Annotated in this window: 40 protein-coding genes and 1 tRNA gene (1 of these 41 running past the window's edge); 31 read left to right on the plus strand and 10 right to left on the minus strand. The window is 45.5% G+C overall.

From position 1 onward, the window contains the following. Positions 1-529: 529 nt before the first annotated feature. The 20 genes from VLX91_03900 (at position 530) to VLX91_03995 (ending at position 22,794) form a co-directional block, all read left to right on the plus strand. The gene (locus VLX91_03900) at positions 530-862 is read left to right on the plus strand and encodes a DUF5659 domain-containing protein (protein HUI29338.1); all 333 of its coding nucleotides are present in this window, start codon (positions 530-532) and stop codon (positions 860-862) included. Continuing rightward, positions 837-3,014, plus strand: a complete 2,178-nt coding sequence (locus VLX91_03905; GenBank protein ID HUI29339.1) for a VapE domain-containing protein — start codon at positions 837-839, stop codon at positions 3,012-3,014. The genes VLX91_03900 and VLX91_03905 overlap by 26 nt, the downstream gene beginning before the upstream one ends. Before the next feature lie 1,300 nt (positions 3,015-4,314). Next, positions 4,315-6,456, plus strand: a complete 2,142-nt coding sequence (locus VLX91_03910) for a hypothetical protein (GenBank protein ID HUI29340.1) — start codon at positions 4,315-4,317, stop codon at positions 6,454-6,456. A gap of 12 nt (positions 6,457-6,468) precedes the next feature. Beyond that, complete coding sequence (locus VLX91_03915; protein ID HUI29341.1) at positions 6,469-7,344, plus strand: hypothetical protein; 876 nt, start codon at positions 6,469-6,471, stop codon at positions 7,342-7,344. A 59-nt stretch (positions 7,345-7,403) separates the two neighbouring features. After that, positions 7,404-8,072, plus strand: coding sequence for a FlgD immunoglobulin-like domain containing protein (locus tag VLX91_03920; protein HUI29342.1), 669 nt, complete (start codon positions 7,404-7,406; stop codon positions 8,070-8,072). 171 nt (positions 8,073-8,243) lie between these two features. Beyond that, positions 8,244-8,531, plus strand: a complete 288-nt coding sequence (locus VLX91_03925; GenBank protein ID HUI29343.1) for a hypothetical protein — start codon at positions 8,244-8,246, stop codon at positions 8,529-8,531. Between the two features lie 167 nt (positions 8,532-8,698). Beyond that, entirely contained in the window at positions 8,699-9,109 is a 411-nt protein-coding gene (locus VLX91_03930) for a hypothetical protein (GenBank protein ID HUI29344.1), read from the plus strand. A gap of 199 nt (positions 9,110-9,308) precedes the next feature. Then, a complete protein-coding gene (locus VLX91_03935; protein HUI29345.1) occupies positions 9,309-11,561 on the plus strand; it encodes a T9SS type A sorting domain-containing protein in 2,253 nt (750 codons plus the stop codon). Between the two features lie 192 nt (positions 11,562-11,753). Next, positions 11,754-12,434 (plus strand): CPBP family intramembrane glutamic endopeptidase, encoded by a 681-nt coding sequence (locus VLX91_03940; protein HUI29346.1) that lies wholly within the window; start codon positions 11,754-11,756, stop codon positions 12,432-12,434. Positions 12,435-12,550: 116 nt separating this feature from the next. Beyond that, positions 12,551-14,650 carry a T9SS type A sorting domain-containing protein gene (locus VLX91_03945; GenBank protein ID HUI29347.1) on the plus strand — a complete coding sequence of 700 codons (2,100 nt, stop codon included), beginning with the start codon at positions 12,551-12,553 and terminating at the stop codon, positions 14,648-14,650. Positions 14,651-14,734: 84 nt separating this feature from the next. Further along, complete coding sequence (locus VLX91_03950) at positions 14,735-15,763, plus strand: linear amide C-N hydrolase (protein ID HUI29348.1); 1,029 nt, start codon at positions 14,735-14,737, stop codon at positions 15,761-15,763. A gap of 219 nt (positions 15,764-15,982) precedes the next feature. Further along, on the plus strand, positions 15,983-16,546 hold the full coding sequence (locus tag VLX91_03955; protein HUI29349.1) for a dihydrofolate reductase family protein: 564 nt from the start codon (positions 15,983-15,985) through the stop codon (positions 16,544-16,546). A gap of 22 nt (positions 16,547-16,568) precedes the next feature. Next, positions 16,569-16,775, plus strand: coding sequence for a hypothetical protein (locus VLX91_03960; protein HUI29350.1), 207 nt, complete (start codon positions 16,569-16,571; stop codon positions 16,773-16,775). Between the two features lie 88 nt (positions 16,776-16,863). Next, the gene (locus VLX91_03965; protein HUI29351.1) at positions 16,864-17,154 is read left to right on the plus strand and encodes a hypothetical protein; all 291 of its coding nucleotides are present in this window, start codon (positions 16,864-16,866) and stop codon (positions 17,152-17,154) included. Positions 17,155-17,352: 198 nt separating this feature from the next. Then, complete coding sequence (locus VLX91_03970; GenBank protein HUI29352.1) at positions 17,353-18,072, plus strand: diphthine--ammonia ligase; 720 nt, start codon at positions 17,353-17,355, stop codon at positions 18,070-18,072. A gap of 106 nt (positions 18,073-18,178) precedes the next feature. After that, a complete protein-coding gene (locus tag VLX91_03975; protein HUI29353.1) occupies positions 18,179-18,850 on the plus strand; it encodes a hypothetical protein in 672 nt (223 codons plus the stop codon). 161 nt (positions 18,851-19,011) lie between these two features. Beyond that, on the plus strand, positions 19,012-19,671 hold the full coding sequence (locus tag VLX91_03980; GenBank protein HUI29354.1) for a hypothetical protein: 660 nt from the start codon (positions 19,012-19,014) through the stop codon (positions 19,669-19,671). A gap of 99 nt (positions 19,672-19,770) precedes the next feature. Then, a complete protein-coding gene (locus VLX91_03985; protein HUI29355.1) occupies positions 19,771-20,571 on the plus strand; it encodes a hypothetical protein in 801 nt (266 codons plus the stop codon). Positions 20,572-20,824: 253 nt separating this feature from the next. After that, positions 20,825-22,144: an Eco57I restriction-modification methylase domain-containing protein gene (locus VLX91_03990; GenBank protein HUI29356.1), complete on the plus strand. Its 1,320-nt coding sequence runs from the start codon at positions 20,825-20,827 to the stop codon at positions 22,142-22,144. After that, complete coding sequence (locus VLX91_03995; protein HUI29357.1) at positions 22,141-22,794, plus strand: ATP-binding protein; 654 nt, start codon at positions 22,141-22,143, stop codon at positions 22,792-22,794. Before VLX91_03990 ends, VLX91_03995 begins: the two co-directional genes overlap by 4 nt. 860 nt (positions 22,795-23,654) lie before the next feature. On the opposite strand, the gene VLX91_04000 is transcribed toward VLX91_03995, so the two are convergent. From VLX91_04000 to VLX91_04035, 8 genes are all read right to left on the minus strand, one after another. Further along, positions 23,655-24,671 carry a site-specific integrase gene (locus VLX91_04000; GenBank protein HUI29358.1) on the minus strand — a complete coding sequence of 339 codons (1,017 nt, stop codon included), beginning with the start codon at positions 24,669-24,671 and terminating at the stop codon, positions 23,655-23,657. A 367-nt stretch (positions 24,672-25,038) separates the two neighbouring features. Then, complete coding sequence (locus tag VLX91_04005; GenBank protein HUI29359.1) at positions 25,039-26,658, minus strand: hypothetical protein; 1,620 nt, start codon at positions 26,656-26,658, stop codon at positions 25,039-25,041. A gap of 122 nt (positions 26,659-26,780) precedes the next feature. Further along, on the minus strand, positions 26,781-27,620 hold the full coding sequence (locus tag VLX91_04010) for an ABC transporter ATP-binding protein (protein ID HUI29360.1): 840 nt from the start codon (positions 27,618-27,620) through the stop codon (positions 26,781-26,783). Then, complete coding sequence (tssR, locus tag VLX91_04015) at positions 27,617-30,025, minus strand: type VI secretion system protein TssR domain-containing protein (GenBank protein ID HUI29361.1); 2,409 nt, start codon at positions 30,023-30,025, stop codon at positions 27,617-27,619. The genes VLX91_04010 and tssR overlap by 4 nt, the downstream gene beginning before the upstream one ends. A 111-nt stretch (positions 30,026-30,136) precedes the next feature. Further along, positions 30,137-31,465, minus strand: coding sequence for a hypothetical protein (locus VLX91_04020; GenBank protein HUI29362.1), 1,329 nt, complete (start codon positions 31,463-31,465; stop codon positions 30,137-30,139). Then, positions 31,459-32,460: a hypothetical protein gene (locus VLX91_04025; GenBank protein ID HUI29363.1), complete on the minus strand. Its 1,002-nt coding sequence runs from the start codon at positions 32,458-32,460 to the stop codon at positions 31,459-31,461. The genes VLX91_04020 and VLX91_04025 overlap by 7 nt, the downstream gene beginning before the upstream one ends. Before the next feature lie 12 nt (positions 32,461-32,472). Beyond that, positions 32,473-33,363, minus strand: coding sequence for a hypothetical protein (locus VLX91_04030; GenBank protein ID HUI29364.1), 891 nt, complete (start codon positions 33,361-33,363; stop codon positions 32,473-32,475). A 704-nt stretch (positions 33,364-34,067) separates the two neighbouring features. After that, positions 34,068-34,673, minus strand: a complete 606-nt coding sequence (locus VLX91_04035) for a hypothetical protein (GenBank protein HUI29365.1) — start codon at positions 34,671-34,673, stop codon at positions 34,068-34,070. A gap of 830 nt (positions 34,674-35,503) precedes the next feature. Here VLX91_04035 and VLX91_04040 point away from each other — a divergent pair. From VLX91_04040 to VLX91_04055, 4 genes are all read left to right on the plus strand, one after another. Continuing rightward, positions 35,504-35,578, plus strand: a tRNA-Asp gene (locus tag VLX91_04040). 208 nt (positions 35,579-35,786) lie between these two features. Continuing rightward, positions 35,787-36,824: a dipeptide epimerase gene (locus VLX91_04045; protein HUI29366.1), complete on the plus strand. Its 1,038-nt coding sequence runs from the start codon at positions 35,787-35,789 to the stop codon at positions 36,822-36,824. A 104-nt stretch (positions 36,825-36,928) separates the two neighbouring features. Beyond that, positions 36,929-37,867, plus strand: a complete 939-nt coding sequence (locus VLX91_04050; protein ID HUI29367.1) for a BadF/BadG/BcrA/BcrD ATPase family protein — start codon at positions 36,929-36,931, stop codon at positions 37,865-37,867. Then, on the plus strand, positions 37,864-40,902 hold the full coding sequence (locus VLX91_04055) for a glycoside hydrolase family 3 N-terminal domain-containing protein (GenBank protein ID HUI29368.1): 3,039 nt from the start codon (positions 37,864-37,866) through the stop codon (positions 40,900-40,902). The genes VLX91_04050 and VLX91_04055 overlap by 4 nt, the downstream gene beginning before the upstream one ends. 116 nt (positions 40,903-41,018) lie before the next feature. On the opposite strand, the gene VLX91_04060 is transcribed toward VLX91_04055, so the two are convergent. Both VLX91_04060 and nagB read right to left on the minus strand, forming a co-directional pair. Beyond that, positions 41,019-42,293, minus strand: coding sequence for a GlmU family protein (locus VLX91_04060; protein HUI29369.1), 1,275 nt, complete (start codon positions 42,291-42,293; stop codon positions 41,019-41,021). A 129-nt stretch (positions 42,294-42,422) separates the two neighbouring features. Continuing rightward, complete coding sequence (gene nagB, locus VLX91_04065) at positions 42,423-43,205, minus strand: glucosamine-6-phosphate deaminase (protein ID HUI29370.1); 783 nt, start codon at positions 43,203-43,205, stop codon at positions 42,423-42,425. Between the two features lie 631 nt (positions 43,206-43,836). Here nagB and VLX91_04070 point away from each other — a divergent pair. The 7 genes from VLX91_04070 to VLX91_04100 all read left to right on the plus strand — a co-directional run. Continuing rightward, complete coding sequence (locus tag VLX91_04070) at positions 43,837-45,294, plus strand: hypothetical protein (protein HUI29371.1); 1,458 nt, start codon at positions 43,837-43,839, stop codon at positions 45,292-45,294. A 41-nt stretch (positions 45,295-45,335) separates the two neighbouring features. Continuing rightward, positions 45,336-48,428 carry a TonB-dependent receptor gene (locus tag VLX91_04075; GenBank protein HUI29372.1) on the plus strand — a complete coding sequence of 1,031 codons (3,093 nt, stop codon included), beginning with the start codon at positions 45,336-45,338 and terminating at the stop codon, positions 48,426-48,428. A 22-nt stretch (positions 48,429-48,450) separates the two neighbouring features. Further along, positions 48,451-52,311 carry a hypothetical protein gene (locus tag VLX91_04080; GenBank protein ID HUI29373.1) on the plus strand — a complete coding sequence of 1,287 codons (3,861 nt, stop codon included), beginning with the start codon at positions 48,451-48,453 and terminating at the stop codon, positions 52,309-52,311. Positions 52,312-52,380: 69 nt separating this feature from the next. Beyond that, positions 52,381-53,403, plus strand: a complete 1,023-nt coding sequence (locus VLX91_04085) for a PorV/PorQ family protein (protein HUI29374.1) — start codon at positions 52,381-52,383, stop codon at positions 53,401-53,403. Between the two features lie 89 nt (positions 53,404-53,492). Then, positions 53,493-54,698: a T9SS type A sorting domain-containing protein gene (locus VLX91_04090; protein HUI29375.1), complete on the plus strand. Its 1,206-nt coding sequence runs from the start codon at positions 53,493-53,495 to the stop codon at positions 54,696-54,698. Positions 54,699-54,967: 269 nt separating this feature from the next. Continuing rightward, the gene (locus VLX91_04095; GenBank protein HUI29376.1) at positions 54,968-56,266 is read left to right on the plus strand and encodes an endo-1,4-beta-xylanase; all 1,299 of its coding nucleotides are present in this window, start codon (positions 54,968-54,970) and stop codon (positions 56,264-56,266) included. 395 nt (positions 56,267-56,661) lie between these two features. Then, positions 56,662-57,671, plus strand: the beginning of a protein-coding gene (locus VLX91_04100) for a glycoside hydrolase family 3 N-terminal domain-containing protein (GenBank protein HUI29377.1). Its footprint extends 1,342 nt past the window's final position; the window shows 1,010 of its 2,352 coding nt (coding positions 1-1,010); its start codon is at positions 56,662-56,664; its stop codon lies off the right edge, out of view.

Below are 57,671 nucleotides of genomic sequence, written 5' to 3' on the forward strand. Positions count from 1 at the left end.
TACACTTAAACAGATATACTTGGGGAAAAATAGTAATTGAACTTTTGTGGCACCTGTCAACACTGGCGTGTCGACCGGTTACGCATACAAATCTACTCTCGTTGGAGAAACTTGAGTAGTGTCTGCTGCCGAACCCCCTGCCTGTTTTGGTTACAGGCTGGTTGCCGCAGCGCGATTACCACCGCCATTGCGAGTGGTGATAAGCACTTACTGATTTTCTACGAACTTGAAAACATCCAAACTCCTTTCAAATCTTGTCTTTTCACACCTTAATTTACCATGGCATTGATAAATACGCAACCCACTTACGAGTAAAATTGTCTTTGGCAAATTTTCTTAGCTCGTGTCAGTTGATTTTTGCGCAAATGAAAATACCTATTGCGGAATTAAAAAAAATTGTGTAAGATGAGGTATTAAGATCCGGTACCGCTAGATTGGTACCCATCCTGCCAAAAGCACAGCTCACTGCAGCTGCGATAATTCAAGAAAACTCATAAAGAATCGGCATAATTTGCCGGAGGATAGATATATGAATAACAATTCCCTCCAATTATGCGGCAATCCTGCCGACCTATTTAATCCACAGGAAACATATATGACATACGAAACAAACGATTTATATCTCAGCGGATATCTGATAGCATCTGGATTTCAGTTGCAGTCCCACACAAATGTGAGTGGACAAACCATTTTCCGCTTTAATCAGACAGACGAGCTTAAGAAACTCGTAGAAAAATATTATAACCTGGACGGATTAGTTAATCCCCAGCGTTTGGCGAGTGCACTAAAATCACTCAAGAACATCATATACCAGAAGGAAAATAACAATAAGTATCATGGTACAACAAGAATGTATAACTAATACAGAAAGGCAAGATGAAGATTTTGCTACAAAAAGATCAGTATATACAATCACTGATATAAGAAAAGCGGCATTTGAATATTACGCATCGGGCTTACGTGTGTTCCCGGTAAAGCAGGACAAGACACCTTGTGGTGAATGGGGCTGGCTTAGAGATCGTTCAGCTACCGAAGAACAAATGAACTGTTGGTTTCCCGAAGGAACAACAAACCTTATAGCAATAGTCTGTGGTGTACCGGATGCGGGGAATGTCGAGGTCATTGACATTGATGAGAAATATAATGTTGAACCCGAAAAGCTGATTCACAAATTAAAATACCTTATAAACAATTTTGACGGCGGCCTCGTTGATACATTGGTCGCCGAGACCAGCATGAACGGCGGCTGGCACCTCATTTATAGTCTGAGTGGCACAGTAGATGGCAATCAAAAGCTGGCGATGAGGCACACAAACGAAAAAGATCTGATAGACGACCCGAATGCAAAATGCAGGACTTTGATCGAGACGCGCGGCAGATCAGGGTACATCATTGTAGCGCCTTCAAGAGGATATACGGCAAGGTCCGGAAGAATTACTAATCTGCCGCTCATTAGCGAAGAAGACCGAAAAATACTCTTAGATTGTGCCCGATCTCTAAACTCATATATGCCTGAAGATGAGTCAGTTAATGATCCCACACGTTTAACAACCTCGCCAAAGGACGGCATCCTATTGCCGGGAACCGACTTCAACATGCGAGGCGATTATGCAGCATACCTCAGGAAAGCCGGCTGGAAAATCTCCTATGTTTCGAACGGCGTTCAATATTGGACCAGGCCTGGCAAGAAGAACGGTATGAGCGCAACATTCAATTATATGCCGAACACATTTTACGTGTTCTCAACAAATGCCGCCCCGTTCGAAGAGAATAAAAGCTACTCACCGTTTGCTATCTATACCTATCTTCAACACAAAAAAGATTTCACGAAGGCATCTGATGCGCTGAAGAGAATGGGTTACGGCACAACCAGGAGTTTGGAATTTGCAGAGCGGGTATTGAATCACAGATACGAGTTCAAATACAACGTGATAAGAGGGATCACCGAATTCAAGGAGCGCAGCGGTGGCGAGAGCTTTACAGCTTTAACAGATAAGAAGGCAAACTCAATATATCGGGAACTAGTTCATATAGGGTGTACGCTTCGCAAAGAGGCATTGGAACAACTCCTTGTTAGCGACTTCGTTCCTGATTATGATCCGTTCGTAGAATATTTCGCGACATTAAAGGAATGGGACGGAAAGACCGATTTTATCAGACTATTGGCCGAGACGATAACCCTAAAGGATCCAAAACGATTCCACCGATGGCAGACGTGCCTGACCAAATGGCTGGTTGCAACCGTGGCATGCGCTACACACCAAAAGACGAATCAAACGGTTCTGACCCTTCTCGGCAAGCAGGGGACATACAAGACAACATGGCTGATGTCATTACTGCCAACCAAATATAAGATCCAGAACCAATACCGGATTTCCCGGGCCATAAATCCAGATTCGAAAGACTCGCAGATAGCTCTCGCAGAGAATTTTCTCATCAACATCGACGAATTAGATTCGATGAGTAAATATGATGTTGGAAGTTTAAAGTCATTCATTACTCAAGAGTCGGTGGACGTCAGGCGTCCTTATGGCCGGCGTCAGGAAAACCTTCCGCGACGGGCGTCACTTGTTGCAAGCGTGAACAAGGACACCTTTCTAGTTGATGAGACGGGTAATCGAAGGTTCCTAATCTTTGAGGTGGAAAGCATCAACTGGAACCACAACATTGACATGGATAACGTTTATGCACAGGCTCAAGCACTATTTAAGCAGCCCGGCTCCTTCAGATACTGGTTCGGTGACGAGGAGATCGAAGAAATAAACAAGATTAACAGCGCCTATCGAGTTAAGACAACGGAGCAAACATACATCGAGACACTTTACGAACCGGTATTGGAAAAAGATGTCACAGACCGGACCACTTGGGTCAATTCAGCCGAAGTAGCGACCGAGTTGAACAATCTCTTTCACATTCCTCGAAACACGGTGTACGTTGGGAAAGCTTTGATGGCAATGGGCGGCTTTCACAAGAGGACCAGCAGTGGCGAGACGTACGCTGTCAAACGGATATAAACTTAAGTGATAGTAGTGATAGATGGTGTTTTTGTCCCATCTATCACTAAAACCTTCGAATATGCAAGGAATTAATGGAAGTGATAGTAGTGATAGTAGATTTGCATAAATTTTATTGCTCAAAGGAGCATGGAGTATATGGTATTATTACTTATCCTCCCTATGTTGCAAAGTGCTATCACTGCCATCACTTCTATCACTAATGCTGATTCTGAGTGAATTTGACGATTCTTAGTGATGGTTGATGATAGTTAGTGAAGGTTCATGCTACCCTCAGACACCTAAGATGTTCGATTCGGACTTCGCAGCTGTGGGTTCCCAACACGCAAAAGCATCCCAGCTTGAAACCTAATACAAAAAAATCAAAGCCGGTAATAATTTTTACCTACCGCTCTAAAAGCCTTGGGTCTCTGTACCATGATGGTGATAGATTGAAAACCCTTATAAGTTATAGACTTATAAGGGTTTATATACTGGTGATAGATCGATGAGAGATCGACATCATGGTACATCTATCACCAAAACAGGCCAAATTAATCTAAAATGATGGATTGGTGAGAGAATGAGAGATAAAATGTGCATTTGAACATTCTACATTTTACGGATCATATGGCAAGAGAGTATTGATGGGATCGAATAGATTTGTGACTGGGTCTGAACCCTTAAGAAAACTCGTAAGGGATCTTGTGTTTTTTGAGAATTCTTGACCTTGATACTTGACTATTGTTCCATCTTTTCTGAGATTAAGAGTGAGGTGGGCGTCGTTGTTGGAATCATCTAAGTCAAACGTAGAGTCGGAGGGTTTTTAGATGAAAAGTGCTGTTGCGGTTCTTGCGGTTACATTTCTAATAGTAAGTTCACTTCTAGCTCAAGTCCACATAAAATAGAGTGCGACGATCACGCCCACGCAGGCCAAGAAGACACAGAGCAGCAACCATACTCTCCGATTCGAGTTATATTGGACTCCTTATATGGATGCAGGGGTGTACTATTGGGATGCTTGTGGAACCGTAAACAATATGGCATCCTCAACTAGCAGTCCGATTATTATAACTATTCCCTCTGCGGGGGCAGGGGTGTATACATTTCTGCTGCGATTTGACGCGTATTACTCAAGCGTATGCGCCACTTATAATTTTTTTCAGACGACTCGTTGGTGAGCACCGGCTCGGATACACTGCCGCAATATACGACATGTTGCGGGACTTTCTGGAATCTTCCCGGCTTCGCAACTCCATATTACTCAAATTTTTCGTTTTCTTTGAATACTCATATGTTTCAGTGTGGAGATTCAACCGGGATGAGCTTGACTGGAGATTACAGCGACTGCAATGGTGCGACATGGTCACCGGCTGATCCGCTTACGTTGACCGTCGTTTCCGGGAGTCAATATGTGTCGTTCCATCAGAGAGATTCACAAACGGGAGGAGATACAAAGATTGGTTTGGTTGTCACGACCACAGGGAAGGAGATTGGACAATATTCTCTTGTCGCGGATGGTATCAATCCAGATTCAAGTGGTAGTTGGGCAACGGTACAGGCGGTTAGTGATGGAATGACCAGAACAGATTCAGTGCAAGTTTGCCAGCTGCTGGATCACTTCTCCGTTTATACTGACCCGGATACAATCGCACATTCAAGAAGGGGAAACATATATGTTCAAGCAGAGAACAGCACAGGTAGCGATATTGTGATTCCCTGGAGTACCCCTCTTTATATAACTGCAGATGATAGTGGAAAGTACGGCGAAGTCTATGATTGGGGTGTTAGTTCACCGTATCCATACAGTGATGCTTGCGCAGGGATGCTGTATAACGCAGACGGAGGAGAACCGAATGGCGTGCAGAAAATTACGATATCAGTTACAGATGTTAATGATCCGACGAAGACCGCAACCGGAAGTTTATTTGTTGAAGGAGACATTGTTGTAGAAGTCGTTCCTTCAGTGATATCGCCCGGCGATACTGCGGCGATTACAGCGAAGCAGAGAAACCCGGATGGAAGCTTGACCGACTTTCCGCCAAATCAATCCTTCGAAGTCGGGATAGACAGCGGAAATGGAAATGGTACGATACTATCAAATGATAGTACATCGGGATATTTTTCATCTGCATCGCAGCCTTTTCAATTTATCGCCGCCGATAGCATAGGTGCGGACTCTGTAAATGTAGAAATAAGGGTAGGGATACCGAATGAGATAGCGACTTCTATACTGCCTGGTCGCAAAGGAAATTCAGGTCAGAACATGAAAGTGAAACGTCCAACAATTAGTGCCGGGCTTGAGAATTCGGGTCTCAGGAAATCTGCAAGCAACGTAGGGCCTAACGCGACGGGCCGCAAATCGGTTTCTGATGAGAATAATTTTACTTTGAGTGACTACGGAATAGGGTGGGTGGAGATTCAAAATGGGAATCATCGTCCAATTATAAAAAGCATCAGTTACTCCCCCTCTCGCCGATATTTTTCATACGACAGCGTTGTGTCAGTTTCAGCAGTAGTGTTTGATCCTGATGGAGACAGCGTTACCGTGAAGTATGAACCTGGTCAACAATTTAAACTTGAAAATCTTGGAGCAAACATTGTCAAAGTAACTGCAACGGATTCAAAGGGAGCTTCGACTGTGAAGTACGATACAATCTACGCGGTCTATGTCGATATGGAGCCGTCCGATGAAGTTGTCAAGGACGGAGAAAACATGGATTTTCAGGCAAAGGTTTATCCCAACACTATTACAGCAAATTCGTTTGAGTGGAGTTGGTCACCAGATAATCCAGACGGAGGAAATGATCCGTTCGTAGATTTTGAACCTGGCTCTGACCAACAAAAAGTGACCGTCAAAAGTGCGAAATGGTACGCTTTCCCAGATCACGATTGTCATCCGCCAAGCAATCAGACTTCTACCTATGACTTGAAGACACTTGTCAAGATAAAAGGAGACGAGTTTGATCAGAAAGGCAACTTGAATGTATTCTTGCCTCGCTTAGGTGGTGAAGAAACGCATGCTTATATCATCGGTAATCCGTACGCAGTGCCAGTTTATGATAATTCTGGAAATATTAAGCAATGGCGCATATTCAGTATTGGAACCTTGGAGCGAGTTGTGGATAAGCCCGTTGTGAATCTACCCACAACAAGCCAATTCTATACAAAATTGATCACACATGAGAATATTCACCAGCAGCAGTGGATATCTGGTATGGCGATGAATTTGTGGTCAGTGGATGAACTCTACAAGAGAATACGGACCATTACAGCGAAAAGCCTACCTGATATTGCCGCGAAGGTGAGCACCGTTCGCCTTGCATTCGAATCGGAGCAAATAAAGGCATTCGAAGAAATATACAATCTAATGGAGTTAGAAGCCTATAACGTTTCAGATCAAATTCCTCCAAAATATTATTATCAGAGATGTGATCGTACTGATTTTCTAACACAAAACTAGGATGGGCTGAAAATGCGAAAGAAACTTTTCTTCATGATTGTTAGTACCTGCTTACTGCTTGTGTCCGCTCCTTCGCGAGTACCTGCTCAGGTAACACAGTTTTCATTATCAGAAGTAGTTGATAGCTCAAGTTTGATCGTTATTGGGAGAGTTGATAGCGAGTATCAATTGTCGGGGTACAGAATAGATTCGACTAGTAAACCAGGTTACTACGGCATACTGACCGATCTAGACGGATCTATTATTCGCATAAGCGTTCAACAGGTTCTGAAGGGAGACTCGGGGGGTTCTGACTTGAGTATCTTTTTAAAGACTGATGAAGCTGCCCCTAAAGAAGGACCGGGTGTATCGTTCACAAAACAGAAAACGTATTTATTATTCTTGAACTTACGAGCCATCGACTCGACAATTGCTGTCAAATATAGTCTATCAAGGGAGGACTACTATTTCCCATACTTAAGTGGCTATGGGGTTGTGTTGCTAGAGGGGAAAAATGGCTTGAATGAACTGGAGACGACAGAAAACTATTTGTTGTCACTCCCGACAGTGCCGCCGAAAGATACCCCACTCTCATTTTTGCTTGACAGCTTGGCTGACAAAACTCAGGAGGCTTACAGCAACCGTTGGATAGGCAATCAAGATTTTGTCGGTGAATTAGAGAGAAAACTTGACAATGCAAAGAAACATTTGGTGAAGGGAGATTCTATAGCGTGCTGTTTGTCATTGCAGAACTATCAGAGAGAGGTAGACACTATTTATGAAAAAACGTTGAGAAAAGAAATAGGAGGAAAGAATGATGAAAGTCGGTTCATTTCCCCCGAAGGTTGGAAACTTTTGCACTATTACGCGCAATACGTTATCGACAGGCTTCCCTGTCAAAAAAAATAATCACTGTTTACAAAGACGCTCACAAAACATGTTGCTAAGTATAAAAAAGGTGATCTGAAATGAGAAAAGTGATCATTCTATTGTTCGCGCTTGTCACCGGTTCTTTTCCGCAGACGTCAAGTTTCCATTCTGAAATTGCGGCTGGTCAGGTGTGGCAAATCCCATTTGCCTCATCAGACAACACGATCTCACTCAGCATTCAAAACAGCTCCAGCGTCGAGGCGAAGAATGTCTTCGTCGCCTTCAATAGATTTCCATCATGGTTGAAATTCAAAGAGAGTACCTCAATTATAAAGAGCATTTCAGCCAATTCTTCCGGAGATGCCGAGTTCACGTTCTCAGTCGAAAAGAAAGCACCAGTCGGAAAAGACACGACTTTGACAGCGACAATTACCACTGCCAACGGTCAAAGCTGGACGAAAGACATAAAGATCTCTGTCGGAGCGCCGAAGGATTACAAGCTTTACAACAACTTTCCCAATCCATTCAACCCGTCGACAAAGATAGCATTTGAGCTTCCGAAAGCATCGCATGTAAAGCTCATCATCTATGACATCGTCGGGAGAGAAGTTGTGCAAGTTGCAGACGCAGATTATCCCGCCGGTTATACCGAGCTGACATGGAACGGAACAAACAAAAATGGAACACTTGTTTCATCCGGAGTTTACTTCTACCGCATCAGCACGGATAAGTGGAGCAAAGTGAAGAAGATGTTGATGCTAAAGTGAATTGGGTCCCATCTGAATAACCGCTACATAAGTATCCTACCGGATAGGTTCTACATATATGGTGGATCAGGTCAACCTTGAAATTTTTTTCTAGAAATTTAAGGGGCTCTACTGGGGAGAGTTGCAAATTGAAAATAAACCGGGTAATATTAGGAGAACCAAGGAGGTGGCATGCCAAACGAGCGATTTAGACTAAGTGCTGAAATAAGCACTAGTGATACAAAGAAGATTGAACCAGTCCTAACCAAAGTTATCGGAGTTAACGGGATAATTCGGACCGAAAAGGGTTTCAAGGTAAAAACAACGATAGAAGGTCAGAGCGCCACGGAATTGAACCTTGAATTGTTATCAGCATTGAAACGAGTAGAAAAGGAAACTGTCCTTCGAGCTAAATGGACTACGGGCAGAACAACGGAATGGTTCATTGATTACGTGTTGAAAGGTGTTACGGAATCTTAGGTGGATGATCAACTTCCTATTTATCTCCGTTTTGTGTAGCGCGTATTGTATGTTTCGAGGAGTGCGGCGCGACTTTTTTTCTGGCGGACGTTAGGCGCAACCCGCTTTTCGAAATAAGATGAGCACACGACTCATTTGTTAAACAGCAAACAAAGACGACAGACCGCATGAATAGCGAAGCATTTCTCAAAGCACTTGATAGTGAAATTTGGTGGGAGTGGAAGTGGGAGAAGCGCAACCGTTATTGGATGTTGACAATTAACTGGGCTACTTGGCTGGCACGATTGTTCATCCTAGGCTTAGCTTGGTTCCAATTGACCAGCCAAGACAAGGATGGTAATGCGCTTTGGGTGTTGCTGTCGCTTGCAATCCTGTCAATGCTGAACATTGCCCTACCGCTTTTGTCTTATTCGTTTCGCTTCCAGGAACGACAAGAAGTTCACGACAAAAATGCACGCGAATACGAGTCCATCAAAGTTGAACTACAAACGGCCCTTATCTCACTTCAAGATGCCGTTAACAAGTTCACGAAAGTACGGCGAGAGCCGACCGAGAAGGTTATTCGCTCGACTCCGTGAAGCAGCCAAATGGAGAGTGCAGGCTGCGTCTAACACGCGCAAAAAAGATGCTCGATTATTATATATCATGGAGTTCGCTTCATCCCGCTTTGCCGCATCGTGGACGCCAAGCAATATTTGTAGCGGCAAGCGGGGCGGACTTTTTTGCGCAGGACGTTAGTTGCAATTGCCGTCAGAGTTTACGAAAGGAGTATCAAACATGAAAAATCTATTTCGGTTCTTAGTATTGTTGATCTGCTCACTTGCGAGTGCAAACCTATCGATTGCTCAATGGGTTCAAAGTAATGGACCGTATGGTGGTGATGTTCATGCTCTTGCAATCAGCACGGATGGGACAAATATTTTTGCAGGAACTAATGCCGGCGGAGTTTTTCTGTCAACGAATAACGGTTCAAGCTGGACATACTCCGGATTAACAAACCACGCTATTAGCTCTCTTGTTTTCACTCCTGATGGTAAAAATATTTTTGCGGGTGTTTGGGGCAACATGAGCGGAGTCTATCGTTCGACAGACAACGGTTCAAGTTGGGTAGCAGTTGATAATGGCATGCTAGATAACCGGACAAACACTTGTCCTTGGGTCTATTGTCTTGCCATTTCTGGGACGAATCTCTTTGCCGGTACTTTAGGTGGTGGGGTCTTTCTGTCTACCGACAATGGCGTAACCTGGACTACAGACACTTCAGGTTTGACGAACAAATATGTGTTGTCTCTTGCCGTATCGGACACGAATGTCTTTGCCGGCACCGACGATGGTGTCTTTGTTTCCACCAACAACGGCACAAGCTGGACGGTGGGGGACAGCGGACTCACGAATACCGAGATCAATTCTCTTGCAATCAGCCCTGACGGGACGAAACTTTTCGCCGGCACGAATAGCAGCGGAGTTTTTCTGTTAACGAACAACGGTTCAACCTGGACGGCGGAAGACAGTGGACTCGGAAACGCTAATGTATACGATTATGTCAATGCACTGGCAATCAGCCCCGATGGTAAGAATATCTACGCCGGAACTTGGGGCGGTGAAGTTTTCCTTTCGACTGATAATGGATCGACTTGGCGAAGGATAGGTTCTCAATTGGCGGCCGTGTCGACTCTCGCACTGAGCCCCAACGGAACGAATATCTTCGTAGGCACTCATTCCAACGGAGTCTATCTTTCTACAAACACCGGTTCAAGTTGGACAGTTGTCAATAGCGGATTAATGGCCGTCATTATTAATTCTTTTGCATTCAGTCCTAATAACACTAATGTCTTTGCAGGGAGCGGCGGTGAAGGAGTATTTCTTTCAACCGACAATGGTCTGAACTGGATACCCATCAACAACGGAATAGGGGAACTTGCTGACATTACATCTTTTGCGATTAGCACGAATGGGGCCAGTGTCTTTGCAGGTACCGACGGTGGTCAAGGTGTTTTTCTTTCTACGGACAGTGGTTCAAGCTGGGCCGAAGCGAACAAAGGATTAACAAATGGCCAGGTTAAAACTCTTGCAATGAGTCCCGACGGAAGGGATATTTTTGCGGGTACCAGCTACAGCGGTGTCTTTCTTTCTAGCGACAGTGGTTCAAGCTGGACTCCTATAGATTCTGGATTAACGAACGATACTGTCTATTCGATTGCAATCAGCCCCGATGGGGCGAAAATTTTCGCCGGCACGCTTGGAGGCGGGATCTTCCTTTCCATAAATAACGGTTCAAGCTGGACAGCAGCGGACTCTGGATTAACGAACAATTATGTCCATTCTCTTGCGATCAGCCCAGATGGAACGAAAATCTTCGCTGGGACGTATGGCGGTGGAGTTTTCCTATCTACGAACAATGGCGTAAGCTGGGAGGCGGTGAACAATGGGCTAGGGAGTGGTTCCTATATTCCACCTATTACATGCCTTGCCATTACTCCAGATGGCGCAGTTGTTTTTGCAGGCACAGACTGCAGTGGCTTGTTTCTATCCACGGACAATGGTTCAAGCTGGAAATCGGCTAATGATGGAGCGGAGGGTGTCATTGTCATCTCTCTTGCCGTTGACCCAAGTGGGACATTTGTCTTCATGGGTACTAAGTCAGGGGGCGCTGCAGCCAGTTCCACGGGTACAAACACTGCGAGCGCAAACTCTGGATACGGGGTGTGGCGATGCTCAGTATCGAAGATAGTTAGTGGTGTTAAGAATGACCCGAAGCAAATTCCAGTTCGTTTTGCTCTTGAGCAGAACTATCCGAATCCGTTCAATCCGTCCACGACCATCGACTATCAAATACCCGGAAACGCGTTTGTAGCCTTGAAGGTGTTCGATATACTTGGAAGAGAGATCAAGACCTTGATCAATGAACGGCAAGCTGCAGGAAGCCATTCCGTGCGATTCGACGCAAGCAATCTACCGAGTGGAGTTTATTTTTACCGACTGCAAGCTGGTACATTAACAGAAAGCAAGAAGCTTACGCTTCTTAAATGAAGGGGCAACTGCAACTAACAGCCAGAAAGAAGACGCTCATCATGGTATATAAAATCGAGTTCGCTTCACACCGCGCTCATCGGAATAACATGGATGTGCGAAAAGGTTCTTCTTGGTGGACGCTGGTCACCGGCACATAGCTAAACTACTATATTGATCTTGACATTGAAGAATAATGATCTAGGGGATGCGATGGAAAAAGAAACAGATTCAACAACCACGGCACACCCAGAGTTCGGGAAATTGAACAACTCGTTGGTGCTGTTGTCGCCGTTGCTAGTAATTATCATAAGCTTTGCCGCTGCCCGGATATTCAAGGTTATATGGGGTGTCTGGGCATGGGCACCGGGTATTCTGATATATTGGATTGCAATCGCGATCTTAATTTGGTGGGGAGGCGGAAGATCGTCCATCAAAAGATGGTTGGGATCCTCGAAGGGAGGTTGGGGTTGGTCAGTGTTTGCTGTAATTTTAGCTTTGCCTGCTCTGCCTATGATTCTCACGAAGAGTCATCTCCTTCACGGTATTTCGATCTGGCTACCGTGGTTATTGTTAGGGCTGATTAATCCTTTCCTGGAAGAAGGCTATTGGCGAGGTCTCGTACTGGATTCGACATCGAAATGGTCTAAATGGTTAAGCGTTCCTTATTCAGCTTTATTTTTCGCCTTGAATCATCTTGTTGGTCTGGGGACAACATCAATTGCCTGCCGCAACCCTATTTTTCTGGCGAATGTGTTCATCATAGGCATATGCTTCGGGATTATTTACTACAGGACGGGAAGTCTTCGGTGGCTAATCTTTTCGCATGCACTGACAGACCTTTTCAGTCTGAGCGTCCCTGTTTTCTTGAATCTGTACGTCCCACCGCTTTAACATTTTCATAGCATCATGGATGCGCGGCGGGACTTCTTTTCGCATCACGTTAGTTGCAATTGCCGGCTCATGGTCAGAAAGGCATGGTTGTTATGAACAATGTGGAAAAGTTTCGTTTGCTGATCACTGTATCTACACTTTGTCTCACTAATTTGTCCGTCGCTCAATGGGTTGAGACAAACGGGCCGTATGGAGCCTCAGTCTGTTCTTTTGCCGCAGATAGCACGACGATTTTCGCAGGAACGATCGAAGGGGGAATCTATCGGTCGACCGATGACGGCATCAGTTGGGTGAGCAGCAACGGTGCCATGGTCAGCACCTATGCACTCTCATTGGCTGCAATCGGAAGGAACATATTTGCTGGATCAGGGACTGGTGAAGGCATCAGTGTTTCGACTAACGATGGGATAACATGGAGAACGGTCAACAACGGACTACCTCCAAGCCCATATGGTTTTCAGACTGGCGTGATTCGCGCTCTTATTGTCGTGGGCACGCACATTTTCGCTGGGATTAACGACCCGAATGCCGTTGTGTACTGCTCCACGGATAGTGGGACTAGCTGGAATTTCGCTGGTTCAGGGATCACTTCCGGAAGCATTTCAGCATTTGCTATTGGTCCCGAAGGAAATGATTCGATTATTGCTGCCGGGACCAATGATGGAGTCTTTCTTTCGACAGACTATGGGTCAACATGGGAGGGTGCCGGATTGAAGAGTGAACCAATTCGATCTCTCGCTTTCTATGGAAGGAATCTTTTTGCAGCATCTTTTTATGATGGGGTCTTTACTACGTCTGACAATGGTGTCACTTGGTTGGCTGCGGATTCAGGATTATCTAGCACACAAGCGAGTTGTCTTTTATCAAACGGTTCAGAATTGTTCCTGGGGACTTACAACGAGGGTATCTTTCGTTACAATAATGACCTCAGAACCTGGAGCGCTGTTAACGTGGGTTTACCCCCGGATGAGACAAATGCCCTTTTTTTCAATGGGAACAGTCTATTTGCTGGTCTAATGGAAGTCGGAGTTTGTCGTTCTTCGAACTACGGTGCAGGTTGGAATGTCTCGAACAAGGGGATGAGAGAGTACGATATCTATTCGTTGGCTTCACTTGGGAATATCATATTTGCAAGTAGCTATTACTCATTCCGGTCATCGGATGAAGGGTTGAACTGGGTTCCCATTATGTATAGGTCCGCCTTCTTTGCGGACATGGATACTGTCGTTTTTGCTACCGCGGATTCAGGTATCTGCTTCTCAACAGACCAAGGAGTCAGTTGGACAACATCTCCGAATGACAGTCCACCGCTAGGATTCCAATACACTGCTCTTGCGGCGGGAGAAGAGAATCTATATTTGGGGGGTGCGGGTATGTGCGATATATGCAATCAAGGCGGTGTTTATCTTTCAACAGATCGGGGTGGTTGCTGGAGCTACAGAGGGCTCGCGAACATCTCTGCTTTGGCAACTAGTGGAGCGAAGGTCTATGCCGGCGATGTCGCCAACGGCGCCGCCAACGTTTTAGTATCCACAGATGCTGGATTGAATTGGGACGCTATCCTGAGTGCACCTTATTACATGAAAGCTATTGCCGTTCGAGAAGGCGAAATATTTATCGGAACCGAAGGCGGTGGTGTTATCCATTCGACCGACGATGGAAAAAATTGGGAGTATATAGATACAGGTCTATCTGGTTCCGCATTGCTAGTATCTTCCATTTTGGTCTGTGGACAGAATGTCTTTGCAGGGACAGGCGCGGGAGTCTTTTCTTTGGACATTGATGATACGAGTTGGAATGCCATTAACACAGGATTTGTACTTTCTTCTGATGCGGTGTACGCACTCGCGAGTGGTGATTCAAACTTGTATGCAGGATTGTATGGGAGTGTTTGGGAACGTCCGTTCTCACAGATTACTGCAGTGAAACAAGCTGTTCCACCAGCGGCACCTTTATTTTTCCGGTTAGGCCAGAATTACCCTAATCCTTTCAATCCGACAACGATCATAGATTACCAGCTGCCTTCAAGGAGTTACGTGACTTTGAAGGTATATGATGTCCTCGGAAGGCAAGTGGAAATTTTGGTGAATGAATATCAGAGCGCGGGCAGTCATTCCGTGAGATTTGACGCAAGCAAATTACCGAGTGGAGTTTACTTCTACAGACTCGAAGCTGGAACCTACCATGAAACCAAGAAACTTCTCTTGCTTAAATGAGCGGGCAACTGCAACTAACAACCGCCGTTGGAGAAACGAAGCGGTTCAATGTTGAAGGTGTACTTAATTCCTAATGAGATTATCATGAAGCAGAAGTTCATTCGGGTAACATCGATCTTTGCGGTTGCTTTTATCTCTGTAATAAGTGCTTCTTCTTTCAGGGGAAATAATGGATCAATGGACCCTGACAGTCTGACGTTGAATAGTCTGCGGAAGTTGGATAGATCTCCGTTTTACACGATGACTTTTTATGGCGATTATTATTTCAAAGATTATTTAGACGGACGAATTGAATTTCCGAGGTTGGACAGTGTGGATGCGAAAATAAAATGCACCTGTTTCGCGGCAATGGGCAATAGCGACTCGATGCTGTTCGGAAGAAATTTCGATTATCCAAACTCAATTCCTCTGCTTCTCTTCACGCATCCAAGAGATGGGTATGCATCCATGTCGATGACCGATCTAGATTATTTTGGATATAGCTACAAGAACCTACCGGACTCCTGTTCAAATAGAAAACAATTGTTGAAAACGCCATGGTTGCCGATTGACGGGGTAAATGAAAAAGGGGTAGCAATCGGTATCATGACCGTTGAAAAGACGGAGCCTCCAAACGATTCAAGCAAGCGTACGATAAATGAAGCGGCGATGATAAGATTAGTGCTCGACTATGCTGGCAATGTTGAAGAGGCCATTGAATTGATTCGACATTACAATGTCAATACCACCTTGATCGATCCGGAGCCCGAACATTATTTGATCGCAGATCCTTCCGGGCAATCGGTAATTGTCGAGTTTCTCGAAAATGATACAAAGATAATTCGGAATCAAACCCCCTGGCAGGTCGCGACAAATTTTAATGTTTATGGAAAAAACGTTTCAGAAATAAATGATGAAAGATACTTACTGGCATCTGCTGAATTAAAAGCAAAACTCGGTAACGTTAGTACGATTGAAGCTATGGCAATTTTGAAAGACGCTTCGGAAATCAATACAAGGTGGTTGGCAGTATATAACATGACTACAAAGAAAGTCGTAATTAGCATTGGACGGAATTTCGATAAAGTCTATAGATTCAATCTAACAAACTCAGAGAACGACGGCAGCAACTAACAGCGGCAACAATAACATTCACTCATACCATGATGAATAAAGGGGTTCCCTCAACGCCGCACTCATATTATATTGAATTGGTTGCGCGGCAGGACTTTTTTCTGGCGGACGTTATACGCAAGCAAAGGTACATCTGGTAAGGCGTTTTGCGGAGACTATAATTACCCAGGGCCAAAGAGTGATTTTATCTAGAAACCATAAGGATACGGGAAGGAACCAATGAGAAAACTGATCGAAATCACGTTCATGAGTCTCAATGGCGTGATGGACGCCCCAGACATTGTGCAGGAGGCGCAGCGATACTTCTTATCCAGCGAGGAGCACAACGACTATCAGAAGGAGCGACTTTTTGCAGCGGATGCTTTGCTGCTAGGACGAAAAACGTACGAAGTGCTATCGAAGGCTTATCCAAGCATGGCGAAATCTGGCGGAGGGGTACCGATGGACTTTGTAGATCGCATGAACAGCATTCCAAAATACGTAGCCTCGATGAGCCTCAAAGAAGCATCGTGGAACGCGAAAGTCATTCGAGGCGATATCGCGGAAGAAATGCGAGAGATTAAGGACCTACCAGGCAAAGACATCATAAAATATGGTACAGGGCCTCTCGACTCTATCTTGTTTGGCCAGCATTTGGTTGATTTGCTTTGCATCATTGTTTACCCTTTCGTACTGGGTCACGGCAGGCATTTGTTTGAGGGGCTCGAGTTCACGACGCACTTGAGATTGTCGGAGGTGAAACGGTTTGAGAGCGGAACTGTGGTGCTTGAATACATCCCCTAGAAATGATCAGCACTGATATAACATGGAAATCTTGTTTCTTTGTTCTGCAAAACACGATCCGTACAGAACTTTGCCTGCGTATAACAACGGCAATCACGACGCTCGATTATTATATATCATGGTTCTCGCTTCATGTCGCGCACATCATATCAAGAAGGATCGCGCCACGAACCATGCGAAAGGCATAGCAGGCGTGGAGTTTCACATAATTGCTGCGTTGCGTCTGTAGACAAACTCTTTGGGTGTGGTATATTACGTGTATAGCAATAGATTAGTGAGTTCCTTAGTGAGATTTCCAATTAACAGGAGATGATTGCATGTCTATTCTTTTGCATTTTTTTGCATTGATTATCGTATTACTACTTTTTGGATCTATTGGTTACGGACTAGCAAAAAGATCGAAGAAATTGGTCTCTCTTATTGCAGGGATAGTCCTGGTCGTGGTTACGATCTTTGTGTTTGGCATTATGCCTTCTACTATTCTTATCGGAATCTACGAACTTAAGGTTTATGTTTCATATTCTCTCATGGCTCTCATTTTAGGAATAGTTGTCGGTCTTGTAGTCCTAGAGATAAAGCACAGGAAACGCGAAGACGCGAATGGCTAAATGTTATTGCAGAATGAAGACGACTATCTGACACGAATGTGCGATAGCTGGGAAAGAGGGGCTTCATCGTCGCGCTCAGTTAATCTTGCGCCATGGTATGCACGCAATCGGCCGCAAGGAGCGCGGCACGAATGTGATTCGCGCGGACGTTATCGAAACTTGCAATCTTCAAAACGCTAATTATCTGTTGACGCATCAATGAAAGAAAAAATCATCTTTTCATGGAGTGGCGGTAAGGATAGCGCCATGGCTCTTTATGAGCTAAAGATGATCGGCGATTGCGACATATCGGCGTTACTCACAACTGTGACAGAGGACTACGATAGAATCAGCATGCATGGCGTTCGACGGGTTCTTCTTGAGCAACAGGCTGTGTCTTTAGGTCTTTCTCTTGAAAAGATCTACATCACGAAGAATGCGACCAATGATGAGTATGAAACAAAAATGAGAGCGAAGCTGATGGAATATCACGACAGAGGTGTTTCGTCGGTTGCCTTTGGGGACATTTTTTTAGAAGAATTGAGAAAGTATAGAGAAGAAAACTTGTCAAAAATAGGAATGAAGGGGATCTTCCCTATATGGAAAAGGGATACTACTGAACTGGCAAGTACATTCATAGACCTAGGGTTAAAAGCAGTTGTAACCTGCATTGACTCAAAAATCCTTGATAAAACATTCGTCGGCAGACTCTATGACAAGCACTTCTTGGGTGATCTCCCTTCCGGTGTTGACCCATGCGGGGAAAACGGAGAATTTCATTCGTTTGTATATGATGGACCGATATTCCGAGAAAAGATAGCACTAACACCTGGAGAGGTCGTCTTACGCGATGACCGTTTTTACTTTTGTGATTTGATACCTGCCGAGGGTATTGGTGTCGGTTCTGATAACATGCAGAAGAAAGATGCCCGTCATTAGAGTTGTATCGAGTTCGCTTCATGCCGCGCACGTAATAGGCTTCAAAGAGCTCGCTGCGACTTTATTCCCGACGTTAGATGAAATCGACTAGTAATTGGAGGAGGGTATGACTAGGTTCATCCAGGATCCAGATTCACATGGCAGTCTGAAGGACTTACAGATTCTTGTTAATAACAAAAAGGAAATCCTCGATGCGAAGATTTCTGAGTGGAAGGGTGAGCGGGTTAGAGTAGAATCGGTCTCGCCTATGAAAGCCGACGAATATGCGGAGTATACGGATTCGGACTTTCTGGCAAAGCTAGGAATTGAGTCGCAGGTGAAGCATCCTTCAGTCAACTTTTGGCCGAGGAATGGTCCACAGTGGGATGCTCTAGGACGCTCTGGTGAGAACTTATACCTTGTTGAAGCCAAGGCCAATATACCTGAATTAGTCTCTCCTCCAACTGGAGCTGGCGAAGTGTCCAAATCCCAAATAATTGACTCGTTAAGTGAGGTTAAAGAGTATCTCAACATTAACGATGCTGTGGATTGGACAGGAAAATTTTATCAGTACACGAACAGAATCGCTCATCTCTATTATCTAAGAGTAATGAACGGATTCAAGGTGCACCTACTCTTCATTTATTTTGTGAACGACTTGGATGTCAAAGGACCGTCTTCAATTGAAGAGTGGCGTGGGGCCATACAAATAATGGAGAACTATTTGGGTATCAGCAAACATCACAAACTTAAGAGATATATCGGAGAATTTTTCGTCGAAGTCAGTGCTTTACGCTAGCATGGCTTTTTCACAACAAGATCATAATATATGTGGAGTGACATAAAGAATAGTCGATAGCAATGGAATTTTACTCGTCGCAACAAGCGAGGCTGCCTTCGTATTGTAAACGTTAGCGACAGCCGACATTGCAATGCCAATTATTCGTTAGGAGAAATCACATGAGATCATTGACACGGTTTATTAATAACAATCGGCTTGTTCTCTATTCTCTTGAGAAGACTAGGAAGTTCTATCGTCAGTATGACCCAGGATGGTACCTGTACAGAAGAGTTGCATCAGAGATAAACATGGAAGCTAAATTCAGAGATGAGTTCATCGAGCTAGTCTACGTGACATTGTCGGCTTGGAATATGAATTCTCGTAGGGCCAGGCTTGCCGGATTCGATGTCTTCAAAGAATCAATACATGAACATAGAGACAGATTTGCCAGACTATCGAACTTCTGTCTTGACGGGCTGACAAGCGCACAGTTGAATGAAATTTTATGGGTGGACGGCCACGCGCTGTTCTCAAACCTTGTGTTGGTTGCGGACACCAAGCCCAGATTGGTTACCTATTCTAAGACATTGCACTTCTTTCTTCCAGATCTGTTCATGCCTATCGACAGGACATACACGCTCAATTATTTCTGTGGTAATCTCAACGTTCCAAGGAGGGTTGAACACCAATTCGAACTTCTTTGTAAAGTCCTTGAGGAAGCTCGTCGATTTGCTGCATCGGTTCCTCTTGCCCATTTCATTGATAGAGTCTGGAATGCCAATGTTCCCAAAACAATCGACAATATTATTATCGGTTATCAATTGCTAAATCGTCATTGAGATGGAAGTAAGAAATTAATCGGGAAGGATCTCTACCAATATTTCATGATCTTATGTTGAGTTCGTGAAGAACCTGATTACAGAAAAAGGAAAATCGCCATGAAATACGAAAACAGGATTGTTGCTTTTATAGACATCCTAGGCTTTAAAGCGATTGTCGGAGCTACCCTCGACGAAGACGGAAACGAGGTTTCGGAGAAAATTAAGACCCTGAACGATACATTACTTCTGGTTCGACACGAATTCGATATGGATGAGCCGGACACGAAACTTACAAAATCAAGACAAGTTACCCAATTTTCGGACTCAGTTGTAATCTCCTTCCTTGCGCAGGAGCCAAGTGAAGTTTTCTACATTCTTCTCGACCTATTACATCTGGTGATAAACTTCGTAGGCGTCGGTGTCTTGTGCCGGGGTGGAATTGCATTTGGTAAATTGATACATACAGATAAGGTTCTGTTCGGACCTGCTCTTATCAAAGCTTATGAAACTGAAACCCGGGCCGCCCTTTTTCCGCGAATTATTCTTAGTGATTATATTATTGCCCTTGGTGCCAAATACCACTTGTCACATCATGATCCTGCAGACGAATTGGACTCAATATTGGATATAGTAACGGTCGACACTGACGGGATGTACTATATTGATTACTTCACCAATGCACAATCTGAGCTAAATGATCCAGCGTATGATATGCCTGAGTATATAACAAGACTTCGGAAGATTATAAAAGAGATGTCCCAGCATGACGAACCTGATATTGTCGTCAAGTTTGGCTGGATGAAAGACAAGTTTAACAAGCTAATAGATGTTTCAAGAGGCGAAGCCTTTATAAAAAGGCTAAAGAAGAGTGGCAACTATGAACTCGCTGAATTCTATTCGAAACAAGTCCATATGTGAGAACGCATTTAAGCTAGCTGCATTGGCCTCATTTATGCTGCAAGCATAACGACAAGCTTGGAGAAATGATGACGAACAGGGCCAACGAGTCCGCTGGGAGATTTGATTGGAGAACGAAAAAAACTTAAGCTGATGTAGTGTTTCCAGAAAAAGCATGGTGGCCCTTGGGCGGTTTGATTTAGGGTTCTCGCTTGCACTTCATGGATGCGAATAATAACTTTCAAAGTCAAATGGGTGTGTCGAAAAATTTTTCATGGGTTCAAAAGGAAATGTGAAGGCAAAAAAAAGGGCTTACATATCAAGGAATTGGAAGGTTGCAACGCCGATACCCGTGGTCTCTCTCTTCTGGCGCATTACGCACGAATTCAAGACGTCATTTGGACGTGTTTTAGATATGGGAGCTGGGGATTGTAGATTCGCTCGAGGCGTTAAATTTCAGAGTTACGTGGGCGTGGAGATCGATCAGCGCATCTCTGCTGACATCCAATCAGCTAAGGTGTCCTACTTACATGGCTGCGTATTTGAACATAGTGGAAATGATTACGATGCTTGCATTGGTAATCCACCATATCTTAGACACAATGAAATCGAAAATACTTGGCGACAGAAGATGATTTGGAGGTTCGATAACACACTTGGAATGACGCTCGATAGAAGGTCGAATCTTTATCTCTATTTTTTTCTGCTTGGACTTCAAAAGACAAAAATGAATGGGATAGTCTCTGTTTTGGTACCTTACGAATGGGCATTTATTCCGTCTGCAAAGTCTTTGAGAGACTACATTGAGATGAACGGATGGAGCGTTTTTGTCTATCGCCTCAACTACTCAGTCTTCAAAGGTGTTCAGACGACTGCATCTGTTAGTATCGTTGATAAATCTGATAATCGTGGCACTTGGGAATATTTTGACATAGACAAAGGGGGAATAATAACACAAGTCCCATCTTTTACGGAAAGTGGTCAATCACCTCTAGAACATGGAACAAGAGGCAGGGTGTGGGCTATGCGAGGATTGAGTCCAGGCACAAATAAGGTGTTTACCCTTACCGAGGGTGAAAGAGTTGAGGCCAATCTAACAAAGAAGGATGTACGAGCTTGTATTATTTCTCTCAAAGAGCTTCCATCGAAATTAACGGTTCTCGATAACGCGAACTTCAAGAAATACTTTGTTTCTAAAAACAAAAAATGTTGGTTAATACGAACGGACAAGAAGCCCACGAGTGCACTTAAGAAATATCTTCGAAAAATTCCTGAGGAGAAAAGGAGCACTTGGACTTGTCAAAATCAGACACCATGGTATAGGTACAAACCCCATCGTGCTCCAAAATTACTCTTCGGCCCTGCTTTCAAAAAAGCAAATCCTTTGATTTTATTTAACAAGATTAAAGCGATTGCGGTCGGTTCGGTGATCGGGATTCACACTCAATCAATAGAAAATATGAACGCGCTACACAAGAAGCTTCGTAAATACGATTTCAGCTCAAGATTGGTCCCTCGGGACAGGGGACTGAAGGTGATAGCTGTCAAGCAGGTGAACACTGTTCTAAATTCGTTGGTTAAAAACCCAGAATGAAGGATAATACAGCTACCCTTCTTGATGAAGGTAAAATCCATTTCTCTACCGAAGGGAGGTTACTCCAAGAACTCGGTGAGCGGCTTGTCGCATCGGCCGATTTGGCAATAATTGAGCTCATCAAGAACGCATACGATGCCGATTCTCCGATCTGTAAAGTATACTACTCAGGAGAAGATAGCCTTGCCGTTGAAGACCATGGCCACGGGATGACGATTGATGAGTTCAAAACAAAATGGATGACTATTGCGACTTCAAGCAAGCAGGAAGATCGGATTTCTCGCAAATACAAATGGAAGTTAACTGGAGCAAAAGGAATAGGCAGGTTCGCAGTACGATATATGGGACGATTCTTAAAGTTGTATTCGGTGGCATTTGATGAACAGCGAAAGGCGATGACGAGCCTCGAGGCAAATTTTGATTGGGTGAATGTTGATAATATCTCGACATTGGAGGCTTTTGAAATACCATATAAACTCTTTAGAGCCGCGGATGATGAGCAACCTGGAACAAAGCTTACAATAAGCCACCTGCGGAACGAAATCATCAATAAGAGTAAGATCAAATCAGAAGTTTTAAAGATCGTATCCCCATTATCAGGCCTAGAGCGAGGAAAGTTTGAGACGTCGATGAGATTAACGTGGTATTGACAGAACCATCTTCATTGATCTCAGAATACTGATAGAACTGGCGACCTTTATTATTCTCAATCTGAAACTCTAAGATTACGTCTCCAAATACATTTTTCGGAAAAGGCGGAACTTTGCTCAACTCCATGGCGCTGTTTCGGAATTGATTTCCAAGCGTAGCCGAGTCACTCTGAACAGTTGCCGTTATATTAATTCTAATACGTTGGTCCGCTTCAAGTCGTGTAGGAATTTCGCTATTCAGAACCCAAGAACTAGGAAAGGATTTCAATAATTTGATTCCTCTCGCTGGGAAGGGTGCATCGTTATGTAGCACCAGTATTCTATAAAAGGAATATGCATAAACGTTGTTAGCAACAAAACCACTCCCCGCACCGCGTCCTTCAATACTAATTGTTAATTTGGGTTTTTCAAGAAAATACTGAAATAGAGCTTGAGCCGGACCTTTCACCCATTCAAGTATCTTAAAGAAGTCATGCATATTAGCCACTCAAATTTCCGATAGGATTACCATGTCGATCTTGGAAAAGTCGAAAAATACTTTTACAGGATTAAGTACATCCCTTTGTGAATCGATAGGCATATTCAATGTTTTTTCTTTTCGTACCGGAAATAATAAATTAAGATAAGCCCGATGGGGGAAGGTATTATTAACAAAAAAACGGTATTCATATCGTAGCCCTCTTTTTTTAGACCGAATTTAACACAAGGAGAAATTCACTCCAAATTGTTTAAGTCATCACCCGCCGGGTTTGTCCGGGATTTGTTTGCAGGCTGACTAACCAAATCATAACCACAGCCGATCCCTGCATCTACCAGGCGCGTAAACACTACCCCGTGTTCCTGCATTTGCCTCTGAATTTCTAGTCAGTGGGCTCCATCAATTTCTCCACTGCATTTGACAGCGTATCGTTTGTGAGGTGCGCATAAATTTGCGTGACGGATGGGCTTGAATGACCTAACAACCGCTGCACTTCATAAAGTGAAACTCCCTTCATTACGAGCCAGCTTGCAAACGAGTGACGCAGGCTATGAAAACGCAGTGCCGGGTTGAGTCGGGCTGCTCTTACACATTTCTTGAAGTGCTTCGAAAGCCTCTCCACCTTCATTTGCTTTTTATCCAGCGTAAACACCAGACTATTTGGGTTGCTGTCCAGTCGATGCTGCAACACCTTTAGAGCTATGCCATTTAATGGAACTGCTCGGACCTTGCTCGACTTTGCCATGTGGGTTTGGTTATCTAGGAGAATTATCCGTTCGTAAATTCTTACTTGTCTCCATGTCAGATTAACTAGCTCTCCTGATCTACAACCGGTGTTTGCAGCGAAGAGCGTTATGTCTGATAGATCTTTATCATTCTTCATCATTGAAAGTAGTGCTTGAAATTCTTCTTGGGTAAAAAACAGTGGATATTTCACTGGCAGGCTGGGTTTCTTAATTCTCTTGCAGGGGTTCTCCTGCAGGTAGTTATGTCTTATTCCCCAATTGAAGAATGCGGAAATGCTGGCGTAATCCTTTCTGGAAGCATAGCTTGAGACTTGGGCTGCTCTGAACGACAAGAATGATTCAATCGCAGCTGTGTCCAGTGAATTGAGTAGTGGGTTGCCGAAGTATTTCCTCATTTCATTGAATGTTGTCACATAGACTTTTGTCGTGGATATTCGGTGAACCATTTTAGAATACTTCAGGAACTCTGATGAAAAAGCATTGAGATTAATTGTGTTTGTTCTCTTGGGTTTCGCTACATCAATCTTCCTGTTAAGCTCTATCAGAAAGGAGAGAGCTTCGGATTTCTGCCTAGCTCTAGTTGACTTTTTTCTTCTCTTGCCATTCTCATTCCAAATTACATAATAGATACCGCGTATCTTCGCTAGGAACATACTACCTCCTTATTACCAGATATTTTAATGACCAACACAGTTCTTGACAAATCGCCAGTGGATACTGTATCCGTCGATTAGTCTATCTTGCACTTTCAGCATAGCATGGAAGCATTTTCTCTTCAGTGGATTCTGGATGAGTGATCAAATCATCACGTCAGCGGGTAATGATCTGTATTATTGCTTGCGAGCGCGGTTTAATGAAGAGTCTTCATTGCTGAATAAGGTCGCTAATGCTTGACAGGATTATCAACTAATCATCGACTTACAATTGGGGGTAGGCTATTGCACCCGAATTTATGAAATTACACGATTCTGGCGAGATATCGTTCCTGCTGTCCTATTGTCTATTGGACATCATGACTTATCAATACACTCCATCAATTCTTCCTTGTATGAGATCACTCGGTGTATATCGCAGAAACTTCTTCACGGCGAGCCAGATACTCATCATTCCAAACAATATAGTTGGCGCCAAAAGAAATAAGGTCGACACGCTGAGAATATCAATGAAACGCTGATTCGAATTAGAAGCGATGTGGGAGAATCTTGTAAGCAGTATATATGGCAATGGTGATAGCTGTACCAGAAGGGAAAAAGAAAAGGCAAGGAAGCAGAGCATTCCTAGGAAAACCAAACCTTGAAGCAAAAATAATACGTAGAATGTTCGTGGCCTGGTACCAAATGCCTTCAACATGCCGATACTATATCGGTTTCTGGTGAGATAAGAACGGAAGATATGATATGCAACAAGACTTGAACAAAAAACCGAAATGATAATAATGAAAACCAGAAAAACCTCGGTCAACTTTTGCACAAAGTTATAGTTGGAAAGAGCGTTAACACTCTCTGTCTGTATTTGAGTTCCGAATTTCTCCCCTAATAGCTCGTTGAGAGCTTGCCAGCGAGAGAGATCGGAGACGTAAACGGCTATGTGATCATATGCAACATTGTTCTCTTTTTCAGGCAAGTTAATTCGAGTGGGACTGTACCTCCTGAGCATGCCCCCTTTGAACGTTAGCAGAGCTTCGTATATTTGCTGCAGTACTGCATTGTTGATTGTCAAATTCGCGTCCATAGAGATAAGACTAATCTTCCATCGGAATTCTGAGCAGCCGGTCGGAAGTTGGTCGGCAGGAGGCTCCCCCAACCAAGACACCGCCGGATTAAGTCTAACGTCAACTTTCTGAGAAGAATAATCTTCGATTAATGAATTAACTGAATCGAGCCCTGCAGAATCAACTGAACAACCGATAATTAAAGAGCCTTGACCAGTTCGATTCGGACCTTTCGGGATGGTAATGTACCTAAGGATCTGGTCCAACTCGTTTTTCCCTCGCTTCCCCAACACTCCTGCCCCCGCCTGGAGAGATGCCTTTCCAATATCTTTCTCTAACAATGAGTTCAGATGATTTGTAATCAGGAAGTCAGACTGATAGGGTAGCTTCCTTGCTATTCCTCGGATCGGCAATACATAGGGCGCTCCTTTACCAACAGATTTTAAGATGTATCTTGCTTCAGGATGTATGCCCGCTTGAGCTTGAATACCTAAGGCATGGGCCATTTCTTCACTGATAATGATACCAATGTCGAACGAATCAATAAACTTCCGACCAAACAATCCATTGCCGTCCGAAAATACTCCATCCACAATCTTATCGGTCCCCTCAACTGATCTACCCTTAAACGAAGAATAACCTGACACTCCATTCTTTCCATATGCTGAGAAGCTTCCGAATTGAAAAGCAAATCCTCCGATTGTCTCAACTGAATACTGTTTTCTTGATTCAGTGCTTTCGAAATACTTCAGTATCTCTGCCGCACGCTCGGTCCCCGTGGTACCAACACCTATCAAGTCAATAGGCAACCAGTGAACGAAAGGATCAGCGAATTTCAGATCCAAGATACTCCTAGCACCAACTGAGAATCCGACGGATAGCATCGCAAGAGAAAGGATCAATCCAAATGTCGTGAAATCGAGCTTCATTCGCGAAAAATCAAACGAAAAAATCCTTCGAGTGACGCGACCAAACCCAAACAGCGATACTGGATTGATCGTCGACTTCTTACTTTCACTGTTTGTAAGCTTGCCACTCACCTTCTTTGCCTCTAAGAAAAAACTTTCTTCAGACGCTCAACAAAGGTTTCTTCAGAAAAGGTGCGATTCTCATAGACACAATGCCAAGCATTCTCAATAGTTCTACAAAAGAAGTTTTCTTCAGATATCATATGCGTTTCACGGTCGCTGATGAGTATAACATTATGAGCGTGTCTGACTGCCAGATTAATATTATGAGTAATAACAATTGCCGATTTCTTCGCTTCAGAGTTGACAATATAGTCTCGTATTGCAGCCATGACCGCCGCAGCATCGTTATCACCAAGATTGCCCGTCGGTTCGTCACAGAATAGGACATCATTTTGAGTGAGAACTGCACGCACAAGTGCTGTCCGCTGCTTTTCGCCGCCTGATAATTTGTTTACTTGTTTTGATTTGAACTTTTCTATTTGGAGATCCTTGTATAGAGATTCAGACGGATCTTGATCAATATCGATTGGTTGGGACTTGATAAGCCTTGGGATTCGTACATTTTCATCTAAGCTAAGTCCCGGGAAGAAATGACTTTCCTGAAAAACATAAGAGAAATGATCTCGTCTCATTTCAGCAAGTCGTTTTTCGTCTGTCCGGATACTCGAATATAGTATGGGTGCGCTCCCATTCTTGTGGAAATATTTGATTTCTCCTTTGAATTCACGATAGTTGTTGAGCAGAGAAAGCGTATCTAGAAAAGTCGTTTTGCCTGCCCCAGATTCCCCCAACACGCAGGTCATCCGCCCCCTATCAACAAGCAATCGTGGAACACGGAGGACAGTCTCATCGTCATATTTTATTTCTAAATCTTCAATTTCAAAAAGGATATCGCTATGGTCCGATTCTCCTTCATTCACGGAATTAGCCACTCGTCAACCCAGAAATATTTTGTTTCATTTGAAATAAACACAAAGCTACCAGTCTCAGGGCCATTGAACAAATCGTAGAGAAGCTTTCTTTTTAATTCTAAGTACCTGATGAATTCTGGCAACTGCAGTTTCACTTCATCAGAACAAGCCGCTACGTCCTCCAAGGGCACGTCTCGCATTAGTTGGCTCTTATAAGGCAACCCGGTTACGTATTGAAACACTTCAGCCACGGGCATCTTCCGCAGTTTTTCTATTTCTGATTCGCCCGAAAATCTTCTGCACAACTCCAAGAATACGTTATATAAACCCATGCACACTTGCTGCTCGGTGCCAGGCTGAATGTTTGGATTGTCTGCGCTCAGGGGCGTGACATTTATTATTTGGTTTAACGGGTCGAGAAGTCCGCGGTCCAGCTCTGTTGCGGAAAGGAATAGCTCAAATCTATAAAGCGGCTCGGAGTAGCCAATCACTGAATCTGCTGTAAACCCGTCGGTAAACACTTGAAACGCCGTATCGATAACATTAGCGGCAGCAAATGTAAGTATGTCTTTATCCTCTTTTCGAATTTTGTTAAGCAGCCCCAGATTAGGAATGCTCGTCTTCGTTGAATCAAGCAAGATTCCCCAACTGTTAAATGACTCGATTTTTTCAGCCTCATTGATCAATTCCGTGTTCAGACTATCCACCGAGTCGATAGATGCAACAATTCCGTGCACAAGGTTGTCGATGACTTGTGCCGAATCCCCGCTATTTTCTGCAGGATAAATCCGACCATAGAATGGAGTATTCTTAGTCATGAAAAATCCGTTTTCCTCACTAATACCAAATGGACCTAACCTTGGGAAATATCGCCTGATAGAATTGGACAGTGTTCTTCCGGAGCGATCCAAAATCTCTTTTACGTCATCGACAAAACGTCCATAGGCCGGGTTACTTTCCACTTGGCCTACTTGAAAAGCCACAAAGTGAGGCTGATCGTACCTTACCATGAATTGAACAAGCTCGTTCATGTCACTTGTCCGCTCTTCGCAGGATTTATTCCCGACACCTCCGATCAGCACCACCAGACTTGTCTCATCAAAGCTACGAGTTTTCACGTTGAAGTTTTCACCTTCGTTGCGATAGGCCTCCGATAGTCCTCTGAATAGACACTTGTCATCTAGAATGGCATCGTTTGGATTTTGGGGAGTGCATTTTTGGGGATCCAGAAAAACGTCGACCATATGGGGAATCTGATCCTCTCCCACCAATGGGAGGAGTTCGGTTTGTGTAAAACCGGATGAATAGTTGCGATAAATTACGCTGCCAAATCTAATAGTGTTCCTAGAATGATGACTTCTTATCACACCTATAGCTGTCTTAATGGCGGTTCTAGCCGCATCAAAATAGGGACGCATACTGGCCGAGCCATCAATGACGAATATAACGTTTATGTGTCGAGTCCTTTCTATGATCTCGTTCAATATCCCACGAACGTTTGCTTCTCGATTTGGGTCAAGGATATTCATGCCCAGTGTAAGAGGCTGAATACAACCTGTGTGCATGACAGGTGGATTGTAAGAAAGCACTGGAAAGCGGCGGCGCTCTCCCGGCCATGGCGCGTCTCCCCATTTATCATCGTTCCAGATGATTGATGAATCAGGGCAGCCTTGGTTCTTGGAATAGGACAATGCTGAGACAGAGTCCGAAAAAATTGTGGCCTTAATGTTATTAATCCTCTCGTGAGCTGCAGTGCTTATATAGTTTGGTTCTATCACAATCCGATTCGACCAAATGAGAACTCTACTGGTTGGAGCCCACCCGACAAATTGGTTTCTATCTTCAGCATCATTGCCGAACATCGTAACGTTTGGGTTACCGCTCTTGCCTAATAATACCCATCCTCCAGTTTCGTCAAACTTGAACACATGATAGAACTCAAAAGCGTTCGCGCTATATCCCGTGTAGGAACTCCCCTCAGTGCCCGGATTTCTCCTAAACTGCAAGACCTTTGGATTTGTCCCGAGATTTGTGACCATTCCTTTTGCCACAACGCTGATAATCATGCCCTTTGTGGGAATTCCAGAATTCTTATCTTGAAGGCACTCATTTGGCCACAAGAGAATATTTCTTTTGGGGATCCATCCGAGTACATCCGAGTCCGTCATGTTGTCTCCTTTTGTCTGCCAGACATCCAACTTGACTACCCGAATGAATTCCTGCTTTTCGGCGACCACTACCAACGGTGTAAGGAACCCTATCGTGCCAACAAACGATGACTCTTCCGGAATTGTATATATACTATCATCGTCTCGGTCAGAGAACACTATCCACGTGATGTCATTCATTCGGGAATGTATCGGTGCACCAAGCTCCCTCTCATAATGAGACAGGAGATCCTTTGTTGGTGCCATGAGGCAGTCTGATCTGCCAAGGGCCCTTACAGTTTGACTGGAGGCCATCTGCACAGACAAGAAAAACAAAGACAATGCTTTCAGCCAATTCATATCAATATCCCTCCACTTCTATGGTATCACGAGGGTCTGTACTCTGATTCCTGCGATGTGTTTGAGTGTGCCAGGGGAGCTGCTGTCTTCTCTGGCCAGGATCAATGTGTTGCTCGAATTAAATCCTTCGTTAATTAACAGTTCCGCAAACTTGTCACTATTACTTCTGATGTTGTCAATGCTCGACTGGGACAAAAACAAAAACAATTTCTCATGGACCCTGTCACTATTGGGAAAGTCGCTTCGGAAATCTTGTATCGCCATCAACAAATGATTGAATGTGTTCGGCGCTAACGGCTCATAAACCGAATATGCATTCATTAGTCTGGCACTATCAGATAGAAACCCATCACAATAATACTCACCGCCGCCACTTACGAATAAACGTCCCTCGGTTAGCCTCTTGTTTGATTTCACATCCCTAATTAAGGAATCCAATGCCGGTTTGATTTCTTCCCACGGTATGAATCCTCTTGATTTGTCGAGGAAGAAAATAGGGACGCTTGGGAGCGCTTCGAGTTTCACTGATTCGCGCTCTTTAGGTTGATATACAAGCTGCTTCCAGCCATTAGAGTTTGCGGGTGCATATCCTTGAGGCATAATTATTGAAACCGAGGAAGTAGATGCCGTTGAGAACAATGGAATGGCTAGTGTGATAGAAATAGAAGTTAGATGCGTCCCCTGTAAATAGTCGTGCTCTACGTCGACAGGGCTGGAAGTATGGGAGAATGAGCTAGGAGAAATTACTCCTACTTCTATGCCAACTTTATATGAACTATTAAGCAAGTATTCCCATCCTATAGATATGCCCAATCCGTTACGATGATGAGAAACCTTAGTCACAGGATCGGTTGACTCAAGTTCCACTGCCGATGGCTGCAAATAAAATTGATGTTCTTTCATGTTGATTTCGGCGAGTGGTAGTCGAATGTACAACGAAAAGGAATAATAAGGAGTGCGGGCGAGAATACTTGAGTTAAGTTCCTTTGATAAATCAGATGCACGGACTTCGTTCTGATACGAATAGCTGCCTAATCCAATTTGGCCGCCAAGTCGGAAATCCCCTTCAACTAACTTGAACCCATCCAGCCTCCCGCCAGAAAATAGTCTCACACAATTCTTCAGAGAGAAGCTATATCCCATTTGAACGAGATACCCGTTTTCCGCTCCCCAAAATGCGCCGCTCGATACGTTAGCCTCGCCATCCTTTGACACCACTGACCAGACATCTTGCTTTGATCTGAGTGAATCCACCACTGGCTGTGCCATAACAGCGCCATACGAAACGGCAAAGCAAAACAGCAATCTCGACAAAACGGATAAGTAGCTTTCCTCAAAGACTACCACTGTACTTTCCCACTCAAGTCAAACTCAATCATAGGATTTCTAGGATCGTTTGTTCTAAATCGTATCTTTGTTGATAATTGCGTCGTTGTTGATTTTTCCCCTGGATTTGCAAACCTGGGTAGAAAGCGAAAATAAAGAGTATCTCGCTTTCCTCCAGGGATTCGAAAGTAATTGCTTGGTTGGATATCGAAACAGTCCGCATTAGGGCCCGTCTTACCATCCAAGGATATCTTGCCAATTGCTCCACCTTCGTTATACACTTCGACTCTTTCTACAGGGATCTCGCCGGGCGTATAAACTACGGTACCCCCTCCGAAGGCAATTACTTGCCTATCAGTTCGCAACCGCGCATTTCGTTGGTCGAGAGAAGGTTTTGAAGGTGTTGAGATATTGGGATGAGAAGACTTATCTATCGGCGGCTCAACAAACAAAGTGATAGAAGAATAATCCTGATTGCAGATTAGAGCAGCTATCCATGCCCGCACACTGTCAACATCCGTAAAGATTTTCATCCCGATATTCTTAAGCGATTCATTACTCGTTAGTATCGCCATGGAACTCGTATCAACTGCACTTAGATATTCATCATAGGCCCTCTTAATGTCAATATTCTTATCGTTCTCCTTTGAGAAGGACTCGCCTATCTCAACATTTGCAAGGTGCCTTTTCACTTTATTTGTAAGAAAATTTATATTTGCCTTGTTACCTGCTGCGCCTTCCTCTATCACTGTCTCAAGTGACAGGTCCGAAGATCTATCGTAACCCAACCGATGCAACCTTGGTATAGGCAAGATATTATACTGTTCACAACCTATTGGAAAACACAACTGCCTTATCTTATCCGGGATAATGTCCGTCTTCTCGCTTCCCAATCTGTCAGCTACTACAATTACAAGATTAAGTTCCTTCGGCGGTTTATTAAGACCGCTACATCCCATAAACATCAACATCATGGAGATGCAAAATAGAATTGAAACGTTAGTTTCCTTCTTCATTTCTTGGACTCCTCAAATGGTTTTCTTCGCAGTTGGTTCGACATCAAGGATGGCCATCTGATGCTCAACACCCTTTACTGCCAAGTCCCTCTTCTGTTCTCTGGTATCCTGACGAGAGATGAATTCAGAGAGTTCTTTATCAGTCAATACACCTAATGTCTCAAGCCAATATCTTTTCTCAGTCCCTCCCCCCCCTGCTCGTTCTTTCGTTTCCATTACTATCTTATGATTCCCCACCTCAAGAGCTTTGAATTCTCTATCTCCAAGATCAATCCTTAATGGATTACTAGAATCATATGCGAACTCTTTTGCTTCTGATTCAATATATGCGGTATGTTCTTTACTTATCTGCAGTTCGAATATAATAGTGAATATTGCATAGCCAGTGCATGAACAATGGAGCATAGCACCTATCATGTAACAAGTAAATATTAGTCCCGATGTTGTGTTTGGAATTCCGTAAACTGAATAAAACCAGTAGAATTTGAAGAAAGCGGAACACACAATAAATAGATATAAAAACCGTTGCAACATCTTGTAGCGGCTCAGTCTTCTTGCTGTTTTCTTCGCGGTCACGTCTTCTTCATACACCAGCTTGTTTTTGCACTCACAGATTTTCTGCTGCCAAGGTAGATGGCTCAAAACCGCCAGCACAAAATCAACCACAATAGAACCAATAATCGCGGTTATGTTTACACCTTGCCAATAAGAATAGTAAGTTGCTATAGATTCGAGGATGAAAATACCTATCACGCCAAGTATCCGCCAAATGAATGTGGTAGTTGCGAAAAGGCCTGGCAACGGCACAGCCGCAAAAGTTCGTACTGTCTTGTGAGTGTACATCCACGCGCGCTTGGTACTCTGCGACGGCCAAAAGTTTTCATCTGGATTGAATTCAAACATTTCTGGACCCTTTCAACTTATTGTCTTCAGTTTCAAGAGATAATACAACGAGGAAGCTTATGAGAAGCCTCACTGTTTGATTAATTGTACACATTGCACTATGCCGCGCGCTCTCCCTCAGGGCAGTGCAATTGTTTTGAAATGTGTAACTAATTTATCAATGAAAACCAGAAACAAAGAGATGATACATTGATAATCATCCCGTACAGCACACCTAGAACATAGTACAAAATGCATTTACCACAATCAAGTTTCTTTTCCACGGCCTTTCATTTTGTCGAAGTCGCAGCGGTCTTGACGCCTCTGATTCCTTGACTCGTGAGTTTATCTGAATAGACGCCGCAGGTTATCAATTCCATCTATTTTTCTTGAAGAGTGTTCAAACTGTATCACATTTAGAATCAGCAAGCACTGAGGTGAAATGAAGATATTGGTCCAATTGATTCATTCAACGATTCCAGATCTCCTGATCTTCAATTGAACGAACCCTCGGGTGAGCCTTTGATTGAATTCCAAAGCAGACATCTCAAAAACTAAGTTCGTCTGTCTTTCACCAGATTGTACGCCCGATAAGTACATTGTATTGCCACCATGGTCATTTTGAAACTGAACCGCGGCGGATGGAAGTAATTACAGTTTCGTCGTGGTCTCCTCTATTGTTAGGGTGATTGCTCACACTTATCGTGGCATATCATCTGAATACGCTAACTCGAATCTGAACTATGCTTCCTGACATAACGGCCCTTCTTGTTCCCAAGTCTGACGAGAATCAGGGATACAAGGATAATGGACATGCCGAGTTGCACGTTCACGGCAATTAATTGGGTTCCAACTAGAGCTCCAATTATGAAAGCATTCGTCCCAAAATCCTCTGGCCATCGACCAGTCTTATTAACCATGCCTGCTATCGCGCGAATAAGGGAAGCGACTAGAATCACGTCTATGAAAACAAATATGAGGAGAATGCGAAAATCCTCTCCGATCCTGAAACTCCAAATCAATCCCACTGTAAAGAGTATTGACCCGATAAGCCAGAAGTTCTTTGCAAATTCGAGTACGAACTCCCTTAGTGGTTGTCTACCTGTGGCGATTAAGCTAGTAATGAATGTCGCAATGCCCCAAAATACCAACGCGACCGCTGTCGGAGGATTGACTTGTTGTGGTTTTGACTTGAGAACACGGTCGATTTGTGCCTGAATTTCGTTGAACAGTTTTGGAATATCTAATCCCGTCAGGAAGACGAGCAAGGTCACAACTGTTGCGATGCTCCCCAACACTCCTTCGATTTTTCTTAGCCGTATTCTATCCATATATGATAGTCTGCTTGTTACCTGCAATAGCATCAGCTCCAGAATAAAGCGCGGATATATGATCAACTACCTTGTGAATTCTCAGCGCCTCCGAGTCTAGAGTAATTTTAATAGGTCATTTATTCAGATGCAAGCTTTTCGAGAGATGGCTCAAACGGCAATTCGAGAATCTTGAGATATCTCCACAGAATGATTTTCCTATTGCTCGGCTTAACTTGCACTTGCTGATTTGCTGTCCATATACTTTCTGGTTAGTGCGCCTTAGGAAATTCATCTAAATCATTGTTACTCATTTAAGTAGGAAAAATAATAAAACAGACCCCGCTTCCCATATTTGCTTAGTAGTCTTCGCTTGTTTTTCGAAAGCTCGACAACCGAGGCACATAATGGAAAATCTTTGTGTTGTTGACAGCTCGGCATGACCCCGTCCCTGTTGATCAGTCTTCCTTGCACTTCCAGTATAACATGGAAGTTTTTTCTCTTCATAGGATTGCGGATGAGTGACCATATCATAACCACAGCAGGTACCAGTCCGACCACAGAAACACAAAAAGGGGATGGAAGGTACTAGACGCGAGGGCGTCGGTGCTGTCCAGATCGGGAGATTTTTCGGAGGAGCGGGAGGAGGAGAAGTGATTATGCTATTATATATATGATTGTGGATAAACCTCAATTTACCTGCGGTATTGTCCACAACTGTTTACTTGAAAGTTGTGACCTCGTTGGATAAATTGAATCGTGCGACAGTAACATCTAACAGGACATCTAACAGGTGGTCGAAAGTTGGAATGACCAGTCGCGAGATTCTTTAAAAGTAACCCGATTTGAATGGGGTTGTAGCTCAGTTTGGTTAGAGCGCCTGCCTGTCACGCAGGAGGTCGCGAGTTCGAGCCTCGTCAACCCCGCAGTTCCCTTCCGCCTTGAAACCTTCTTTCGATAGTGTGAATTTCATCATACAATGAAATTACATTACAATAATGTGAAAACCAGGTTGTTTTTTCTGAAATTTTCACTCATGGAAACTGAGAGGGCAAGCAATTCCGCTGCATCCATCGTCGGTTATAGGGGCTTTTCCTATGATTCAACCGGGCGATATTTGCGTTGAGAAAATCAATGAAGCTTGAATACAAACAGTACGATCTGAAGCTCAAACATATTTTCAAAATCTCAAGAAGCTCTCGCGACATTGTCCCAGTTATCATTGTCAAGATAGTAAAGGATGGAGTTGTCGGCTATGGAGAGGCGTCTCCAAATGCCCGATACGAGGAGACGATGGAGACGGTCAAGGAATTCTTGGATGCGATCGACCCCGCGAAATTATCGGACCCATTTCGACTCGAAGCCGCCGGCGATTACGTGGATTCAATTGCACCCGGCAATCCGAGCGCTAATTGTGCCGTCGATATTGCCCTGCACGATTGGATCTGCAAGAGATTGAACGTTCCTCTATATGAATTCTTCAATACGGATAAAGATCAGGCGCCGGTTTCCGTTTTCACTATAGGGATCGACACGCCGGATAACATCGTTAGAAAGGTCAAAGAGGCAGTTAACTATCCGATTCTAAAAATAAAACTCGGTGTGCCCAATGACGAAGAGATAGTTGAAGCCGTCCGAAGAGTCACAGACAAGCCCTTGCGCGTGGATGCTAATGAAGGATGGAAATCGAAAGAGGAAGCACTCGAGAAAATCAAATGGTTGTCAGCTCAGAATGTGGAGCTTATTGAACAGCCTATGCCTGCGTCGCAGATCGACGACATGGAATGGCTTCGTGAAAGAGTGTCGCAAAAATCCTTTCGGGGTAGGATGCCTGTTATCGCCGATGAGGCACTTTCGCTCTACGGAGTTTCGGAATTGTCGGCCGCGTACGATGGGATAAACATCAAACTTCAGAAGAATGGAGGCTTGGTGAAAACCCGCAGGCTTATCCATGAAGCACGTAACCACAATATGAAGATCATGTTGGGCTGCATGATCGAAACATCCGTGGGCATAACGGCAGCGGCACGTATCTCCCCGCTCGTCGATTGGAATGATGTCGACGGGAATCTATTAATCTCTAACGATCCTCTCGAAGGAGTGAGAAATGAGAAGGGACGTCTCTATCTCAGCGACAAGCCAGGATTAGGTGTAAGTCCGAACATCGTTTGATGTGTAAAGTGGAAATGAACCGGAAGAGTCCACGAATAATTGACAATATCGAAAACATGGGGACATTAATTGTTTCCATAGGTTCGATAGCATAGATTTTATAAATGAGTAAATTGCAGAAATATTTTCTTGGCGTCGATGGCGGGGCGACAAAAACAACCGCGGCAATAATAAATTCGGGAAAGGAGGTTCTCGATGAAAAGGCGGGCGGTCCGTCAAATTTTCAGATCATTGGAATTCCTCAGACATCGAGAAATATTTTAGATATTACATTGGTGATGCTGGATAGCGCCAATTTGAAGTTTGCGGAAATTGCCGGGATATTTCTCGGCTTGACGGGCGCTGGAGAGAAGCGCGAACAAGACCGGATGAAAAAAGGATTTGAAGAATTCGTGCTAAGCATGCATCTGCCTGTACCATGGATCGGCGTTGAAAGCGATGCGCTTGCCGCACTTGAAGGCGCCTTTCCGGGAAAAGAGGGAATGGTCCTGATAAGCGGCACTGGTTCGATCCTGCTTGCAAAGGATGCGGCCGGCACCGTTTACAGGGTCGGCGGATGGGGCCGCTTCGTGGGGGATGAAGGGAGCGGGTACGCGATCGGCAGGGCAGGCCTGAAAGCCTACGCCGAGCAGCATGATGGACGCGGGAAGAAAACTAAGATTTCAGACTTCGTGGAGAAAGAACTGAATATAGACTCTCCGCAGTCATTGGTTCTAAAGATATACCATGAGAATTTCGACATTGCCTCGACAGCAAGATTTGTTCTTGCGGCGGCAGAAAAGGGCGACGAAGTTGCCCTTTCCATACTCGATGACGCTGCAAAAGATTTATTTTTACATGTCAGCGCAGCCATTTCAAAGATTGGCAAAGAAGTTTCAATTGCATTCATGGGAGGTATTCTCACTCACGAAAACATGCTCGTTGCTAAGCTCACATATCTAATTCGCCAGAGATACCCGGCGATGAAGATTATACTGCCAGAACGATCTGCTGCCGTTGGAGCGGCTTTACTCGCGATGAAGGGAGTCGAAGCACATAAATGACAAAATTGATCCCTTTTTATGCCTTTATCGCATTTCTCGTTTATGGGTGCACGGCGGCAAACCATTCGACGTCGCGGAAGAGCACAACCGATAAAGAACAACCTTCCATAACGTCGGCGGCCACAACCCATGTTGGTGTCTCGACCGACGCGTATCCTGTGGAACATTCGGAGAACTACAAATGGAATGCCGACGAAAATTGGGTTGATGGAACACTACGTTCTCTTACGCTTAGAGAAAAAGTTGCACAAATGATAGTACCCTATTCTCTGTCGCAGTACTTTAGTGAAGATGATCCCGAATATAAAGACTTGGTCCATATGGTCCGCGATGAAAAAGTCGGCGGAATAGTGGTATCCCTGGGAAACATTTATGAACAGGCAGTCTTGTTAAACAGACTTCAGAAGCTTGCCGATGTGCCGCTATTGATATCGTCCGACTACGAAAACGGATTGGGCATGCGGCTCACGGGAGGAATTTCTTTCCCGAGCAACATGGCGCTCGGTGCGACGCGAGACTCGGCACTCGTCTACGAGATCGGAAAAGCTGTAGGAAGAGAAGCTCGTGCGGTCGGTGTTTTTCAAAATTATGCGCCTGTCTCGGACGTAAATGATAATCCTGAGAATCCTATTATCAACGTCCGTTCTTACGGCGAGAATCCTGAGCTCGTCGCAAAGCTTGCTTCTGCATTCATCAAGGGCAATCAGGATGGAGGAGTCATCGCAACGGCAAAGCATTTTCCGGGTCATGGTGATACTCAAGTTGACTCTCACCTTGGGTTACCGGTGATCAATTATGGATTCGAAAGACTCGACACCGTGGAATTGGTCCCATTCAGGGCAGACATTGCAGCAGGGGTGAAGTCGGTCATGGTGGCACATATAGCGTTCCCAAAGATAGAGACAAAACAGGGTATTCCGGGAACTCTATCGCCCGGCATTACTACCGGCGTGCTCAAAGACTCTTTAGGCTTTCACGGTCTTGTCGTCACAGACGCTATGACCATGAAAGGAGTGACCAGCGAGTTTTCGGGTGCCGAAGCGGCGATAAGAGCGGTGAAGGCGGGAGCCGATATTGTGCTGATGCCTCCGGACAACAACGTCGCGATAGACGCGATCACAAAGGCAGTGGAACGCGGCGAAATCAATCGATCAAGAATTGACAGCGCAGTAAGAAAGATTCTCATGATGAAATCCGAACTGGGTTTGAACGGAAATAGAATTGTCGATCTGAGCAATATCCCGAAGGTTGTCGGCACGGAAGAACATGAGCTTCTTGCGGAACATGCTGCGCGCCGCTCGATCACCATTGTCAAAAATGAGGGTAACGTCCTGCCGCTTCAATATGAGCAGCCGCAGCGCATGGTCTGCCTGATCGTCGCGGACAACAGCGACCCCAACGTGGCAAGAGATTTTAAACAAGAATTGCTGCAAAGGTATGAGAACGTAAGCTTCTTGCAGATCGATCCTTCGTCTAACGAACTTGACTTCCAGAACGCGCTGAGCGTGGTAGCCAACTCCGGTTTAATACTTATTCCGACTTACGTACGCTGGCGTTCCGGCAGCGGAACGATCGATTTCACTCCTCCAGTTCAGTCATTTCTTCAGAAGGTGACAAACTCCAGGAAACCCGTAGTTATGGTCTCATTTGGAAACCCTTATTTGCTCAGGAGTGTCCCTAATGTGCCGGCATATGTTTGTGCCTATGGCGACATGAAAGTTTCGGTTCAGGCTGCCGTCCAGACGCTCTTCGGCGAAATAAACGTAAGCGGAAAACTTCCCGTGACAATTTCCGGTGTGGCGAAATATGGAGACGGAATTGATTTGCCGCAAACAAGCCTGAGATTTGCCGCTGCCCAAGAGGCGGGGTTTAATTCGATGAAGTTGGCGCAGCTTGATTCCATCCTCAACTTCTGGATCGCCGACAGCGCATTTCCATGCGCACAGCTTTTGGTGGCGAAGGACGGCAAGATCGTTTTCGATAAAGCGTTTGGCACTTATGATTATTCGCCGCTTTCACGGACGATCGATTTGAATACGATGTTTGATCTCGCGTCGCTGACAAAGATTTGCGCCACAACATTTGCCGCAATGAAACTGTACGGGGAAGGGAAGCTGGATATCGAGGCACCTGTCGCGAAGTACTTGCCACAGTTCGGGCAAAACGGCAAAGAGAAAATAACCGTTCGTGATCTTCTTGTGCACGACAGCGGACTCCCGCCTGATCCGCCGATGTTTCTATGGGATACTTCTGTAATTCCTCAAGAACAGATGGATAGGCTTTTGAGAGATCCGCGTTCTTTTGTCGAAGCCGACTCGTTCGGGAGCAACTTCAATGCGGCGCATGAAGCGATGTGGGATTCTTTATACGCGACGCTGCTCAATTATCCCACGGGTACGAAGATGGTGTACAGCGACATAAATTTCCTGGTGATCGGGAAAATCGTAGAAAAAATTACGGGGATGACGCTCGATAAATATGTTGAAGAAAACTTTTATCATCCGCTGGGAATGGTGCACACAATGTTCACCCCGCCTGCGTCGCTTGCACAGATATGTGCACCGACCGAATATGATTCTGCAGCGGGCTACTTGATACAGGGAGTGGTGCACGACGAAAATTCCCGCTCCCTTGGCGGTGTCACCGGGCATGCCGGATTGTTTTCAACGGCTGATGATATCGCAATTTGTTTGCAGCTGATTTTGAATCATGGCACCTACGACGGACGCCGTTATTTGCAGGACTCGGTGATCGCATTGTTCACGCGGAAGCAATCCGATCTAAGCACACGCGCACTCGGCTGGGATACGAAAGCACCGGCTCCTCATTATTCGAGCTCGGGGCATTATTTTTCTCCTAATTCTTTCGGTCACACGGGTTTTACAGGAACTTCAATTTGGATCGACCCTGTCAGGAATTTATTTGTCGTTCTATTTACGAACAGGGTTTGTCCGACCCGCGAGAACGAAAAGATTGAGAAGGCAAGACCCGACATCCATGATGCGGTCATAAAGGCTCTTATGAATGACAAGTAAGTCGGCCGCGCTGAGACTTTAACAGAGCAAGATTTCAGCCGCGTGCTTCCGCATCTTGGAAAAGATAGCTACGCGGCCGGAGAAAAAATCGCAACTGAGACCAATATCGTGATCGACTAGTCCTTTACACCGGTCGCGGCGCGCTCCTCTTTCGTCATTTCGAAGACTTTTCTTAAAAGCTGCTCGGAAGCGTCGCTCATGTTTGTTTTCCTTCGCGTCATGACTTTTCTTGCGACGTCGATAGCTTTGTCGATCTTATATGTCACGAAGCCGTCTGATGTACCGCCCCACGAGAATGCAGGAACATACTTCGGCGGGATTCCCGCTCCGTAGATGTTGCAGCAAACGCTCACAACCGTTCCGGTGTTGAACATTGAATTGATTCCGCACTTGGAATGATCGCCCATCGTCAATCCGACAAACTGTGAGCCGCTGTCGATGAGCGAGCCGTCATTATAGACCTTGACACTTCCATAGTCATTCTTGAGGTCGCTGTTGTTTGAATCGGCACCGATGTTTACCCACTCTCCCAAATATGCATGACCGAGAAATCCTTCATGCTGCTTGTTGGAGTAAGCGTGTATGATGGACTCCTCGACCTCGCCGCCCACCTTGCACGTCTCACCGATCGTCGTGTTTTCATAAATCTTTGCACCAACCTTGATAACGCTGTTCTCGCCTATAAAGGCTGGACCTTCAATCACGGCGTTCGGCATGATCTTCGCGTTTTTTGAAATGTAAATCGGACCTTCCTCGGCGTCGAGAACTGCACCCGGTTTGACTTTTGCTCCCTCCGCGATATGAATCTGGGAGGGATTTAATAGATGAACTCCTTCATATACCTTTCCGAGAATCTTTGGCGTTCCATTGGTTAGAACGGTAAAATCCGAAGCAAGTCTCGATCCATTATACTGGAAGAGCTCCCAGGGAAAAGTAATGAGCGGCGCTTGTTGAAATTCTCTCTTGTTAATTGACGCGAACAAATCTGACGTCAGGACGCCCTCTTTTAGTGAAGATCTAATCCGATTCAGGTTTTCATTCGAAAGCCATGCGGCGATCACGACGTTGTCCTTGTAGAATACAATATCTTTGCCGGGATACTTGTCTCCGAAAATCTTTGCTTCGTCAGCTGACATTAGAAGCCGGCCATTTATCAACAAAGCCTCTTTTGTCTCAGAAGGAAATTTGTTCACCGAGACGTCTGCACTCTTTTCCTTGACAACACTTGCCAGGTATTCTCTCGAATGAAGAGTGAGAGTTACATTTGGATAAGACCGGAGGATTTTTTCTTTCAGAGTGGTGATTCCGCACCTCAGGTCATAAGCAGGACGGAAATGAACAAGTGGCAAGAGTTTTTTATAATAATTATCTTCGAATATGCAGAGATGCATAAATTACCTTTGACGTTATTGACAAAATCTCAATTGTCTCTTTACATGAATGCAGTTGATGCCTATGGTGCACAACGGGTAGCCTGCGTTAATCTATGACCAGGACCGGCGAACATCCAGCATTTACTCTTAACCGTAAGTCACAAATTCTGCAGAGAGTTTTGCTGCGGCCTTCTTGTCGATCAAGATGATTGCTTTCCTGTGGAGCTGCATGGCGGAACCCGGGCACATTGCGGTAACAGGTCCTTCGACAGCGGACTTCACGGCATCCGCTTTTCCATCTCCATTTGCGAGGAGGAGCAATTCTTTAGACTCCATTATCGTTCCGACTCCCATTGTTATTGCGTATCGTGGAACATCTTTCGTGTTCTTAAAGAACCTAGAATTGTCCCTGACAGTTTTTTCAGTAAGAGTTTTTATTCTTGTTCGGGATCCCAGTGAAGATCCGGGTTCGTTGAAAGCTATGTGGCCGTTCCCTCCTATTCCGAGGATTTGCATATCGATGCCGCCGTACTTTCTCATCTCGTCTTCGTACCACCTGCAAAATTGTTCAATCTTTGGCTCGGTCTCGAACGAAGAAATTTTTAAATCGCCGTACATTCCCTGGGGAATGTAAACATGGGAGGGGTTGACATTGATATGTTTGAAGAGATTTTCCCGCATAAAATAATGATAACTCTGGTCATGTTCGGGCGGAAGTCCGATGTATTCGTCAAGATTAAAGGTTACGACCTTTGAGAAGTCGAGGCCATCGTTCTTGTGAAGCCTTATGAGTTCTTTGTAAAGCCCGAGCGGCGAACTTCCCGTCGCTAGCCCGAGAACAAGATTGGGCTTTTGCCTGATTCTTGATGCAACAATTTCAGCTCCCCTTTTGCTCATCGCATCGTAGTCTTCATGTACAACGACTAACATGTTTTCCATCTCCTCTTTTGATTTGGCAAGAAATGATTGTCGTGTCGTGGGTGATATAACCTTGAACGAAAGTTAACGCTATTATTAAAGAACGGTTCTTAATATTGCCAGTGGAAACTAAGCAAATGTTTATGATTAAACAAACTTCAAACCGTGGGCGGATAAATTTTTCCCAATGATATAATAATGAAAATGATCAAGACAACACCGGGTTTTTGTTTACTCCGGCGGATCTTCTTGATTTTGCAGGGAATCCATTGCGGGTACGCAGCGTAAGTGTTTTAACTCTTTAGTGTGGTCCTTATTTCGGCCGACGGACGATTTGTTCCAATATTTTTGTTTTCCTCTTGACTTTCCAGAAGTTTCTCCATATCATTAAATCGGTTCAATTGTCATAAAACTGGTTCATAATTTAGAACCGGATTCTGGCTTTTTATGCAAACAATAACAGGAGGCAGTGCATGAGTGTTGAACAAACCGATCTTTTCCGCCGGGCGGACACCATCTCCCAAAAATATTAATCAACCGGCACCATCGATGACCCCTTTTCTTTCTTACGGGTCCTCATTTCGCAGGGTGTACCGAGACGGTACCTATCAAACTATCATGGCTAAGAGCGGAAGGTGCTAAATTGACTTTGATACTAAATCGAAGACACATAAGGTCACCTTTTTTTGTCTTTGCCTTCCTTTCTCTTGCGGTTACCGCGGCTCAAAATCGATCCGGGCAGAAAATTCTTGCGACCGTCGATGGCAAGGTAATTACTGTCGAAGAGTTCAAACAAAGAAGCGAGTTTATTCCACGACCAATTCCATTCGAGGATAAAAATACCACTCTTAACAATCTGATATCGGAAAAGCTCCTCGCGATAGAAGCGGAACGGCACAAGCTCCCGCTGAGCCGTGAAATGCTCGACAACATAAGAGGCATCAAAGAGCAAAAAATGCGAGAGGAGCTTTATTACGCCGAGGCATACGACAAGGTCGAGTTAGATATCAATAACGTGAAAAACGCATGCAGACTTTCACAACGCGAATACACTGTCGAATATTGTACGATAAGCAGCGGAAAGCTGGCGCGTGCAATGAAGACGGTGAAGAATCAACTTCCGCAGTTCAGCGACAGTCTGTTCTTGGCCGAGGAGAAAACTCTGAACAGGAAACCTGTCCATGATGTGAAATTCGATGACCCCGATGACGATGCGATCCATGATGCTTTGTTTGCAAAGCTCCTGAATGTTGGCACAGTTGTCGGTCCGATCAAACTTAGCGACGGTCAACATATACTAATCAAAGTAACTAATTGGGCGGATCATCCGATCCTGGGTGGCGAGGACGAAGTGGTTAGATGGAATGAAGTCCAGAGTAAGTTGCACCGAATCGAGGGAGACAAATTGTGGCGCGCCTATGAGTCAAAGGTAATGCGCGGGAAGAAATTGGATTTCAACAGAGAGACATTTGAGGTCCTCTCTAACTGGGCAATGGAAAAATACTTAAGCAGACAGGATTCCACGAGATTCAGAATAAGTGAAATTCCCGTCAGGCCCAACATCGATCTGGATTCGCCATTCTTCACTTTGGACAAAAAGGTGTGGACTGTCGGCGATTTCCGGGACGAAGTGATGTCTCATCCACTCGTTTTTAGAAACACCGATGCAGATTCCACGAACTTCAAAAGACAATTTGAGTTGGCAGTCGTCGATCTGATGAGAGATCATTTCCTGACGCGGAATGCTTACAGGGAACATTTGGATACTACTGCAGATGCAAGAATCTCTGAAGAGATGTGGAAGGATTCCTTTATGTCGGGCTATGAAGCGAAGAGCATCATGGATGCCGCGTTGGATAAGGGGTTAATCAAAGAAAGCGATAATCTTGGAAAGATAAAGTTTTGGGATGCGTATCTGGACAGTTTGCAGGGAGTCTACAGCGATTCTATTCGCATAAACTGCAACGAATTCAAGAAAATCAATCTGACGCATGTAGATATGGTTGCATGGCAGCCGCAGAACCCATATCCTCTTGTCGTTCCCAATTTCCCGGCTCTGATTGCTTCAGGAGACTTGAGGTACGCGGAGCGGGAGAAATAGATAATCGAAATAAGAACCCAATTAAATCGAGGCCAGGTCCTATGAAAATTAGAATTACAATTTTGTTTCTGGTGCTTCTGCCATTGACGGCCGGCAAAGTACTAGGAGGTACAACCGGTAAGATAGCCGGTACGATTACCGACGCAACAACCAAAGAGCCGTTAATTGGCGCAAATGTCGTCATAAAAGGGACCACGATGGGCGCGTCGAGTGACCTCAACGGCAACTATGCCATATTGAATGTCCAGCCGGGTGTTTACACTCTGGTTTTTTCGATGGTTGGATACCAGAGAGCCGAGGTTCAAGATGTTCAGGTGAACATAGATTTGACGACGGCCGTAAATATGGAATTGAGCGAGGCTGCGGTCCAGAGCGAGACCGTCGTGGTCACCGCCGAAAGGAGGCCGCTGGTACAAAAGGACATGACTTCGTCTCTTTCGACAGTGACTGCAAGTGAGATTCAAGCTCTGCCCGTCGACAATGTCCAGCAGGTGCTGAGGCTAGACGCCGGCATAGTCATGAGCAGCGGTCAGATCACTATTCGCGGAGGGAGACCAGGCGAGGTTGCATATTGGGTCGACGGTGTCGCAACCACCGACGTTTACAACAACTCGATGACCCTGTCGGTTGAAAACTCTTCGATTCAGGAGCTTCAGGTCGTTAGCGGTACCTTCAATGCCGAATATGGTCAGGCAATGTCGGGGATCGTCAATATTGTCACGAAGGACGGCGGCCAGAATTATTCCGGACAAATAAGAGCTTATGGCGGTAATTATCTAAGCAATGACGGAACATTTAGCGTATACAAGAGTCTTGTCACGGCGCAAGACCCTGTAACAAATCAGAATGGTGTCAACACGACCGAGATTACAGGCGGCAATAAAGTCTATCCGCTTGAGCAGGTGCACCCAGTTTATGATGGAGAGTTTACTCTAAGCGGTCCCGTACCACTATTGGAAAATTATCTGACATTTTTTACGAACGAACGTTACTACAACAATCCCGGATATTTCTACGGGGTTAGCTGGTTCTTGCCCGATGGCGTGCCGGGTGATAGTTCAGTCGTGCCGATGAACCCCTATCGAAATATCTCGACCCAGGGAAAACTCACCTTGAAATTAGGCAGCACAATAAAGACGAGCTATGAGATTTTTTACAACAAGTGGAACAGAGACCGGACTTATTACCCATTCAGTTCGAACGATTTCCCTTATAGTTTCAATTCTCACGACTACTTGTACGACCCCGGTGGATTGCCCCAGTCCTTCGGAGACTCTTACACACACATATTTACGTTGAGTCATGACATTTCCCCTTCAACTTTTTACGAAGTGCATGTCAGCAGATATTCCTCGGCGATGAGTCAATACGTATTTGCCGGCCCGACCCAATCTGTGAAATATCTTATAAGTGTTAATGCGGACTCGACCAAGAGCCCGCCAATTGTTGCCGAGACTTTTGATCCGAGCACACCTGCAGGGAAGGCACACCTGCAAGACCTTATTCAAGAGGGAGCACAGTATACTTACGTGCCCGATCCCAGCGGTCCTGACGGCTACATTCAACCAAACACCGACGGGAGCTACAATGCACCAGCTTCTTACAGCTTCATGAACCAGGGCATGGACCCGACCCACACATACCGTAGCACCGCGTACTGGGACGCCAAGCTCGATTTGACAAGTCAGATAAACAAATCTCATCAGCTCAAGTTTGGGGCGGAGGCCCGACTTCATGAGCTTACATTGGATCGTTATCAAATCGTTCCGGCGACCGATTCGACAGGATCGGTGGTAACGCCGTTTGTGCCTGCCGTGCCGGATCCATCAAGCATCTACAGAAGCATGTATGATAGAAAGCCGCGCGAGTTTTCGGCCTACGTTCAGGACAAAATGGAATTCAACGACATAATTGTCAACGTCGGTTTGAGGTATGATTACTTCAATGCTGAGTCGTACATTCCTACCGATCCTACAGACCCTGACATATATTCTCCATTTAAACCTGAGCACACGTATAAGGGTTGGATTCCGATGCCGACGGATTATCAAGGGGCGTTGAGCCAATGGATTGCAGACAACCTGGCTTCAGGTAATTTCACCGAATACACCCCCGCTGAACGCAGAGCCTTCATGTTAAAAAAGGTTGACCCGAAGACGGCTTTTAGCCCCAGGCTTGGGATCGCATTTCCTATTACGGATCGAGGAGTGATCCACTTCTCTTATGGTCATTTCTTCCAGATACCGGAATTCCAATATCTTTATAGTGATCCGGATTTCAAGATCAGCAGCGGCACCGCTACCAATGCGGCACTATTTGGGAACCCGGACCTGAAACCGCAGCGAACTGTCATGTACGAGATCGGGTTGCAGCAGCAGTTAAGCGACGACATCGGAGTTGACTTGACCCTCTTTTACAGAGATGTGCGCGACTGGGTCGGAACAAGCGATGCGCCAATTACAACCGCGCAGGTCGGTGTAACATACGCAATGTTTGAGAACAAGGATTATGAAAATGTGCGTGGTGTGACCCTAAAATTTGACAAACGATTCGATAACAATTTCTCCTTCCGGGTCGACTACACGTTCCAGGTTGCAGAAGGAACCTATTCAAATCCCACAGATGCTTACAATGCAATTCTGAATAATCAGGCGCCGGTTCTTGCCCTTGTTCCGATGAACTGGGACCAAAGGCACACGCTCAACGCTGAGTTAGTATATAGCAAGAGCGATTGGACGATCTCGCTGATCGGAACCTACTGGAGCGGACAACCGTACACCCCGAGCTTCCCATCAGCCGAAGCTACAGGTGCTTCTGCAGTAACAGGCCTGACTACCAATAGCGCATACAAACCTGACCAGAAAGATATTGATTTGACCGTGAGCAAAAGAATCCGGTTTGGTTCTTCCACATACGTCGAGCTTTTCATAAATGTTTACAACTTGCTCGATCAGAGAGATGCATTGGGTGTTTACGGTGACACTGGAAGCCCTGATTACACAACCAACCCTCTGCGGCTGTCACAGATTTCTTACAATTCAAGCCGAGTAGGTACTCCTGACGAATATGTTGTTCAACCCGGTTGGTTCACCTCGCCGCGTCAGGTCCAAGTCGGAGTGTCATTAGGATTTTAAATGAGAATTAGGAGATAATAGAATGAAGAGGCTCTTGTATTTTGTTTCGGCTTTACTTTCTATGGTCGGACTTTTCAAGTCGACAGTAATTGCCCAAATGGAAAATCTGCACGGAGATGACAGAGAGTACCGTATCGGAATGCATTCCGGCAACCAGTTCAGGACAACCTTTTTCAATGACGGAACATGGGGCGGACAGACTCAGAATTATCCGGGAATGAGCATCGTCAAGACAGATATTCCCGGCGAATGGCCGATAAACAGCGGGCACTGGTATCTCATCGATGGAGACACGTACGTACTTTCCGAGGTTGCCGACAACTACGATCCTATAAATCACCGTCTCTTATTGGCTCCCGGGACCGTGCGGCACGTCGAGAGCACTGTCAAAGCAGCTCCCGGAGGTGGTACACAGGGGGACAAGGATCCGGTGACTAATGCATGGTGGACTTTTCTCCCTCTTCCGGGATTTGCCAATCCGAACGATCAATTGATAGCAATGGCGAAAGGAGGCCAACAATGGTTCGACTACACCAAGGGGGCAGGGTCGTGGCCCCGTTCCTGGCCGGATGTGGCAGATCTGAAAAATCCGTATAAGATATATTCATCCGATGGCTGGGCCGGTTCATGGAACGGCTACTTTGGAAGGGACAAATTCAACGCGGATGAAGAAAGCTATTTCGTAGCGGATGATTACGCGAAACAGAAATTCCCTTCATTCAGGCCGGACACAAACGATGTAACGAGAGGCGGGCTGGGAATACGAATGTTCGTAAGAGGATTTCAATGGTCAAATACTCTGGTTCAAGATGCACTGTTTATCGTAAGCGATCTGGAAAACATCGGGACGTACCAGCATAACAAAGTTGTTTTCGGCTACAAGATCGGAAACAACATGGGGCAGACAAACAGCGGACCGGACGCGGGTGATGATGGCGGGAGTTACGATATTTCCAACAATCTTTCCTGGACCTGGGACAATAACGGTCTCGGTGCTTCGGACTGGGGACCAACACCCGTTGGAATTTCCGGCGCGTGTTTGTTGGAGACGCCCGGTGATCCCTTTGACGGGATTGACAATGACAATGATGGAAATCCAAATAGTCCGAACTACGGCATGGCGAACCATGAAGTCGGTGCAGTGCAGCTGGCGACAATCAACGGGCCGCAGACTTTCTATGCTGGCTCCGGGCCAACCATCACCACAGATATGTTCCAGCCAAAAGTCCTTGGCATAGACGACAAGATTGTGCTGATCGATTACAGGGATCCGCATTACAAGCGTACTGTTACAACTTTTAGGCAGGCACTCGCTGATCAGGGGAAAGGGCCAGCGGATACTCTTGATATTACATTCGGCGGATTCGTTTATGAATTTTGGGCGGGAGATACTCTGAAAGAGATCGGTGATAATTTGTTTGATGATAATCTGAACGGAATCATCGACGAAAACAGGGGAGTCGCAGATCCATCGACGGGAATCATCAATTACCTTTATGTGGGGCACAAGTATATTGACTATGCTAATCCGGATCAGACAAGTAACGGTTCGCTCAATCCGCTGATAGATGAACGACGAGACGATGGTGTCGATAACAACGGTAATTGGGTCAATCGCGATAGCTACGGACTTAATGACGATACGGGCCAGGATGGTTTAGGACCCGGCGATCCGGGATATCCTGGAGCCGACAAGGGTGAAGGCGACGGCCTGCCCACTCCAGGAGAAACGCACTTTGATAAAACCGACATAAATGAGAGTGACATGGTCGGCTTAACGAGCTTCAATTTATATCAATGGAATACTGCTGACAAGTTTGGGAACGGAAAACAAGATGACGATCAGGGGTGGTGGAACAGGCTTGCGCCGGGTTCATTTTACGCATACGATCAGGCATCTAATGTTGAACTCGCGTTCGGAGCGGGTTATTTTCCATTGCCTCCTGGTGACATCGAGAGAATCTCTTACTCATTCATCGTTGTTGCCGGTCCGTCAGGCGGCTGGACCGGAGGAGCCGGACCCGCAACGCCTCCGGACAACCTGCTGCAGGAAAAGGATTTCGTCCAGCTTGCCTACGATCAGAATTACAATTTCTCGAAACCTCCGGATATCCCTGTGATCACGTCGGTCGTAACCGGCAATCATAAGGTGACGCTGTTCTGGGACACGAGGGCAGAACGATCGAAGGATCCCATCAGCGGACACGACTTTGAAGGATACAAAATTTACCGCTCAACATATCCGGACTGGAGCGATATGGCCCCGATAACGGATGCACAAGGCAACGTCATCATGCGAAAGCCGTCGGCGCAATTTGATATCGATGAATCGCAGACTCCCGGTCTGGTTGATTCCACAAACACTACGGACTATAAAGGCTATGCTGCTGTGCCTTACGCGCTGCAGGGCATCTACTTCTGGCTTGGCAATGATACCGGGCTGAGGCATTACTTCATCGATACGACCGCGGTAAATGGGATGACCTATTACTATGCGGTAACCTCGTACGACCATGGAGATGCAGCACATGATATTGCTCCAGCTGAATGCTCGAAATACGTTGCGCTTAATCCGGATGGCACTTATGATCATGGTACTAACGTAATCCGAGTTGTTCCCAATTCCCCGGCAGCCGGCTACGTCCCGGCCGATCTTGATACGTCGAAGTTCAGGGCGGGCCTGAATAACACTGCTGATGGGGCACTCAGTTACAAGATCGTTGATGGCACGAAAGTCAAGGAAAATCACACATATCGTATTACGTTTGGGGACAAAGACACGCTATATCAACCCACATCGACGCAGCAAGGTGAATACTACCAGGCTGCTACCCTGAAGACCACCGGAACTTTCACTCTGGTAGATACCACGTCGGGTGATACGGTTATATCAAATTCGCCGCTCTTCGCCGCAAATAACGACGAACTGGCATTGGTCAACCATGATGGTTTCTCGCTGTCGTTCCAGAACGATCCGGCAATGCTGTACTTAGACTTCAGTCCAGCGGCGAAAGCAGGATGGGCAAGAAGAGCCCCCGAGGATAGTATCGATGCCGAGCCTCTTCCATACTACATTTTTGTGCCGTACCGTTCAGGAGACACGAAACATATGCCAACTGATTTAATTCCAACGAATTCTTACGAGATCGATTTTGGAGAAGTTGGAGTTGATACCTCAAAGCCCTTCAAGAATTATGTACTGCCCAATATCTATCAGAAGGTCCCTGCGATTCCTGTAGACTTCACGATAAAAGACACGAAGACTGGCGAGAAGGTCGATTTCGCGTTCTTGGAAAGTGATACGATGCAAGGCGGCCCTGGAGTTTTTTCCTTCAGCAAAGTAAAAACGGGAGCCTCCGCCTCCGATGTTATAATCTTCCTGAATCAAACCGACACAATTCCGGGATGGGCACTGAAGTTTAACGTGGATACCACGGCGAAGACAAGTGGCTATCCTCAGCCGGGTGATCGCTTGATTCTCCCAATGACTCATCCGTTTCTGTCAAACGACTCCTATACATTTACCACCAAGGCAGAAACGGTGGACTCAACGAAGGCAAAAGCCGAGATGGGCAAGATAAGAGTAGTTCCAAATCCGTATATCGTTACCAACTCATGGGAGCCTCACAACGTTTATTCCAATGGCCGTGGAACCAGAGAGCTGCATTTCACTCACCTGCCTCAAAAATGCACGATCGATATTTTTGACGTGCGAGGACAGTTGATCAAGACGATCCATCACAATGCACCTATGGATGATGGTACAGAAGTGTGGAACATGTTGTCTAAGGATAATCTTGAGATCGCGTACGGCATCTACATCTACTACATAGATGCTCCCGGCGTCGGCAGGAAGATTGACAAGTTCGTTGTCATTAAATAGGGAGAGAATAAAATGAACACAACAGGCAAACATATGATTTCCTTCCCTTTCAAAACTGGAGTCTCGAAAATGAAGGTATTCGTTTTGTTGATGCTTCTTTTGACCGCCGTGTTGAATCTGGAATCGCGCGCGCAGGGAGTCAGCAAGGTTGGGACTACTGCCGCAGGATTCCTGGCAATAGATGTCGGTCCCCGTGGAACAGCCATGGGCAGTGCGTATGTGTCTGTAGCAGACGATCCAACTGCGATGTACTGGAACCCTGCCGGCATTGCCAGGATAGACGGCTTCGAGGCGTCATTCTCGAATACGAAATGGATCGCGGACTTGTCGTTTAATTATGCGGCCGCAGCCTTGAGCCTCGGAAATTTTGGCAGCCTTGGTCTGAATGCGACATTTCTTACCATGGGCCAGATTGAGCAGACCACGGTCGACAACCCGGATGGTACAGGCGTATTTTTCGACGCGGCGAGTTACTCATTCGGCATAAGCTATGCGCGCAATTTGACGGACCAATTTGCAGTCGGCGTTAGCGGCAAGTATATCAACGAGAGATTGTATAACGAAAGCGCGACAGGATTTGCTCTTGACGTCGGAGCGTTGTTCGACACACATCTCGATGGATTGAAGCTTGGCATGAGCATCTCAAATTACGGGACGAAAATGCAGCTGAGCGGACGTGACTTAACCGTGCAGGTTGATACAGACCCAAGTATTTCAGGCAACAACCCGAACATCAACAGCCAGCTGCAGACCGATGCGTATGACCTGCCGTTACTCTTTCGCGTCGGCGTCTCAATGGATGTTCTCAAGGGAGCGTACAACAGCAACCTGATTTTGTCCGCCGATGCGCTTCACCCAAGTGACGACGTGGAGTCCGTCAACGTGGGCGGTGAGTACTCTTTTGACAATCTGATTTTCCTGAGAGCAGGATACAAAGGACTTTTCAACCCCGACTCTCAGCAGGGCTTAAATCTGGGCGCCGGCGTACGGTACAATGTGGTCGGCTCGACTACCGTCATTTTTGACTACTCTTATATAAAATTCGGTGTGCTTGGCAACATCAACAGTTTCAGTGTAAGCCTGGGGCTTTGAAGCTTGAAATGCAAATACAATACGCCCAGGTGTGATTCTAATTTGTTTGGATTTCTTTGCTGAGATTTCAAAAACCTTATGGAGGAAATATGAAAAACTTGTTCCTATCCCTTTTTGCTTGTCTTGCTCTGGTGTTCTTCACATCAGGTGTGAAGACTGCCATGGCACAGACAACGCCCTCTAACCCCGATGGCGGGTTTGAAGATTATCCGCTCGGTGAGCAGGATTCTAGCTATACTTTTGATGGATGGACACTGCTACAGGGTGCACCTGATTCAACAATCTTTCTGATCGTTGATGATTCTGTGCATTCAGGAAGCCACTCGCTGATGGTCGGCCTTTTGAGTGTCGATGCGACATCAAAGGATTGGGATGTCCAGGTTGTGAATGAACCGATCAAAGTGGATACCATTGCCGCTACCTACGTTTATTCAGTCTGGGCAAAAGCCGATCCGCCAGGTGCAGTGGTGAACTTTACTGTCGGTGTTCCGGTAACGTACAACGAACGATACAGAATGGGCAGCGCTGTGGTAACAGATAGTTGGAGAAGATACTCGTCGACTTTTAATACGGTAAAAGGTGACACCTCTTTGAGGGCACCCATTCACTTCGGCTTACCTGCAAACAGCGCATACGCGCCCGTCGCGTTCTGGATCGACGATCTAACTATAGCTAAAGTACCTGTTGATACCATAGCGCCTGATGCTCCCGTGCTCGCGTCGCCAAATGATGGTGCGGTTGGTCAGAATCCCAAAATAACACTGACGTGGAATACCAACAGTCGCCCCTGCGTTTTTCATGTTCAGGTTGCAACCAACCAAACGTTTTCGACTCCCCAATTGGTCTTCAACGACTCTACTGTAATTGACACGACGATCCAGCTCAGCCTTGCCACAAACACCCAATACTACTGGCGTGTTCAAGCGTATGATACCAAAGGGAGGAGCTCTTACTCAGCGGCTATTTCTTTCACTACCGGAGTGACCGGCGTCAAGAGCCTTGGCGGATTGCCTGCGAGTTATGCACTTTCGCAGAACTTTCCGAATCCGTTCAACCCATCGACGACAATTCGTTACAGCGTTCCGAAGAATTCCTATGTGCGAGTTGCGATCTATGATCTGCTCGGCCGCGAAGTCACCAGCCTGGTGAATGGTGTCCAACACGCAAGTGAGTACAGTGTTCAATGGAATCCGTCGGGCTTGAGCAGCGGTATATATTTCTGTCGGATTCAAGCTGCCAGCATGGACGGTTCCGGCAATTTCACTTCAGTGAAAAAGCTTGTCTACATGAAATAAAAACCATTGACAATCTCCCCTGTCCCTCTCGAGTCTCAGAGAGGGACGGGAGTGAGTCGGCTCAGTTCACAAGACGAGCTCGATTGGGTTTCGACTCACGAAGACTTGTCTCGATTTTGCTGCCTCGGAGAAAACGGTACGCTCGTAATCATGGAAAGACACTTTGATGTTGGTCAGCCGATTAGAGTATTTCTCCAGTCGAAGGGACCGACATAGTCTGAGCGCGAGTTATAAACGTTAACAATGAGAAATCATGAAGGAGTAGAACCATGTTAGTCAGGTTAAGACTTAGCGCTGTTCGCGTCCCGGCTTGTATGATGGGGTTGGCCCTGGTACTCACGGCGCTCGTTTTTCTGCCTGCACGGTCATACGCTCAGTTGGCCGCCGGGCAAAACAAATTTCTTGGCAATATCATAAGCACAAGCGCACCGTCGAATTTCAGCACGTACTGGAATCAGGTCACACCGGAGAACGCGGGCAAATGGGGAAGTGTTGCAGCCAGTCAGGATACCAGTTTGTGGAATTGGGCAAGTCTCAAGCTGATTTACAACTATGCAGTGAAAAACGGGTTCCCGTTCAAAGACCACAATCTTGTTTGGGGACAGCAGCAGCCTTCGTGGATGTCAGGTCTTGATTCGTTACATCAAGTTCAGATGGTAGAAACATGGATCAGGTTGTGCGGGACAAACGTTCCTAAAGCAGCCTTTGTTGACGTTGTAAACGAACCGATTCACACGCCGCCGAACGGGCAGAACGGCAATGCCAACTACATTCAGGCACTCGGCGGAGCCGGGGCGACGGGCTGGGACTGGGTCATCTGGGCATTTGAGAAGGCGCGCCAATATTTCCCAAATGCTAAACTTCTTATAAATGAATATAACATCCTGAACAGTGCGGCAAACACTACTACTTACATCAACATAATCAATCTGCTCAAGGCGCGCAATGTGATAGATGGAATCGGGTGTCAAGGTCATTCCTTAGAGAGCACCGATACAAACACGATAAAAGGAAATCTCAATGCACTTGCGGCGACCGGCTTGCCCATCTACATATCAGAGTACGATGTAAACGAAGCAGATGACAACACTCAATTGGCAATTTATGAACAGCAGTTCCCTATTTTCTGGAAGAGTCCCTCAGTCAAAGGAATCACGCTTTGGGGCTACATTGAAGGCCAGATATGGCGTACCAACGCTTACCTCATTAGATCCGACAGCTCGGAAAGACCCGCAATAACGTGGCTGCGACAATATATTGCAACGAATCCTACTGGGGTTGAGAACCCTGCCTCACCGATTCCGTCAAAGTATTTCTTGAGTCAAAATTATCCGAATCCGTTTAACCCGGTGACATCGATCGAATACCAACTGCCGATCGAGACCTATGTGACCCTGGAAGTTTATGACATCTTAGGAAGAGAGATAGCGACACTGGTGCACGGGAGACAGAACGCAGGAACCCATGATGTTACGTTTGACGCGGGTGATCTGCCGAGCGGAGTTTACTTTTATAGGATCGAGGCTGGAAGATTTGCCGAAGTAAAGAAGCTTGTTGTTGTGAGATAGCAGTGCATGATTCAACGCAGGAGTCAATTGCGGCCATGGAGTTTAAGGGCCACGGGACGACCTCACAATTTTGCCGCAAAAAATTTTCCCACTTTACCCCTTGACATTTGAAAAGGTTCCTTGTATTATTGAAACGGTTCAATTGGTATTAAACTGATTTATGGTCCAGTGAAATCCAGGTTATCGGTTTAGCGAAACAAAAATGAGATATTCCGCCATCAGCAGGACCATCTCGGTGTCCAATGAAAGATCTGTTGTCAACAGCTTGCAAATACTCCATCCCGTTGAGTCGGTGGAGCGCATAGACGGCAAATGTCTTTTGCGCTACAAGCTTTGAATAGACAAGTGCCAGGTCCTTCACGAATTAACAAAAAGTCTTGAAAGCGTCATATCAAATGAGCGAGAAAGTTTTACTGAAAGAGAAAATCGAAGATCGCCAATCCAGGGTTGATGTACCAGGATACAGGAATCCCGGACTCTCTGTCAAAGAGCGAACTCAAGATTTATTGCATCGAATGACGGTCGAAGAAAAAATTGCTCAGATGCTTTGTATCTGGGGACAGAAGAGGGCGTTGTTGTTTGATGAAGAGGGGAAACTGAGTTTCAAAAATCTCAGAGCACATTTCAAGCTCGGTGTTGGTCAAATAGCGAGACTGAGCGATACCGGCGGCGCATTTGGAGCTACGGGCGGCACGTTGAGTCCCGCTGAGATGGCGGAACTTGCGAACAAGATTCAGAAATTTTTTGTCGAGGAAACAAGGCTCGGTATCCCGGTGATATTTCATGAAGAATGTCTCCACGGTCTTGCTGCAAAGGATGCTACGAGTTATCCTCAGCCGATCGGGTTAGCGTCGACTTTCGACCCGGAACTCCTCGAAGAAATTTACGCCGCGATCGCCGAAGATGCGCGCTTGCGAGGAGTGCATCAGGCACTGACTCCCGTTGTCGATATAGCGCGCGAGCCGCGCTGGGGAAGGGTCGAAGAGACTTTCGGAGAAGATCCGTATTTGGTTTCGCGAATGGGCATCGCTGCAGTGAAGGGCTTTCAAGGTGATGGCACATTCAAAGACAAAAAACACATAATCGCGACCTTGAAACACTTTGCTGCGCACGGACAGCCGGAGTCCGGATCCAATTGCGGACCGGTTAACGTTTCCGAGCGCCTGCTGCGGGATGCGTTTCTTTATCCCTTCAAGGAAGTCATACAGAAGGCCAAAGTGAAAAGCGTCATGGCCTCTTATAATGAAATTGACGGAGTGCCGTCACACGCCAACAGATGGCTATTACGAGACGTTCTTCGCGGTGAATGGGGCTTCGATGGATATGTTGTCTCCGACTATTATGCAATCACGGAACTAAACAGCAAGGATGACACGCACAGCCATGGTGTTGCCAAAGATAAACG

Source organism: Candidatus Acidiferrales bacterium (genome assembly GCA_035515795.1).
In the GTDB taxonomy this organism is placed as follows: domain Bacteria; phylum Bacteroidota; class Ignavibacteria; order Kryptoniales; family JAKASW01; genus JAKASW01.

Excerpts from the sequence above, each read along its gene's own strand:
- VLX91_03990 (HUI29356.1), top strand. The coding sequence starts at position 20,825 with ATGGGTTCAAAAGGAAATGTGAAGGCAAAAAAAAGGGCTTACATATCA.
- VLX91_04080 (HUI29373.1), top strand. The coding sequence starts at position 48,451 with ATGAAGAGGCTCTTGTATTTTGTTTCGGCTTTACTTTCTATGGTCGGA.
- VLX91_03925 (HUI29343.1), top strand. The coding sequence starts at position 8,244 with ATGCCAAACGAGCGATTTAGACTAAGTGCTGAAATAAGCACTAGTGAT.
- VLX91_04025 (HUI29363.1), bottom strand. The coding sequence starts at position 32,460 with ATGAAGAAGGAAACTAACGTTTCAATTCTATTTTGCATCTCCATGATG.
- VLX91_03970 (HUI29352.1), top strand. The coding sequence starts at position 17,353 with ATGAAAGAAAAAATCATCTTTTCATGGAGTGGCGGTAAGGATAGCGCC.
- VLX91_04050 (HUI29367.1), top strand. The coding sequence starts at position 36,929 with ATGAGTAAATTGCAGAAATATTTTCTTGGCGTCGATGGCGGGGCGACA.
- VLX91_04060 (HUI29369.1), bottom strand. The coding sequence starts at position 42,293 with ATGCATCTCTGCATATTCGAAGATAATTATTATAAAAAACTCTTGCCA.
- VLX91_03910 (HUI29340.1), top strand. The coding sequence starts at position 4,315 with ATGAGCTTGACTGGAGATTACAGCGACTGCAATGGTGCGACATGGTCA.
- VLX91_03935 (HUI29345.1), top strand. The coding sequence starts at position 9,309 with ATGAAAAATCTATTTCGGTTCTTAGTATTGTTGATCTGCTCACTTGCG.
- VLX91_03960 (HUI29350.1), top strand. The coding sequence starts at position 16,569 with ATGGAAATCTTGTTTCTTTGTTCTGCAAAACACGATCCGTACAGAACT.
- VLX91_04030 (HUI29364.1), bottom strand. The coding sequence starts at position 33,363 with ATGTTTGAATTCAATCCAGATGAAAACTTTTGGCCGTCGCAGAGTACC.
- VLX91_04000 (HUI29358.1), bottom strand. The coding sequence starts at position 24,671 with ATGTTCCTAGCGAAGATACGCGGTATCTATTATGTAATTTGGAATGAG.
- VLX91_04045 (HUI29366.1), top strand. The coding sequence starts at position 35,787 with ATGAAGCTTGAATACAAACAGTACGATCTGAAGCTCAAACATATTTTC.
- VLX91_03905 (HUI29339.1), top strand. The coding sequence starts at position 837 with ATGGTACAACAAGAATGTATAACTAATACAGAAAGGCAAGATGAAGAT.
- VLX91_03900 (HUI29338.1), top strand. The coding sequence starts at position 530 with ATGAATAACAATTCCCTCCAATTATGCGGCAATCCTGCCGACCTATTT.
- VLX91_03915 (HUI29341.1), top strand. The coding sequence starts at position 6,469 with ATGCGAAAGAAACTTTTCTTCATGATTGTTAGTACCTGCTTACTGCTT.
- VLX91_04075 (HUI29372.1), top strand. The coding sequence starts at position 45,336 with ATGAAAATTAGAATTACAATTTTGTTTCTGGTGCTTCTGCCATTGACG.
- VLX91_03940 (HUI29346.1), top strand. The coding sequence starts at position 11,754 with ATGGAAAAAGAAACAGATTCAACAACCACGGCACACCCAGAGTTCGGG.
- tssR (HUI29361.1), bottom strand. The coding sequence starts at position 30,025 with ATGGCACCAACAAAGGATCTCCTGTCTCATTATGAGAGGGAGCTTGGT.
- VLX91_04095 (HUI29376.1), top strand. The coding sequence starts at position 54,968 with ATGTTAGTCAGGTTAAGACTTAGCGCTGTTCGCGTCCCGGCTTGTATG.
- VLX91_03950 (HUI29348.1), top strand. The coding sequence starts at position 14,735 with ATGAAGCAGAAGTTCATTCGGGTAACATCGATCTTTGCGGTTGCTTTT.
- VLX91_03995 (HUI29357.1), top strand. The coding sequence starts at position 22,141 with ATGAAGGATAATACAGCTACCCTTCTTGATGAAGGTAAAATCCATTTC.
- VLX91_03975 (HUI29353.1), top strand. The coding sequence starts at position 18,179 with ATGACTAGGTTCATCCAGGATCCAGATTCACATGGCAGTCTGAAGGAC.
- VLX91_03955 (HUI29349.1), top strand. The coding sequence starts at position 15,983 with ATGAGAAAACTGATCGAAATCACGTTCATGAGTCTCAATGGCGTGATG.
- VLX91_04085 (HUI29374.1), top strand. The coding sequence starts at position 52,381 with ATGAAGGTATTCGTTTTGTTGATGCTTCTTTTGACCGCCGTGTTGAAT.
- nagB (HUI29370.1), bottom strand. The coding sequence starts at position 43,205 with ATGTTAGTCGTTGTACATGAAGACTACGATGCGATGAGCAAAAGGGGA.
- VLX91_03920 (HUI29342.1), top strand. The coding sequence starts at position 7,404 with ATGAGAAAAGTGATCATTCTATTGTTCGCGCTTGTCACCGGTTCTTTT.
- VLX91_03980 (HUI29354.1), top strand. The coding sequence starts at position 19,012 with ATGAGATCATTGACACGGTTTATTAATAACAATCGGCTTGTTCTCTAT.
- VLX91_04055 (HUI29368.1), top strand. The coding sequence starts at position 37,864 with ATGACAAAATTGATCCCTTTTTATGCCTTTATCGCATTTCTCGTTTAT.
- VLX91_03965 (HUI29351.1), top strand. The coding sequence starts at position 16,864 with ATGTCTATTCTTTTGCATTTTTTTGCATTGATTATCGTATTACTACTT.
- VLX91_04035 (HUI29365.1), bottom strand. The coding sequence starts at position 34,673 with ATGGATAGAATACGGCTAAGAAAAATCGAAGGAGTGTTGGGGAGCATC.
- VLX91_04005 (HUI29359.1), bottom strand. The coding sequence starts at position 26,658 with ATGAAGCTCGATTTCACGACATTTGGATTGATCCTTTCTCTTGCGATG.
- VLX91_04090 (HUI29375.1), top strand. The coding sequence starts at position 53,493 with ATGAAAAACTTGTTCCTATCCCTTTTTGCTTGTCTTGCTCTGGTGTTC.
- VLX91_03985 (HUI29355.1), top strand. The coding sequence starts at position 19,771 with ATGAAATACGAAAACAGGATTGTTGCTTTTATAGACATCCTAGGCTTT.
- VLX91_03930 (HUI29344.1), top strand. The coding sequence starts at position 8,699 with ATGAATAGCGAAGCATTTCTCAAAGCACTTGATAGTGAAATTTGGTGG.